General features: G+C 60.9%; 52 protein-coding genes and 2 pseudogenes (2 of these 54 cut by a window edge). 28 read left to right on the forward strand and 26 right to left on the reverse strand.

All coding sequences use genetic code 11. The features are described from left to right. A protein-coding gene (locus WBQ96_RS07985) for an acyl-CoA dehydrogenase family protein (protein ID WP_165119398.1) crosses the window boundary here: on the forward strand, positions 1-258 show its end. It extends 759 nt beyond the left edge of the window; only the last 258 of its 1,017 coding nucleotides appear in the window; its start codon lies beyond the left edge, outside the window; the stop codon is at positions 256-258. A gap of 230 nt (positions 259-488) precedes the next feature. On the opposite strand, the gene WBQ96_RS07990 is transcribed toward WBQ96_RS07985, so the two are convergent. The 6 genes and pseudogenes from WBQ96_RS07990 to WBQ96_RS08015 form a co-directional block, all read right to left on the reverse strand. Continuing rightward, positions 489-1,223: an enoyl-CoA hydratase gene (locus WBQ96_RS07990; RefSeq protein WP_336549008.1), complete on the reverse strand. Its 735-nt coding sequence runs from the start codon at positions 1,221-1,223 to the stop codon at positions 489-491. 19 nt (positions 1,224-1,242) lie between these two features. Further along, positions 1,243-1,869, reverse strand: a complete 627-nt coding sequence (locus WBQ96_RS07995; RefSeq protein ID WP_165119396.1) for a phosphotransferase family protein — start codon at positions 1,867-1,869, stop codon at positions 1,243-1,245. Positions 1,870-2,087: 218 nt separating this feature from the next. Continuing rightward, positions 2,088-2,661, reverse strand: a pseudogene (locus WBQ96_RS28285) (2-deoxy-5-keto-D-gluconate 6-phosphate aldolase domain-containing protein); the annotation flags it as partial. A 188-nt stretch (positions 2,662-2,849) separates the two neighbouring features. After that, positions 2,850-3,602 carry an ABC transporter ATP-binding protein gene (locus WBQ96_RS08005; RefSeq protein WP_165119395.1) on the reverse strand — a complete coding sequence of 251 codons (753 nt, stop codon included), beginning with the start codon at positions 3,600-3,602 and terminating at the stop codon, positions 2,850-2,852. Then, complete coding sequence (locus tag WBQ96_RS08010; protein ID WP_165119394.1) at positions 3,596-4,660, reverse strand: FecCD family ABC transporter permease; 1,065 nt, start codon at positions 4,658-4,660, stop codon at positions 3,596-3,598. The genes WBQ96_RS08005 and WBQ96_RS08010 overlap by 7 nt, the downstream gene beginning before the upstream one ends. A gap of 3 nt (positions 4,661-4,663) precedes the next feature. Next, entirely contained in the window at positions 4,664-5,794 is a 1,131-nt protein-coding gene (locus WBQ96_RS08015) for an ABC transporter substrate-binding protein (protein ID WP_165119393.1), read from the reverse strand. A 112-nt stretch (positions 5,795-5,906) separates the two neighbouring features. On the opposite strand from WBQ96_RS08015, the gene WBQ96_RS08020 reads away from it, so the two are divergent. Continuing rightward, positions 5,907-6,716: a class I SAM-dependent methyltransferase gene (locus WBQ96_RS08020; protein WP_165119461.1), complete on the forward strand. Its 810-nt coding sequence runs from the start codon at positions 5,907-5,909 to the stop codon at positions 6,714-6,716. Between the two features lie 59 nt (positions 6,717-6,775). On the opposite strand, the gene WBQ96_RS08025 is transcribed toward WBQ96_RS08020, so the two are convergent. Next, positions 6,776-7,771, reverse strand: coding sequence for a Tim44 domain-containing protein (locus WBQ96_RS08025; RefSeq protein WP_336549517.1), 996 nt, complete (start codon positions 7,769-7,771; stop codon positions 6,776-6,778). A 549-nt stretch (positions 7,772-8,320) separates the two neighbouring features. Then, positions 8,321-8,788, reverse strand: coding sequence for a helix-turn-helix domain-containing protein (locus tag WBQ96_RS08030; RefSeq protein ID WP_165119392.1), 468 nt, complete (start codon positions 8,786-8,788; stop codon positions 8,321-8,323). Positions 8,789-8,855: 67 nt separating this feature from the next. Between WBQ96_RS08030 and WBQ96_RS08035 the strand changes: the two genes are divergently transcribed. Together WBQ96_RS08035 and WBQ96_RS08040 are read left to right on the forward strand one after the other, a co-directional pair. Next, complete coding sequence (locus WBQ96_RS08035) at positions 8,856-9,254, forward strand: MFS transporter (protein ID WP_336549014.1); 399 nt, start codon at positions 8,856-8,858, stop codon at positions 9,252-9,254. Between the two features lie 35 nt (positions 9,255-9,289). Next, entirely contained in the window at positions 9,290-10,045 is a 756-nt protein-coding gene (locus WBQ96_RS08040) for an MFS transporter (RefSeq protein WP_336549015.1), read from the forward strand. Positions 10,046-10,092: 47 nt separating this feature from the next. Here the strand turns inward: WBQ96_RS08040 and WBQ96_RS08045 are convergent. Continuing rightward, positions 10,093-10,611: pseudogene (locus tag WBQ96_RS08045) on the reverse strand (DUF4956 domain-containing protein). 1,030 nt (positions 10,612-11,641) lie between these two features. Between WBQ96_RS08045 and WBQ96_RS08050 the strand changes: the two are divergent. Together WBQ96_RS08050 and WBQ96_RS08055 are read left to right on the forward strand one after the other, a co-directional pair. Next, positions 11,642-14,983 (forward strand): M10 family metallopeptidase C-terminal domain-containing protein, encoded by a 3,342-nt coding sequence (locus WBQ96_RS08050; RefSeq protein ID WP_336549018.1) that lies wholly within the window; start codon positions 11,642-11,644, stop codon positions 14,981-14,983. Positions 14,984-15,087: 104 nt separating this feature from the next. Next, positions 15,088-15,489, forward strand: a complete 402-nt coding sequence (locus WBQ96_RS08055; RefSeq protein ID WP_165119389.1) for a hypothetical protein — start codon at positions 15,088-15,090, stop codon at positions 15,487-15,489. 174 nt (positions 15,490-15,663) lie between these two features. Here WBQ96_RS08055 and WBQ96_RS08060 read toward each other — a convergent pair whose 3' ends face one another. Continuing rightward, the gene (locus WBQ96_RS08060; protein WP_165119388.1) at positions 15,664-16,620 is read right to left on the reverse strand and encodes a LysR family transcriptional regulator; all 957 of its coding nucleotides are present in this window, start codon (positions 16,618-16,620) and stop codon (positions 15,664-15,666) included. A gap of 130 nt (positions 16,621-16,750) precedes the next feature. Here WBQ96_RS08060 and WBQ96_RS08065 point away from each other — a divergent pair, with 130 nt between their 5' ends. The 10 genes from WBQ96_RS08065 to WBQ96_RS08110 all read left to right on the forward strand — a co-directional run bounded on the left by WBQ96_RS08065 (position 16,751) and on the right by WBQ96_RS08110 (position 28,672). Beyond that, entirely contained in the window at positions 16,751-18,151 is a 1,401-nt protein-coding gene (locus tag WBQ96_RS08065) for an amidase (RefSeq protein ID WP_165119387.1), read from the forward strand. A gap of 124 nt (positions 18,152-18,275) precedes the next feature. Further along, entirely contained in the window at positions 18,276-19,502 is a 1,227-nt protein-coding gene (locus WBQ96_RS08070) for an ABC transporter substrate-binding protein (protein WP_246245801.1), read from the forward strand. Between the two features lie 74 nt (positions 19,503-19,576). After that, positions 19,577-20,377, forward strand: a complete 801-nt coding sequence (locus tag WBQ96_RS08075; RefSeq protein ID WP_336549021.1) for an ABC transporter ATP-binding protein — start codon at positions 19,577-19,579, stop codon at positions 20,375-20,377. After that, on the forward strand, positions 20,374-21,099 hold the full coding sequence (locus WBQ96_RS08080; RefSeq protein ID WP_336549023.1) for an ABC transporter ATP-binding protein: 726 nt from the start codon (positions 20,374-20,376) through the stop codon (positions 21,097-21,099). Before WBQ96_RS08075 ends, WBQ96_RS08080 begins: the two co-directional genes overlap by 4 nt. Positions 21,100-21,104: 5 nt before the next feature. Continuing rightward, positions 21,105-21,992, forward strand: coding sequence for a branched-chain amino acid ABC transporter permease (locus tag WBQ96_RS08085; protein ID WP_165119383.1), 888 nt, complete (start codon positions 21,105-21,107; stop codon positions 21,990-21,992). Positions 21,993-21,999: 7 nt separating this feature from the next. Beyond that, positions 22,000-23,067 (forward strand): branched-chain amino acid ABC transporter permease, encoded by a 1,068-nt coding sequence (locus WBQ96_RS08090; protein WP_336549025.1) that lies wholly within the window; start codon positions 22,000-22,002, stop codon positions 23,065-23,067. 8 nt (positions 23,068-23,075) lie between these two features. Then, positions 23,076-24,665 carry a GMC family oxidoreductase gene (locus tag WBQ96_RS08095; protein ID WP_165119381.1) on the forward strand — a complete coding sequence of 530 codons (1,590 nt, stop codon included), beginning with the start codon at positions 23,076-23,078 and terminating at the stop codon, positions 24,663-24,665. A 19-nt stretch (positions 24,666-24,684) separates the two neighbouring features. Continuing rightward, positions 24,685-25,788: a class II histone deacetylase gene (locus WBQ96_RS08100; RefSeq protein ID WP_165119380.1), complete on the forward strand. Its 1,104-nt coding sequence runs from the start codon at positions 24,685-24,687 to the stop codon at positions 25,786-25,788. A 247-nt stretch (positions 25,789-26,035) separates the two neighbouring features. Next, positions 26,036-26,509 (forward strand): hypothetical protein, encoded by a 474-nt coding sequence (locus tag WBQ96_RS08105; protein WP_165119379.1) that lies wholly within the window; start codon positions 26,036-26,038, stop codon positions 26,507-26,509. Between the two features lie 84 nt (positions 26,510-26,593). Then, positions 26,594-28,672, forward strand: coding sequence for a sigma-54-dependent Fis family transcriptional regulator (locus WBQ96_RS08110; protein WP_336549028.1), 2,079 nt, complete (start codon positions 26,594-26,596; stop codon positions 28,670-28,672). Positions 28,673-28,765: 93 nt separating this feature from the next. On the opposite strand, the gene WBQ96_RS08115 is transcribed toward WBQ96_RS08110, so the two are convergent. The 8 genes from WBQ96_RS08115 to WBQ96_RS08150 all read right to left on the reverse strand — a co-directional run bounded on the left by WBQ96_RS08115 (position 28,766) and on the right by WBQ96_RS08150 (position 37,745). After that, positions 28,766-29,809, reverse strand: coding sequence for an NAD(P)-dependent alcohol dehydrogenase (locus WBQ96_RS08115; RefSeq protein WP_165119377.1), 1,044 nt, complete (start codon positions 29,807-29,809; stop codon positions 28,766-28,768). A gap of 46 nt (positions 29,810-29,855) precedes the next feature. Then, positions 29,856-31,487 carry a molecular chaperone GroEL gene (locus WBQ96_RS08120; RefSeq protein WP_336549030.1) on the reverse strand — a complete coding sequence of 544 codons (1,632 nt, stop codon included), beginning with the start codon at positions 31,485-31,487 and terminating at the stop codon, positions 29,856-29,858. 75 nt (positions 31,488-31,562) lie between these two features. Next, positions 31,563-32,360: an iron-sulfur cluster assembly protein gene (locus tag WBQ96_RS08125; protein WP_336549032.1), complete on the reverse strand. Its 798-nt coding sequence runs from the start codon at positions 32,358-32,360 to the stop codon at positions 31,563-31,565. A gap of 4 nt (positions 32,361-32,364) precedes the next feature. After that, on the reverse strand, positions 32,365-33,387 hold the full coding sequence (locus tag WBQ96_RS08130; RefSeq protein ID WP_336549034.1) for an amidohydrolase family protein: 1,023 nt from the start codon (positions 33,385-33,387) through the stop codon (positions 32,365-32,367). A 75-nt stretch (positions 33,388-33,462) separates the two neighbouring features. Then, complete coding sequence (locus tag WBQ96_RS08135; RefSeq protein WP_091913101.1) at positions 33,463-33,834, reverse strand: MmoB/DmpM family protein; 372 nt, start codon at positions 33,832-33,834, stop codon at positions 33,463-33,465. Between the two features lie 16 nt (positions 33,835-33,850). Continuing rightward, positions 33,851-34,909, reverse strand: a complete 1,059-nt coding sequence (locus tag WBQ96_RS08140; protein WP_165119373.1) for an aromatic/alkene monooxygenase hydroxylase subunit beta — start codon at positions 34,907-34,909, stop codon at positions 33,851-33,853. A 48-nt stretch (positions 34,910-34,957) separates the two neighbouring features. Next, positions 34,958-36,019, reverse strand: coding sequence for an NADH:ubiquinone reductase (Na(+)-transporting) subunit F (locus WBQ96_RS08145; protein ID WP_336549037.1), 1,062 nt, complete (start codon positions 36,017-36,019; stop codon positions 34,958-34,960). A 52-nt stretch (positions 36,020-36,071) separates the two neighbouring features. Further along, positions 36,072-37,745 carry an aromatic/alkene/methane monooxygenase hydroxylase/oxygenase subunit alpha gene (locus tag WBQ96_RS08150; protein WP_197716844.1) on the reverse strand — a complete coding sequence of 558 codons (1,674 nt, stop codon included), beginning with the start codon at positions 37,743-37,745 and terminating at the stop codon, positions 36,072-36,074. 564 nt (positions 37,746-38,309) lie between these two features. On the opposite strand from WBQ96_RS08150, the gene WBQ96_RS08155 reads away from it, so the two are divergent. The 4 genes from WBQ96_RS08155 to WBQ96_RS08170 are packed head-to-tail and all read left to right on the forward strand — an operon-like array spanning position 38,310 to position 40,458. Next, a complete protein-coding gene (locus WBQ96_RS08155; RefSeq protein ID WP_336549042.1) occupies positions 38,310-38,783 on the forward strand; it encodes a hypothetical protein in 474 nt (157 codons plus the stop codon). Positions 38,784-38,795: 12 nt separating this feature from the next. Next, entirely contained in the window at positions 38,796-39,110 is a 315-nt protein-coding gene (locus WBQ96_RS08160; protein WP_336549043.1) for a hypothetical protein, read from the forward strand. A gap of 14 nt (positions 39,111-39,124) precedes the next feature. Continuing rightward, the gene (locus tag WBQ96_RS08165) at positions 39,125-40,252 is read left to right on the forward strand and encodes a WD40 repeat domain-containing protein (RefSeq protein WP_336549045.1); all 1,128 of its coding nucleotides are present in this window, start codon (positions 39,125-39,127) and stop codon (positions 40,250-40,252) included. A gap of 32 nt (positions 40,253-40,284) precedes the next feature. Next, positions 40,285-40,458, forward strand: coding sequence for a hypothetical protein (locus tag WBQ96_RS08170; protein ID WP_165119369.1), 174 nt, complete (start codon positions 40,285-40,287; stop codon positions 40,456-40,458). Positions 40,459-41,032: 574 nt separating this feature from the next. Here WBQ96_RS08170 and WBQ96_RS08175 read toward each other — a convergent pair. Both WBQ96_RS08175 and WBQ96_RS08180 read right to left on the reverse strand, forming a co-directional pair. After that, complete coding sequence (locus WBQ96_RS08175; protein ID WP_336549048.1) at positions 41,033-41,686, reverse strand: glutathione S-transferase family protein; 654 nt, start codon at positions 41,684-41,686, stop codon at positions 41,033-41,035. Between the two features lie 87 nt (positions 41,687-41,773). Beyond that, on the reverse strand, positions 41,774-42,457 hold the full coding sequence (locus tag WBQ96_RS08180) for an SDR family NAD(P)-dependent oxidoreductase (RefSeq protein ID WP_336549050.1): 684 nt from the start codon (positions 42,455-42,457) through the stop codon (positions 41,774-41,776). 234 nt (positions 42,458-42,691) lie between these two features. On the opposite strand from WBQ96_RS08180, the gene WBQ96_RS08185 reads away from it, so the two are divergent. Further along, a complete protein-coding gene (locus WBQ96_RS08185; protein WP_336549519.1) occupies positions 42,692-43,615 on the forward strand; it encodes a Bug family tripartite tricarboxylate transporter substrate binding protein in 924 nt (307 codons plus the stop codon). A 129-nt stretch (positions 43,616-43,744) separates the two neighbouring features. On the opposite strand, the gene WBQ96_RS08190 is transcribed toward WBQ96_RS08185, so the two are convergent. The 6 genes from WBQ96_RS08190 to WBQ96_RS08215 form a co-directional block, all read right to left on the reverse strand. Then, a complete protein-coding gene (locus WBQ96_RS08190; protein WP_336549051.1) occupies positions 43,745-44,953 on the reverse strand; it encodes an NAD(P)/FAD-dependent oxidoreductase in 1,209 nt (402 codons plus the stop codon). Positions 44,954-45,020: 67 nt separating this feature from the next. Beyond that, positions 45,021-46,220 carry a CaiB/BaiF CoA transferase family protein gene (locus WBQ96_RS08195; protein ID WP_336549053.1) on the reverse strand — a complete coding sequence of 400 codons (1,200 nt, stop codon included), beginning with the start codon at positions 46,218-46,220 and terminating at the stop codon, positions 45,021-45,023. A gap of 35 nt (positions 46,221-46,255) precedes the next feature. Further along, on the reverse strand, positions 46,256-47,431 hold the full coding sequence (locus WBQ96_RS08200; RefSeq protein WP_336549055.1) for an acyl-CoA dehydrogenase family protein: 1,176 nt from the start codon (positions 47,429-47,431) through the stop codon (positions 46,256-46,258). Position 47,432: 1 nt separating this feature from the next. After that, positions 47,433-47,855, reverse strand: coding sequence for a Rieske (2Fe-2S) protein (locus WBQ96_RS08205; protein ID WP_336549056.1), 423 nt, complete (start codon positions 47,853-47,855; stop codon positions 47,433-47,435). Then, positions 47,852-48,871, reverse strand: coding sequence for an amidohydrolase family protein (locus WBQ96_RS08210; RefSeq protein WP_336549058.1), 1,020 nt, complete (start codon positions 48,869-48,871; stop codon positions 47,852-47,854). The genes WBQ96_RS08205 and WBQ96_RS08210 overlap by 4 nt, the downstream gene beginning before the upstream one ends. A 14-nt stretch (positions 48,872-48,885) precedes the next feature. Beyond that, positions 48,886-50,004: an amidohydrolase family protein gene (locus WBQ96_RS08215; RefSeq protein WP_336549060.1), complete on the reverse strand. Its 1,119-nt coding sequence runs from the start codon at positions 50,002-50,004 to the stop codon at positions 48,886-48,888. A 141-nt stretch (positions 50,005-50,145) separates the two neighbouring features. Here WBQ96_RS08215 and WBQ96_RS08220 point away from each other — a divergent pair, with 141 nt between their 5' ends. The 7 genes in view from WBQ96_RS08220 to WBQ96_RS08250 are tightly spaced (at most 55 nt apart) and all read left to right on the forward strand, a layout consistent with a single transcriptional unit that may run on beyond the window. Beyond that, positions 50,146-51,429: an acetyl-CoA hydrolase/transferase C-terminal domain-containing protein gene (locus WBQ96_RS08220; protein ID WP_336549062.1), complete on the forward strand. Its 1,284-nt coding sequence runs from the start codon at positions 50,146-50,148 to the stop codon at positions 51,427-51,429. A gap of 31 nt (positions 51,430-51,460) precedes the next feature. Then, positions 51,461-52,309: an alpha/beta fold hydrolase gene (locus tag WBQ96_RS08225; protein ID WP_336549064.1), complete on the forward strand. Its 849-nt coding sequence runs from the start codon at positions 51,461-51,463 to the stop codon at positions 52,307-52,309. After that, the gene (locus tag WBQ96_RS08230) at positions 52,306-53,193 is read left to right on the forward strand and encodes an HpcH/HpaI aldolase/citrate lyase family protein (protein WP_336549066.1); all 888 of its coding nucleotides are present in this window, start codon (positions 52,306-52,308) and stop codon (positions 53,191-53,193) included. Before WBQ96_RS08225 ends, WBQ96_RS08230 begins: the two co-directional genes overlap by 4 nt. Positions 53,194-53,213: 20 nt before the next feature. Next, positions 53,214-54,602, forward strand: coding sequence for an MmgE/PrpD family protein (locus WBQ96_RS08235; protein WP_336549068.1), 1,389 nt, complete (start codon positions 53,214-53,216; stop codon positions 54,600-54,602). Between the two features lies 1 nt (position 54,603). Then, complete coding sequence (locus WBQ96_RS08240) at positions 54,604-55,473, forward strand: HpcH/HpaI aldolase/citrate lyase family protein (RefSeq protein ID WP_336549070.1); 870 nt, start codon at positions 54,604-54,606, stop codon at positions 55,471-55,473. Further along, on the forward strand, positions 55,470-56,513 hold the full coding sequence (locus WBQ96_RS08245; protein ID WP_336549072.1) for a hypothetical protein: 1,044 nt from the start codon (positions 55,470-55,472) through the stop codon (positions 56,511-56,513). Before WBQ96_RS08240 ends, WBQ96_RS08245 begins: the two co-directional genes overlap by 4 nt. Positions 56,514-56,568: 55 nt before the next feature. Next, a protein-coding gene (locus WBQ96_RS08250; protein WP_336549074.1) for an SDR family NAD(P)-dependent oxidoreductase crosses the window boundary here: on the forward strand, positions 56,569-57,275 show its 5' portion. 253 nt of this gene lie beyond the right edge of the window; only the first 707 of its 960 coding nucleotides appear in the window; it begins with the start codon at positions 56,569-56,571; the stop codon falls past the right edge of the window.

Here is a 57,275-nt window from a genome sequence, read left to right on the forward strand (position 1 = left end):
CTCTCGGCCCAGCTCCTGTTCGCTGCGATTGCCGAACGTGACGGCTGGCCAGACGCCCTCTTCCAGATTGAGGCATGCTGGCTGCTGGCATGCCGCTATACTCTGGAAAACTGCCGCAGCAGCATTCAGGTGCATGGCGGTATCGGCTTCAGTGCTGAATGCGACGCACATCTCTATCTTCTACGCACGCATCTTTTGGAGAATCTCGGCGCAACCAACACGCAACGTCAGCAGGCAGTGTTGAGGTGGCCCATCTAACAATCAAGGGAAGACGCTTCGAAGGAAGGCAGGTCGTAACAACCGGCGTACCTTTACAACGCGCCATGCTAGAGCCGAGCGAATCTGGCGCCCGTTGATCGCACGATCTCTCACTGATCAAAACATGCTCCAACCGGTCCAGCCGATTTTCAAACCAGTCGACAAGAAACGCCAAAATCCTTAATTCTCAAACACTTCTCTTAGGCCAGTCACAGCGCAATAGCCTGTCCTCACGAGTTCTTTGCTTCGATCTGAACCTGCACATTCAGCGCATGTGCTTCCCGCGCTTCGAATTTCAGTGCGTCGGCAAGCGTCATGGCATAGCCGTCGTCGATGAGTGTCTTGATACGCCGCGTGTGTTCACCCGGCCATTGAGCGATCGAGCGTGCGAGCCCAAGCGCCTCAGGCATAAGCTGTATATCCGGCACGACGCTGTTGACGAAGCCGAGGTGTGTGGCCTCTTCGGCAGTAACTTTGCGCGCCGACAGCGAAATCTCTTTTGCGCGATAGGGTCCTACGACGCGGGGCAGACGCTGTGACAGTCCCCATCCGGGCAGAAGACCGATCTTGGCATGGGTGTCCTGGAACCAGGCCGATTCGGCGGCAAGCACGATGTCGCATGCCAACGTAATCTCAAAGCCACCAGTCACCGCGAGGCCGTTGATCGCGGCAATCAGCGGGGTCTTCACGCGCGAAAGTGCCGAACCCAGATCGTCATTGTCGATATTCTCCGCCACCGTACTGCCCGAGGCGCCAAGTTCCTTGACGTCGAGCCCGGCACAGAACGCCCTGCCCGTGCCCGTAAGGATGATGGCTGAGACGTCATTGCGAGCGTCCATTTCAGCCAACGCCTCGATCAACATCGCCCGCAGCGTCCAGTTGAGTGAATTCAGTGCTGCAGGCCGATTGAGCCTCAGTATGGCGACGCCGTCAGCAATCTCGATCAGCAGCGGTTTGTCGTCCAACTTTTCCTCCCCGAACCGGTCAGTTCCAGCGGGTAAATCGTTCCGCCGCTGCGATGAAGCGTGGCGCCTGCGTTGCGTCTTCGTAATAGCCATCGCGGCCGAGCCTGTGCTGATAGTCGTACAATACCGCAAGCTTCCAGGAGGCCATTGCAGCATACCAGCCGAGGCCGGAAATATCGCGCTTGGTAACTTCGGCATAGCGCGCGATCATCGCTTCGCGCGAGGGGAAGCCCTCGGCAAGCAATGCTGCCGAAAGCTCCTGTGTCGGCGTCAATTCCTCACCCTTCACCGGATAGCAGCAGGCCATGTAACCAAGATCGAGAAGCGGATCGCCGATCGTCGCAAGTTCCCAGTCAAGGATCGCGAGCAGGCGTGGCGGCCCTTTTTGCGACCAGATCACATTCCCCGGGCGATAGTCGTTGTGGACGATGGCCGCGCCACTTTCCCTGGGTAGATGCGCCTTCAGATGCGCTGCCATGTCGGCAAGAAAGGACGGAACAGCGTCATCGCGCAAGGTCATCAATGTTTCGAGACGCTTGAGATGACGCGCATTGAAATTCAGCGGCTGACCGAAATCGCCGAGCCCGCAGACCTGCCAGTCGACAGCATGGAGGCGTGCCAGGCCGTCGACCAGTGCGAACGCCATGGCTTCGCCATCGCGGCCTGCATCGAAGCTGGTAGGCAAGGTATCGGTGACCACGTGCGGTTCAGGCGTCCGTTCGAACAGGCTCTTTCCCTCAGAAATCTCTCAAGGGCCGCAAGCGTGGTCTCGTCCCAATGCCAGCTCATCGCGCAGACTTGTTCAGCTCGATCAGGTTTTCGAGATAGTTCATCCCATACGGCGCAGAGTCGGGCGTATCGTGAGGGGTCATGCTCGATAATGGCGGCACAGGTCTGCGCCCATGCGCGTTCCTCTTCCATCGGCTCCAGTTTCCACCAATCGGGATAGATACCCTCCGCATAGAAACGCCGTATCAACAAGGTGACTATGTCTGTTGAAACGGTCCCTACTTTTGAAGGAATGATCTCCAGCAGGAACTCCATCCTGTTTCGGCGCGAGGCCGCGTAGCGCCCGTCTTCCGATCCGGTCATTGCACAAGATTCCATAGCCCGGCTGCCCGTTCTGCACACGCAATGCCGCCTGAAGGCATAGGTCCTTGAATACTCCGCCTTTGGAAAGCGTGTACCCTGCCATCGCCTCGAGCTGCATCCGGTGGTCAAAGGCAAAGACCCGCATTTCCGGCCAGTCGCCGTGCCTGTTTGTCGACCAGTGAAGCTGTTCCAGTTCGGCATCGTTGCGAAGATCAGGCCGCACGACGCCGCGCCTCAGAAAGAAGTTGAGCTCCTCCAATGAAGGACATGCCGGTGTGCAGCCGTGGCGCGACACGGCAAATGCTCCACAGGCGTTCGCATATTTGACCGACCACGATGATGTATCGCGCGCAGCTGAGGCGTTGGTTGCAGCCTTTTCAGGCGATTGGCCAGCAATTCTTGATCGGCAAGGTTTCTTGCGCCAAAGGCCAGCAGGTGCGCAAAGCAGTCATTCCATATGTCGGGAACGCAGTTCCGCCAAAGGCCAGCAGCACCGGGGGACGAACGCCTCTTGCTACCGAAAGCCAAGCCGCTTCAGGCAGTCCCATCGACAAGGATGAAGGGATTGCCCCTGGAACAGGTCTCGATGCGAGCGCTCACCTTGTAGATGTCACGCAGCATGTCAGGCGTGATCACCGTTCCGCTCGGACCGCTGGTGATCATCGCGCCATCGGCGATGACTATGGTGTTTTCGCAGTAGCGCAGGGCGTGATTGAGGTCGTGCAAGGCGATCAGTACGATCATGTGCTGCCGGCGCGCCAGCTTCGAGACGAAGTCGAGAACCTCGACCTGGCGATGCAGATCGAGCGCGGAAGTTGGTTCGTCCATCAGCAGAACTTCCGGCTTGCGAACCAGCGCCTGCGCGAGAGACACCAATTGCCGCTGTCCGCCCGAAAGTTCGCCGAGGCCGCGAAAGGCAAGGTCCTCGATGCGCAGCACCTTCAGGATATCGTCTATTTCAGCCAGTTCTTCGTCGCGAACCTTCCAGCTGCTGCCCTGCTTGGCTGACAGGAGAACCGATTCATAGACCGTCAGTACCGCATTGGCGCCGGTGTCCTGCGGCATATAGCAGATGGTGCGTGGCCCCTGCTCTGTCTGCGAAAGCGTAACGATACCGGGTCCGGAGATCAGTCCGGCAATACGCTTGAAAAGGGTCGACTTCCCCGCGGCATTCGGCCCGACGACGGCGGTGATGCTGCCGGCCATCAGCATATCCACGCTGACATTGGCAAGGACCGTGACGCGGCCATAGCTGGCGCCAACATCCTTCAGGGCAAGCGCTACCATGCCCGCCTCCTGCTGGAGAAGATCAAGATGAAGAAGAAAGGCACGCCGACAAGCGCCGTGATAACGCCGATCGGCAGAATAGCGCCCGGTATCAGCATCTTGCTGACGACTGAAGTCGTCGACAGCAGAAGTGCCCCACAGATGACGGAACCCGGCAGGAAGAAGCGCTGGTCCTCGCCAACCACCATGCGGGCGATATGCGGGCCGACGAGGCCGACAAAGCCGATGGTTCCGACGAATGACACCGGGATTGCGGCCAGCAGCGAAACAAAAAGCATTGTTTCGAGCCGCAGGCGGCGAACCTTCACACCCATGCTGGCAGCCTTGTCGTCACCCAGGCGAAGCGCGGTCAAGGCCCAGGCATTGCGCATGAACAGCGGCACCACCACGACGAGGATTGCGCCGGTGATCCAGACCTTCGGCCAGGTCGCCTTGGTAAGGCTGCCCATGGTCCAGAACACGACGGCGGCCAGCGCCTGCTCGGAAGCGAGATATTCGAGCAGGGAAAGTGCTGCATTGAAGGTGAAGACGAGGGCGATGCCGAGCAGCACGATGGTCTCGACGCTGACACCCCGCATGGTGGAGGCAAAATGGATGAACATCGCCGCCGCCATCGCCATCAAGAAGGCGTTGATCGGCACCATATACTGCACGGCGCCGGGAAAGAGCGCGACTCCTCCCACGAGGGCCAGCGCTGCACCGAAGCTTGCTGCGGCGGAAATGCCGAGCGTGAAGGGGCTGGCGAGCGGGTTGGAGAGGATGGTCTGCATCTGCGCGCCGGCAACGGAGAGCGACGCTCCCACGGTAACGGCCATGAGCGCGATCGGCATGCGGATGTCCCAGATGACGACCCTGAGCTGATCGCCGGCAGCGGCCGGATCCATCAGCGCGGACAGGACCTCAGTCAACCGGTAATTGGCTGGCCCCAGAGCCATGTCGACGGCAATGCTGACCGCCAGCGCGACGGTCAGCGCCGCAAGAATCAGGATGCGCTTAAAGGCAAGGGCGCGATATTGATCGCGCCCTGTTACCGTCGGGAGAGTGACCTCTGCGGCCATGCCCTATTCGTCCTTCAGGGAGACGAAATATCCCGGCTTGTATTCCAGCGGCAGGAACCGGGCATGCAGTTCCTTGAATGTCGCTTCCGGGTCGAGATCCCTGAACAACTCCGGATGCAGCCACTTGGCGATCTCCTGGATCGCGACGAACTGATAAGGGTTGTTGTAGAACTGGTGCCAGATGGCGTGGACGTTGCCGTCCTTCACTGCTTTCACGCCGGTAAAGGCCGGACGCTTGGTGAGATTCTCGAGCTTGCGGCGCGCCTCCTTGATATCAGCGCCATAACCGACGCCGACCCAATCGCCGCCGGGAACATAGCCGTCCCAATTGCCCCCGGTGATTATGATCTGATCCGGGTTTGAAGCGATGACCTGCTCGGGATTGACGGTACCGAAGGTACCGGGAATGATGTCCTTGGCCATGTTGATGCCGCCGGCAAGCTCAACCATCTTGCCGAAGTTCTCGTTGCCAAAGGACATGCAGCAATCGTCCGAGTAGCCGCCCGCGCGCTCGACAAAGACGAGCGGCCTGCTGGGGTTCTCCTTTTCCAGAACATCGCTCACGCGCTTGATGCTGTCGGCGCGGAACTTGATGAAGTCTTCAGCCACATCCTCCTTGCCCATCAGCTTGCCCATGATGCGCATGCTCGGCTCGGTATTTTCCATCGGCTTTTCGCGGAAGTCGACATAGACCAGCGGAATGCCAACCTTGGCGAGCTTTTCGATATAGCCGCCCTCTTCGGTTGCCGTCTTGGCATCGATGTTCATCAGGATGACGTCGGGCTTGAGCGCCACGGCCTGTTCGATGTCGAAGGTGCCGTCCTTCATGCCGCCGAAGGTCGGCAGCTTGGCGATGTCCGGATATTTCGCGAGATAGGCCGCATAGGACTCAGGGTCGGCTTTCGGCAGATCGTCGCGCCAGCCGACGACGTGCTTGAAGGGCGCGTCCTTCTCGAGGGCGGCAAGGAAATAAATCTGCCGCCCTTCGCCGAGGATGATGTGCTGCACTGGCGCTTCGACCTGAACGTCACGGCCGGTCACGTCCTTGACCGTGATTTTGTCCGCCAGCGCGGGCCAGGCCGCCGAGACAACAAGGGCCATTGCAAGGACGGCTGATCTGCCGGTAAAGCGCATCGCAGTTTCTCTCCAGTGGGAAGTGGAAGCGCTCTATGATTTTGTGAGTAGAACAGTCAAGTTTTATCTTTTAGAGCTGTTCCAAGGTGAAAAGCATCAAGGGTTGAAGGCGATGGCCGACATCAATGAAAACGGGAACAACTACGGTCTGCGCGACGAGATCAAGGCCTATTGGTCCGCGCGTGCCGCAACCTTCGATCTGTCTCCGGGGCATGAGATTTTTTCCGAGGACGAGCGGGAGGCATGGCACGAACTGGTATTGAAGCATCTCGGCGACGGAGCGGGACGCAGCGCCCTCGATCTCGCCAGCGGCACCGGCGTCGTCTCCCATCTGCTGGACGATCTCGGTTACCGCGTGACCGGTCTCGACTGGGCGGAGCCTATGCTTGAACGGGCGAAAGCGAAAGTCGGGCAGCGCCAGCGTTCGATCAGCTTCCGGCTGGGCGATGCTGAAAACACGATGGAAAATGACAACGCCTATGACGTGATCGTAAACCGTCATCTGGTGTGGACGCTGGTCGATCCGAAGGCGGCCTTCGCCGAGTGGATGCGCGTCTTGAAACCGGGCGGACGGTTGTTGATCATCGACGGCGATTTCGTCAATGTTGGCCTCGCAGAGAAGCTGCTGAAGGGTCTAGCCGACAGGCTGCAGAAAATCGGCCTGCTCAAACCGGATCCGCTGCATGCGCCGAAAGAACTTATGGCGGCGCATAACAGCATTGTCTCGAGAGTCTATTTTTCCGACGGCGCGCGGGCCGAGGCTGTCGCGGCGATGCTTCGGGAAACGGGGTTTGAACGCATCATCGTCGATACCGATCTTCGCACGATACATAGGACTCAGGCCAAACACTGGAATGTGCTGAAAGGTCTCGCCCGTGGTATCCAGCACCGCTACGCGATCTGCGCCGAAAAGCCGGCCTGACGGAGCAGAAAGTGACCTGTCTGCTGCCATCCAGGCAATCGCTGGAATGAGATCCAACGTTACTGGCGCGCCTCCTGGATCGCGGCTAGCTGCCAGTCGGCGCCTCGCTGGCGCGTGAAGGTCCAAAGCTCCGTTGTTTCAGTCGGCTGGTCGGGAGTGCCTTCGACAACGCGGCCGCTGTTGCGTTCTCGGGTTACATCGAGCGATTCATAGCGCAGGGCGGCCGTCGCATAATCGCGGTCGCCTTCGCGCCACGATTCCGCAACATCGGCTTGCAGCAGCACAATGTCGGAAACATCATTCCTGACCCCGTTCTTTGCGTTGTCCGCAAGTTCTTCAGACAGGTATGAAACCATCTCGGGCGTGACCAGTTTGCGCAAGGCAGCGTGGTCTTCTCGTCCGAAAGCCTCCTGCACATCGCTCAAAAGCTGCTGGAAGGTATCGACATCCGTCTGCGTCAAGGAAATCTCGTCAGAACCAGAAGCCTGGGTCTTTGCCCCACTGCCCGACCCGATCCCCGGAAAATTGAACGACCTGCTTGTGTTTCCGTCGCGCCGTTCCGCCTCGTCATACTTGAAGCTGCTTGCATCGCGTGGGCCACCGGCCGTCGCCGGCGCATGGGCACGCGTAGACTGGGAACGAAAGAAACGAATTGCCAGCATGACCGCACCCCCGATCAATACGACCTGAAGCAGAAGGCCAAGCATGCCTGCCAGACCGCCGAACCCCTGCCCCAGAAACAGGCCGATCAGGCCGCCCAGCAACAGGCCCTTCATCATGGAGCCACCAAACCCATTCATGAAGCCCGGGCGTTGAAGGCCGGATTGAGGCTGCCGGGCGGAAGCACTCGTTCCGGCGTTGGGCGTCATGGAGCGTTCGATCGGCGCTGCCGTCTCTGGCGCCGTGCGGGTCGCCGGCGGCGCCTGGAGTGTGCGAGCACCGCGGCTGCCGAAGCTACCGCCACGGCGCGCTTCCGCGTGGTCGATCGCAACGATCGAAAAAGTCAGGAACAGACCTGCAATCAGGACGTAGAGTCGGCTCGCGCGGGAATTCAACATGAAACTTGCTCCAAAGGCATTGGTGTTGGTTGCGCTGGAGGCGCCTTGGTTATTCTTGCAGTTGTCCGAACGATCAGTCGAACATGCCCTCAAAGGACGATTTCTTGCTTGGGGTAGCCCTGGCCGTGAGAACAGGAGCCTCGACATTGCGGACAACAGCCGATCTCGATGCCCTGCCGTTCGCCCGTAACAGAGCCACTCGGCAGGATGGACAATTCAAACCGGCGACGGGGGAATTCATGCGGAACCTCCGGACAGACCCAAGGAAACTGGACCCGCTCCAGAATGCATAGTCGGGCCCTTGATGCGATCCGACATCACTATTGCTTGGGCAACAGCCAGAGGGCCCGGTCCGCCTCTGGGAGATAGGCGGGGTGTCGAAAAGTTTCAAGGTAATGCTTTGAAGGACAGAGCCTTTCTGTATTCCAGGCGTGATATTTGGGTCTCAAAACTGACGGCAAGGTTCAGCTAGGCTGGCACGATGGCTGTCGCGGCAAAGCCGGTCAGGAGAATTGAGAGGACCCAAAAGCCTGCTGTATCAAAATCTCATAGTGGTCCTCGAACCGACCGCTTCCGTGTGACGGCTGTGGTTGCCGCGTGGCTACGGGAATGATCAACAGCGCGGCTGCGCGTCGTCGACTTCAGAAGCTTACGGAAGCTTGGGCATTCCAGATGCGTCGAAGCGGGACAATCGGCAACGTGGCGGAGGGCGTCTCGCAGCATCCGCAAATCCAGGATTTGCCGTTCCAGCTCGTCGGCCCTGGCGTGCAACTGCGCACGAGGAATATCAGGCCGGCCGTCACGGCCGAACATGCCTGCGATCTCAGTCAGGGAGAAGCCAGCCGCCTTCCCGAGGCTGATGAGCGACAACTTCAAGAGAACGTCTCCGTCGAACTGCCGCCGCAGACCGTGTCGCCAAAGGGAACGGATCAGACCGATCTCCTCGTAATAGCGCAATGTCGACGGCGGCACGCCCGAGTGTTCCGCGACCTTTCCAATATCCAGGAATTTCATGCTTGACCTCAAGTTGACTTGAATTCGTATGCTCTTCCGAACTGCCGATTTCAGCAAGGGAAAAGTCATGAAGAGCGTGCACGATACAAGAGTAAGACCGGTCTGGTTGGACGGGCGGGCAGTCGCACTCCTGATGGCCGCGTCCCTCACCACTATGGCGAATGCAACGATCAGCCCAGCGCTTCCCGGACTCGAGCGGCTGTTCGCGGACGATCCGAACGCAGCGATGCTGACACGCCTTTTGGTTCCGGCGCCCTCGCTCAGCGTCGCCCTGTGCGCCCCTCTCGCCGGGCTCGTGATAGACAGGTATGGACGGCGCCTGCCGCTGCTCGCCGGTGTGATCCTGTTCGTAATCGCTGGATGCGCCGGGCTCTTTCTTCCGAACCTTCCCGCGATTTTCGCCAGTCGTCTCGTCCTCGGGGTCGCCGTCGCTCTCTCTTCACTGGCAACGACCGGAACGCGCTGACAGGGCTGCAGATTTCGGCCCGGAATTTCGGCGGCTTGATCTTTATCTCGCTCGCTGGATGGATAGCGGCAATCTCGCCTCGTTTGCCCTTTGCCATTTATGGGCTCGCCGCCGTCTTCCTGCCTTTGATGTGGAAGGCGATCGTCGATCTGCCCCGACGTTCCCCGGCGTCTGATGCAAATCCGGCGGGTGGCGGTGAATGGCATTCTTGGGCCATCCCGATGCTGCTGCTGGTGTTTCTCCAAGCGACCACCAACATGATCTTTTTCGTGATGCCGACCCAGATGTCGTTCTTCCTGGAGGCCAGGGGATTTGAAAGCACTGTCATGACAGGCGCGGTCCTCGGCATCCTGATGCTCTCGGGGGGTGGCTTCGCGCTCCTCTATCCTCGAATCCAGCGAGCAACCGGTTACGCGGGCATCTTCTTCCTGGGCTATGCAGCGATGGCGCTCGGATTTGTGTTGCTGGTTTTCGCTGCGACGACGCTACTCTTGTTTGCGGCAGCCGCGGCAATCGGCGCTGGCTACGCACTCGTGTCACCGAGCTTCATCGCCCTCGCCTTAAACCTCACGCCGCAGCAATACAGGGGGCTGAGCGGAGGTGTTTTGACCGCCTCCATCTTCATTGGGCAATTCTGCTCGCCCCTTGTCAGCACGCCCTTGATTGCAAACCACGACTATGAAGGGCTGTTCCGTGGCACCGCCCTGCTTCTTGCGGCCATGGCAGTCGCAGCTGGAGTGACTGGCGGCGCAAACTGGATTCGCACGCGATCGGCCGTCAGCGCTGATTGAGTGGAGCGCACGTCGCGAGGTAGACGACGATCGACGCGGCCGGAATGTCACTTGTTACGGAAGAAGACGTTGATCAATGCCGTTTCGTTGACATAGTCGAACGCCTTGGTTTCATAGTAGATCACCTCCACGCCGAGGCGTTTGCCGAGGTCCGCCCGCATCGCCGGTTCGTCTGTGAGAGCGCGATGGTCGATTTCGTCGAGCACTATCTTGACGCCGCTGATGGCATGCAGGAAGCGCGGATGATCGAGAATGAACGCGCTGAGCAGCAGAAACACCACCACAGCGCCAACCAGCCAGAGCGTCGTACCCGTTACCGATCAGACCAGCGCGATGGCGATGGATGCGAAGAAATAGCTTATTTCGACTTTGTCGAACTGCTCCGACCGCAGCCGGAACAACGCCAGGATCGCAAAGAGGCCAAAGCCGGCGGCGGCGACGCCGAACTCGACCGAGGACAGGATGATGAGGACTGAAAATGTCGCGACGTTGAACATCACCGCCGTCGTCGCGAGTTCCTTGTCGTAACGGCGGCGGTAATACATGCCAAAGACCAGCAAAAGCACGGCGATAATGTCGATGCTAAATCGCAACAGCAGTTCGAGTGGCGGGATCAGCAGGAGGGGCAGTGACAATTATGTTCTCCACAAAGGCATGAGGGATCATGCAAATGCCGGCGCAAGATGCGTGCCAATAATGGAAATTTTCGGGACCATCGGAATATTCAAGATATAACAATGACTTAATTCCGCATTCGGGGCTCCGCCCAAGCCGATTGGCGGTGATGCCTTGTTATCGGGGGGAGAGCAGATTCCAGAATCTGGATTCATCATTTTCCAGATACTGTACTCATCTTACCGCTGGTCAGATATAAGTCGGCCTTTGGAATAATCGAGCGCACTCAATGACGAACTGGCGGCGTTGCCTTCGGACAATGCAATACGCTCCGCCCCCACAGGTACTGAACGTAGAGTTTCGGTCACTTCCCGGCTGCCGTCGAGATCATTGAGCGCCTCCGTGAAGGTGACGACTCGAGTCCGGTAGATATTCGCGACGTTCGGATGCACGTCGGCAGGAGCCAGTCAAGCGTGCAGCGATCTCCGTCTTCTGTCGTTCCAGTTCCTCCATGCGCGCCTTCATGAACGGCTGATCCATGCCATGCTCGATAGCCGCCATGATGCCGGCAATGGCGCGATCGATCTTCTCAAGCGCTGCGGTCTGCCTCTCTCTGGACGCGCCGCTCACGGTTGAAGCGGTCTGAGGCGCATGAAGAGGTCATAACGCAGTCTGAGGGCGCCGCCCGCCGAGGCCTAGCTGAAATCCACTATCTGTTGAAACATTGTCTTTTCCTGACAGCGACATTCTTGTTGCCTGTTTTTTGATCATCGCGACCGGCAATCTCCGCGCGTGCAAATCTGCTCGGGCACGCCAAGATCGAAAACACTGCCCGATAGGGTAGACAAGTCGAAAATTCCAATAGCATTATTGGTGAAGGTGACGGGGCTTAACAGGCAAACAAGCGATGCCTGTTGGTAGTTGGAAACAGCAAACCGTACGGCCGTACTTATCCACGGTTGTAGAAGAGGAGTCCCAACGATGCCGAACCCAAGCCAAACTAGCGACCAATGGTGGATCAACGACCAGACGCCGGACAATCCGTACGGCAAAAGCGAAGATTATGATGCCTTCCTCGACTATCTCGGAGCGCTGGGCCGCAGCCTGACGCCGGAGATCGCGGCGGGAACGCTGAGGATCAACGTTTCTGACCTCAATGACCACCCCGAATACAAGGCCGCCGCGATCGGCGCTCTGGAGATGTGGTCGTCTGTCACGCCGCTGAAGTTCGAAATCGTCGACGATGCGCCATTCAATCCCGATACGGACTGGATGGAGGTTGTCAGCCCTGAACTCGGCGAGGAGGACGATGGCAGCGCTTATTCAAGCAATCGTTATGTCAGCATAGGCCAGCGTTTCCACGACACGGAGCCGAACAAGACCGATATTGGCGGCTATGTGTTCGATTCCTTCATCCATGAATTCGGCCATGAGTTCGGCCTGAACCATCCCGGTCTCTACAATTACAGCGGCCCCGGCGGTGTGCAGATCAACTATCTGAACAATGCGACCTGGACCTACGACCGCCAGCAATACAGCGTCATGTCCTATTTCGACGGGATCGACGTGGGCGAAACCAGCCGCTGGTCGGCGTCGACGCCGCTCATGGCCGATATCGAGGCGGTCATCCGCCGCTTTTTCTCGACGCTCGACGATAATGGCGTGCGCACCTATCAGCATATCGACCTCAACACAGGCGATGATGTCTATGGCTTCGGCAGCACGAAGTATGGCTACCAGCTCACCTCCTCGGGCATGCAGCACGATATCGGCTTTGTGATCCATGACACTGGCGGAACCGACACGGTTGACTTCTCCGGCTCCACGGCAGGCACAATCCTTGACCTGCGCCCCGGGCAGTTCTCCAGCGTCAACGGCCATAGCAACAATGTGTCGATCTTCGACGGGCATAACGCCGATGGAACCGACTATTACATCGAGAACGGCATCGGCAGCAGCTATGACGACATCCTGATCGGCAATGACGGAGCCAACGTCCTTGACGGCCGGGGCGGCGACGACCGCATGGCTGGTAACGGCGGCGACGATATCTACTTCGTCGATTCCCGCGACGATATCGTGCGCGAACTAGCGAACGGCGGGAACGACACGGTCGTCCTGCTGTCCAGAGACCTGAATATCCGGAAAATCGCCAACGTCGAGCACATCATCTACGCCGACGAGTCGACACTCCAACCGGGAGGTGGCGGCGGCGGAACCGCGCCCAGTGTCGGCGACAACACGATGACCAGCATCATCTTCGGCGACAACGGAAATAATACGCTTGACGGCGGTGCCGGAAACGACACGATCTTCGGCCAGGGCGGTGACGACCTGATCGTCGGCGGCCGCGACTCGCTTGCCAGCCGCGACATTAACAACACGATCGATGTCGCGGATCTTGAAGACCAGACCGAAAGCGATGACGGCAACGACACGCTCTATGGCGGTGCCGGAAACGACACCATTCTTGGCGGCCAGGGCAACGATATTCTCGATGGCGGAAGCGGCGACGATACGTTGAGCGGCCAGGACGGAGTAGATATTTTCAGAGGCGGTGCGGGCATCGATACGGTCGACTACAGCAAGGAAAGCCCCTTCCAGCTGCTGGTAAACCTCGCCACGAACGTCGCCAGCGGCGGCACCGCCTCGGGTGACACCTTCTACAGCATCGAGAACCTGATCGGGTCAGATGACCGCATCGACCGTTTCATCGGCACCTCCGCAGCAAATCATTTCTGGGGCCAGGGCGGCGGTGATTATTTCAATGGTGGCGGCGGCAACGACATACTGGATGGCGGCAACGATGGCGACATCCTTTACGGTGAGGGCGGCAACGACACCATCATCGGCGGTGCTGGCCAAGACTATCTGGACGGCGGAGCCGGTACCGATACGGTCGTCTACGCCGGCAGCTCCGGCGGTGTGACGATCGATCTCGCCAACGGCACGGCCAACGGCGGCGACGGTGATGGCCCCGTGCAGATCGTCGGACGCGGCACTGTTATCCGGCACGACATCCTCGCTGGCTTCGAAAACGCCATCGGATCATCTTTCGATGATCATCTCATCGGCGACGCCAAAGCCAACGAACTCTCCGGCGGCGCGGGCGACGACACGCTGACCGGCGGAGGCGGCGCAGACAGATTGAACGGCGGCGCCGGCAGTGACACCGCAGACTACGCCGACGCAACAAGCGGCGTCAGGCTTGCGCTCACTGGAGGCAAATCCGGCGGAGATACATATGTCTCCATCGAAAACCTTGCAGGTTCGGGATTCAGTGACCGACTGACCGGCAACGGCGCGGCCAATGTCCTGACCGGCCAGGGCGGGAACGACAGGATCGACGGCGGTGGCGGCGATGACATCCTGCTGGGCGATTTCGCCTATCAGGGCGATGCTCCACCACGACCGGGCATGGGCACCGGCTACGCCACGCTCGGACCGGATGCGACGAACAATTCGATCGCGACCGCCTTTGACATCTCTAACAACTTCTCGCTGGCCGCCGACCCGGACATCTTCGATTCGACGACCGTCCTTCACACGACCGTCAACGCCACCGGAAACGGCCAGGGCGGATATTACAGCGTCAACCTGGCGGCCGGCACCGTCATCACGGTCGACATCGATGGAATTGCCGATCCCAACGTCCATGACAGCTGGGTCAGGCTGCTGGACAGCGACGGCAATATCGTTGCCCAGAACGACGATGGCGGCGGCGACCCCGGCTCCACAAGCAGCCGGGATTCGAGCGCGGTCTTCGTCGTCCAGGAAACCGGAACCTACTATATTCTGGAAGGCAGCTGGTCGGAGACCGCTCCGGGCGACGGCTGGGCGGAAGCCGTGCCGGAAGGCTCGACATATGAGGTGAACGTATCGGTCGAATTCCCGCCCGCCCCGGCTCAGCCGGGCGTTGCGGGGGCCGATACGCTTGACGGTGGCCGCGGCAGCGACCTGCTGGACGGCGGGCTGGCCGCCGACACGCTGACCGGCGGCTCAGGCGAGGATTCCTTCCGCTTCTCGACGGCGCTTGGAAACGGCAATATTGACTGGATCAAGGACTTCAACGTCGCCGACGATTCAATCCTGCTGGACAACCTCATCTTTGCCAACGTGGGCGGCGAAGGCAATCTCGCCCTGAGCGCATTTTTCAAGAGTGCAGCCGGTGTTGCTCATGATGCCGACGACCGCATCATCTATGACACCGATAATGGAACATTGTCTTATGATGCCGATGGCTCCGGACAAACTGCAGCTATTCAGTTTGCGCGACTAAGCACAAATCTGAACCTTTCGGCAGCGGACTTCATTATTGCCTAGCTGGTTACAGGAGGGGCGCTTTCAGGCGCCCCTCCTGGTACGGCGCTGGGTCACCCATGCATCGGAGCCGGCATGGACACCGCAACGACAAGGGAGAGTGTGTGATGAAGCGCCCGACCGACCGCCGCACAATATTAATAGCCGCCGGAGCTGCAGCTGTCGCCGCGGCCGCCGGGAGGGTCTCTGCGCAATCGACAGATATTCGCGGCGCAGTCACGTTCGAGGGCGGCGCGGTTATTCCGAAAGGTCAACTCGAGATTTATCTCGAGGACGCTGCCATTCAGGACAAGGCGCTACGTCGCGCCGCCAAAACGCTCGTTAAAAGCGACGGCAGCTCAAAGACGATAACGTTCTCCTTGTCCTTGCCTGAAAGCTCGGCTGCTTCGCCAAAGCTACAGATCGTTGCGCGCCTGGAGCGCGTGGATGGCTGGCTGGTCGCGCGGGGCAGCGCACAGCTCGAGGTGGGCTCGCCCGTCTATGTCACACTCAACACAGTCATGTATTGAGGGCCGGCCCAATGGCTGAGATGCCTTTGTCCGGATTGCGAGCTGGCATGAAGTGGAAGCCATAGCAGTTTGGGTAGATACGATCATGTTGATCAATCTCGAAAACCTGCCATCCGATCCAGAGCTTTTGCAGCGTCTCGTGCGCTCAAACTGACGACCTACCGTCGTTCACAGCTAGCCGAACAACAACGCGCCTTCGCGTTCCTTTATCGTCACGGAAAAGCGCGATGGCCCAACCTCTTTGAAAAATCGACGGAATATTTCAATAAAAAGTCGAACGAAAAGGGGTTTGGAGTTTCCGTACAGATCGAGGACAATCAATGTCGGCGGTGGCAATTCATCGAGGATCGGGCGGCGAATGATCGTCTGACCGTCCACGGTCGCCCGACCAATGGGGCGCATGTTGAGGATGGACATGCCGAAGCCGGAGGCGACTGCCGAGCGTACGGTTTCATAGGACCGTGTGTGAAAGCGCACCTCGGGCCGCTTTGCAAGGATATCGAAGAGCGTGAGCAGGTATGTCGCCGTCTGCGGCATGTCGAGCAGCACGAAGGGACGTGTCGCGATGTCGGAAAGCCAGACCGCCTCCCGCGTCGCGAGCGGATCGTCGACATGCAGCACTGCATGGGCCGGAACCTTGCATATCTTCGTCATCGTGCCGGTGGTGATCGCGCCGATGTCGTAGAGGATCGCAAGATCGATGATGCCTTCCGCAAGCCACGCCTGTAACCGCACCTGATCGCCCTCGAGAAGGTCGATCTCGACGTCGCCGACATTGTCGACATACATGCGCAGCATTTCGGGCATGAAGAGTGCGCCGAACGGCTCGAAACAGCCGATGCGCAGAACCTTTGGCACGCGGTCCGCAAGGTCACCAATCGCCCGGTCGAATTCCGTGGAAGCTGACAGCATGATGCGGGCGGCGCTGATGAAGCGTTCGCCGGCAGGTGTGATCTGGACGCCGCGCGCCGGCCGCCGCTCGAAGATGCGTGCACCCATTTCTCCTTCGGCAAGCGTGATGGCGGCAAGGATCGACGACTGGGAGATGTGCAGCGCCTTCGACGCGGCCTGCACGCTGCCGAGACTTGCCACTTCGCAGACATAGCGCAGTTGCCGGATCGTCAGGTTCATCGGCATTTTTTCCATAAAATGTAGAAACTTATGTGAGAGAATACATTTTGTGAAAGCGAAGGAAAGGTCCAGTCTGCTCCCCAACAAAGAAGGCCTGCCGCAGATCGGGCAAGGCCAGGGGAACGACAGAATGCCTTTTCACAACCCTCTCGAAGGAGCGGGCGAGCTGTGCCGTATGGATGCCGCTGCGCTGGCAAAGGCCTATCGCACGCGCTCCCTTTCGCCGGTCGAGGTCGCCAAGGCCGCTATGGACCGCGCGGAAGAGATCAATACCGATCTCAACGCCTTTACCCATATCGACCGCGATGGCGCGCTTGCCGCCGCTGCCGCCTCCGAACGGCGCTGGAAGGATGGCGCATCCCTTTCCGAGGTCGACGGCGTTCCGACCACACTGAAGGATATCGTCTGGGTGGAAGGCTGGAGCGTGCGCTACGGCAGCACCACCACGCCGGCGCAGCCTTACGCGGAAGACGCACCCTCCGTCGCCCGCCTGCGCAAGGCGGGCGCGGTCTTCATCGCGCAGACCACCACTCCGGAATTCGGCTGGAAGGCAATCACCGACAGCGCGCTCTTCGGCGTAACCCGCAATCCCTGGAATAAGGCGAAGACACCAGGCGGTTCCTCCGGTGGGGCGGCTGTTGCCGCTGCCGTCGGCGCCGGTGTTTTTCATCTCGGCACAGATGGCGGCGGATCGATCCGCATTCCGGCGTCCTTTACCGGCATTGTTGGCCACAAGCCGACCTTCGGCCGGGTTCCGGCCCACCCACTGAGCGCCTTCGGCACGGTCGCCCATATCGGGCCGATGGCTAGAAGTGCGGCCGATGCCGCGGCCATGCTGAAGACCATGTCCGGTCGGGATCTGCGGGACTGGAGCCAAGGTGCTGGAAAACTGGCACCACTTGACCACGAAGCGCCGATCAACCTCTCAGGCAAGCGTATCGGCTACTGGTCGAAGCCGGCCTCCGGAGCGCTCGATCCGGAGGTTGCTGGCGTCGTCGATGCCGCAGTCGCCAGATTGTCGGCCACAGGCGCAATCGTGGAGCCGGTCGACCTGCCGGCGGACAATCTTCTCGACCTCTTTCACCATCATTGGTTTACGGGGGCGGCCGCTCGCCTCTCCTCGATCCCCAACGCCGACCGCTCGGCCATCGATCCCGGTTTTCTGGAGGTTGCTCGCGCCGGTGCCGCCTACAGCTCGACGGATCTCGTTCTGGCGCAGCTAAGACGAGGGGAATACGGCGCGGCAATGGATCTCCTGCTCGCCGAATACGATTTCCTCGTTTCGCCCGGAACGGCACTGCCGGCGTTCGATGCGGGGCTTGAGGTTCCGGCAGAAAGCGCGTTCGGCCGCTGGACGGAATGGGCCGGGTTCGCCTTCCCTATCAACCTCAGCCAGCAACCAGCCTGCGTCGTGCCCTGCGGCCTCACCGCAGCGGGCCTTCCTATCGGCTTCCAGATCATTGGAGCGCGCGGCGATGACGCCCGCGTTCTTTCAGCAGCTGCCAGCCTGGAGGTAATTTTCTCCAGGTAAGCACCGATCGACGCATGACGAACAACAACCAACCATAAAAGGGGTAACCGTTATGATGAATAGACGTGCAATGCTTCAGGGAGCTCTGGGAGCCGGCGCAGCCGGCGGGATGCTCCTTGCAGACATGAACAAGTCCGCCATGGCGCAGGGCGGCGAGACCATCCATGTCGGCGCGGCGCTGCCGATGTCCGGGTTCGCCGCTGCAGACGGCATCGAATTCAAGAACGGGCTCGAACTGGCCGCAGCTGAAATCAACGCCGCGGGCGGCATTCTCGGCCGACAGATAGAGCTTCACATCGAGGACACCAAGGAGCAAGGCGCCGACCTGGTTTCGCAGGCGATGCAGCGCCTGATCGATCGCTACAACACGCCGGCGATCATCAACGGCTACAACCTCGGCACCAACATGATCGAGATGGATGTCGCTGCCGACAACGACATCATCATGATGCACTACAACACGCTCATCTCACACAATGAGAAGTTCAAGACCGATCCGGAGCGGTACTACGGCTCCTTCCAGGGCGATCCGCCGGAGTTCTGGTATGGCCCCGGCTGCCTCAACTTCCTCAAGACGCTTTCGGAAGGCGGCAAGTGGACCGCGCCGAACAAGAAGATCGCCATCATTCCCTCGGCCAACGAATATTCGATCGTGATCGCCAACGCGATCCGCGATCAAGCCAAGGATTTCGGCTTCGAAGTGAGCCTGTTCGAGACCGTGCCCTTCCCGACGAACCAATGGGGCCCAACGCTCGCAAAGCTGCGCCAGGACCCGCCGGCCGCGATTATCGTCACCCACTTCCTGCCGCAGGATTTGGCCCAGTTCATGGTGCAGTTCCTCGCGCAGCCGACAAACAGCCTCGTCTACATGCAGTACGGCCCGTCGCTTCCCGCCTTCCGCGAGATCGGCGGCCAGAATATCAATGGCGTCATATATTCGACCGTTGTCGGCTGCCTGCCGGACGAGTTTTCGAAGCCGTATCGCGAATCCTATCGCGCGAAATTCGGACCGAATTCGGCCTACATCACCGGCTCACAGACCTATGACGGTCTCTGGATGTGGGCTACCGCTGCGGCGATCGCCGGCGGTCCTGGCGAGCCCTTCAACAAGGAGCAGGTGGGCAAGGTTGCCGCCGTGATGCGGCGCAATGTCTATCGCGGCGTCAACGGCACCTACCGCGCCGACCCGGCGGGCCAGTCGGCCTATTGCTACCCGACGCAGGTCGCCGACCCGTCGCTCGGCATGCCGCACCAGTTCCTGCAGCACCAGGACTACAAGACCGATCCCAAGCTCATCGCCCCGGTGCTCTATGCGACCGACGAGTTCCTGCTGCCGCCCTGGATCAAGTAGGCGGACAACCAGGACGCTGGATCTGCGCATCGGCCTGAACAACCGGCCGATGCCGACGACGGAAGGAGCGGATCATGGAAAACGGCAGGACACCCTTGCTGGAATGCGAAAACGTCGTGAAGCGCTTCGGCTCGCTTTCGGCGGTCGACGGCATGTCGCTGACGGTGAACCCCGGCGAGATCGTTGGCATCGGCGGCCCGAACGGCGCCGGCAAGACGACCTTCTTCGACGTGGTGACGGGCGTGACGCCGGCTACGGAAGGCCGGATCGTCTTCGACGGCCACGACATTTCCGGGCTCGGGGCGGACCGGATATGCCAGTACGGCATCGCCCGCACCTTCCAGCTCAACGCAGCCTTTGAAAGCCTGACGGTGCGCGAGAATATCGACATCGCCGCTTATTTCGGCCGCAGCCGCCGTACCATTCCCGGCCTGAAACTTGGCAAGGACGTGCGCGAGCAGACGGATGAGGCGCTCGCCTTCGTCGGGCTTGCCGACAAGGCGGATGCGACGGTGGCGCAACTGCCGGTGCTCGACCGCAAGCTGCTGATGATTGCCGGCGCGATCGCCACCAAGCCGAAGCTGCTCTTCCTCGACGAACCGGTCGGCGGTCTCAACACGACCGAGATCGACCATATCATCGGCCTCGTAGAACGGCTGAAGGCAGGCGGCCTCACCGTCGTGCTCATCGAACATGTCATGCGCTTCCTGCTCGCACTCTCCAGCCGCGTCCTCATCATGCATCACGGCAAGAAGATCTTCGAAGGGCTTCCGAACGAGGTTGCGGAAGACGCGGTCGTCGTCGAGACCTATCTCGGCGAGGGCACGCGCAAACGCCTCAAGACGTTTTTCTCGGAAGGCGAGGTGCAGGCATGAACAATGCCGCCAAACCGCCCCTTCTCAGGCTCGCCAACGTGGTCTCCGGCTACAGTGAGCTGAAAGTCCTCAAGGGCATCTCCTTCGACATTGAAGCCGGCGATTTCATTACCGTGATCGGCCCCAACGGGCATGGCAAGTCGACGCTGCTCAAGACGATTTCCGGCCTCGTGCCGCTGACCTCCGGCACGATCAGCATCAATGGCGGGCCGACGCTCGCCAAGCCGCACGCGATCGCCGCGCTCGGCATTGCCCATGTGCCGCAAGGCGACATGCTGTTCCCGGAAATGAGCGTGCTGGAAAACCTGCTGATGGGTGCTTACCTCGCGCCATCGAAGGCAGAGATCGACCGCCGGCTCGATGAAGTCTTCACGCTGCTCCCCAAGCTATCCGACCGGCGCAACCAGGTTGCCTCGTCGCTATCCGGCGGCGAGCGCCGCATGGTCGGCATCGGGCGCGGCCTGATGATGGGCGGGCAGATCCTGCTCATCGACGAACCCTCGCTGGGGCTCGCCCCCCTCATCATCGAGCAGATCTACGGCGTCATCGCGGAACTCTCGAGGAGCGGGCGGACCATCCTACTCGTGGAGGAAAACCCCGCCCGCGTCGCCGATCTCGCGAACCACCTCCACCTGCTCGACGATGGCGTGATCGTGTGGTCCGGCCCGCCCGCCGAGCTTCTCGCCCGTGACGAGCTCCTCGCAACCTATCTCGGAGGCTGACGATCATGCTCGACATCCTGACCGCCATCCTCATCGCCGGCCTCACGACCGGCGCGCTCTATGCGCTCGCCACCGTCGGCCTCTCCCTCGTCTGGGGCTCGATGGGCATGCTGAACATGGCGCATGCTGCCATGCTGACGCTCGGAGGCTATTCGGCCTATACATTCTCCACGGCCCTTGGTCTGCCAGCCTTTGTCGGGTTCCTCGGCGCCATCGTCGTCGGCGCCATTGCCGGCGGACTGCTCTACATCCTGATCGTGCGCAACCTGTTGAAGAACGACAAGGCGACGTTCGAATCCAATGTGATGATCGCCACCGTCGGCATCGGCATCGCGCTCGAAAACACCATCCTGCTCACCTATGGCGGCCAGCCGCTGAAGCAGCCGATCTCGGCAACCGGATCGCTCGTCCTCGGGCCGCTCAGCCTGCCCTACCAGAACATGCTGATCGTCTTCGTCGTCATCGTGCTGATGGCGGTCATTGCGCTGCTTTTGGGCCGAACGCGCATGGGCCGCGCCATCCGCGCGACGGCGCAGAACCGCGAAGCCGCGCAGCTGATGGGCGTCGCCGTCAACCGCGTCTATTTCCAGGTGCTCGTGCTGTCGGGCGCCATCGCAGGTGTGTGCGGCGTGATGGTGAGTTCCATGACCCAACTGTCGCCGCCGCTTGGCAACGACCCGATGCTGAAGGCCTTCATCATGTGCGTGGTGGCCGGTCTCGGCAACCTGCCGGGTGCGGTGGCCGCCGCCTTCGGCCTCGCGCTGTTCGAAGCCTTCGTCCAGTATGTCGCGGGCGCGCGCTGGGGTTTCCCGACACTGCTCTTCGTCGTCATCGCCGTCCTGATCTGGCGGCCCGCTGGCCTCTTCGGCCGGGTCCAGATCCGTCGTATGTGAGGCCGCCATGACTCAGATTTCAAGATCCAAAGGCATTTCCGGTTCCGCCCGTCTCGACCTTCTCGTCAGCCTGCTGCTGATCGCGGCGGCGATAGCGCTGCCCTTCATGGTCGACAGCCGCTACGTGCTCGGCCAGATCGTGCTGGCGCTGTTCTATGCCACCATCGCCTCGCAGTGGAACCTGCTGTTCGGCTTTGCCGGCGTCTTCTCGCTTGCCCAGATGGCGATGTTCGCTTTCGGCGGCTACGTCACCGCGATGATCTGCTTCTACTTCGGCTGGAATGTTTGGGCGGCACTGCTGCCGGGCGCGCTTGCGACCGTCGTCTTCTCTCTGGTCGTCGGGCTTGCCTGCCTTCGTCTCACTGGCGTCTACGTCGCGCTGCTCACCCTTGCGATCGCGCAGACCATGTATCTGCTGATCGTCACCGATACCGAATGCTTCACCATGGTGGGTTCGATATGCCGGCAGTTCACCGGCGGCGCGGTCGGCTTCGCGCGCTTCGGTGAGCTCGGCACAAGGGCGCTTTTGAAAGGCCAATGGCTGGTCGGCAACTACGCGATCATCGCCACCCTCTTCACAGTTACGATGATCGTCACCTACGTCATCGTCAAAAGCCCAATCGGGCTCGCCTTCAAGGCATTGAAGGACAATCCAGGCTATGCGGTAGCGCGCGGCGTCAACCGCTTCCAGGCGCAGCTTCTGGTGTTCGGCATCTCGGCCTTCTTCACCGGCCTTGCCGGCGGCTTCTACGCAGCGCATTTCCAGGCCATCGGCCCGGGCATCCTTTCGATGTCGCAGCTAATGTTCATCATCGCGATCACGGTCGTCGGCGGCGTGGGCACGTTCTGGGGACCGCTCGTCGGCACCATCGTGCTGGTCGGCGCGGATGAGTTGATGCGCGAAATGGGCGAGTTCCGCACGCTCGGCCTCGGTCTCATCATAGCGTTGTCGATTCTGCTCATGCCGAAGGGCCTCGTCGGCCGGGTCGGCGATCTCGTGCGCTGGCTGCGTCATCGCAATGCTGCGGGGCCCAAGACCAAGCTTCAGGAAAATCGGGCCGCGGCCGGGGAGTGAGGAGTATTATGTTCGACACGATCATCATCGGCGCCGGCTCGGCCGGCTGCGTGCTCGCAAACCGGCTGAGTGCCGACCCTGACCGCAAGGTCCTCGTGCTCGAGGCGGGACGGGCGGCACCCATAGCCTCCGACATCCCGTCCGACTGGGTGACCATGTTCAACACGGGCTCGGACTGGGGCTATTACACGGAGCCGCAGGCCGGCTGCCGGGGGCGCCGCATCTTCTGGCCGCGCGGCAAGATGATCGGCGGCTCGGGCGCCCTCAACGCGATGATCTATATTCGCGGCCTAGCCTCCGACTATGAAGCATGGGAAGCGATGGGGTGCGCCGGGTGGGGCTGGAAAGACGTCTTTCCTGTCTTCCTCCAGTCGGAAGCCAATGCCGATATCAAGGACAGTCCCTATCACGGCAATGACGGCCCGCTGCACATCGGCAACGTGCCCTACGTCGATAAGTACGAGCGGATGTGGATCGAGGCGGCGGAAGCCGCAGGCTATCCCCACAATCCCGACTACAATGGCGAGACGCAGGAAGGCGTCGGCCTCTTTCAGTTCACCATCAAAAACGGAGAACGCTGGGGCACGGGGAAGGCCTATCTGCGCCCGGCACTGGAACGCCCCAACCTGACGATGAAGCCCGGCGTGCTCGTCACCGGGCTCATCGTCGAGAACGGCCGCGTCAAGGGCGTCAGGTATCTCGTCGACGGCGTGCCGGAAACGGCTTATGCGGACAATGAGGTCGTTCTCTCCTCCGGCGCCATCGGGTCGTGCCAGCTCCTCATGCTATCGGGCATCGGCCCTGCCGACGAGCTGAAGGCCGTCGGCGTCAATCCCGTTCACGACCTTCCGGGCGTCGGCAAGGATTTGCAGGACCACCTCAACATCCCGATCACCTTCTACACGAAGGAAGCGCTCGGCATCGGCGCCTGGACGGATGAGATTATCGCCGACAGTTTTACGGAATGGCGCGACCGGCGCACTGGGATCCGCACCTCGCCCTGGGTCGCGTCCGGCGGCCATGTGTGCAGCCGCCCCGGCATCGAGCCCGACCTCCAGCTCTACGGCGCAATCAGCCCGCATCGCGACTACGCCCGCTTTCTCGGTGGCCAGTCGGGCATCACGACGCATTCCACTCTCCAGCGGCCAAACAGCCGCGGCGAGATCAAATTGCGCTCGGCGAACCCGATCGAATATCCGTCGATCGACCCGAAATATTTCGTCAGCGATCCGGAAGGCCTCGACCTCGCCACCATGGTGGAAGGCATCAAGATCAACCGCCGCATCATGGACCAGTCGCCGATCCGGGAGCTCGTCGACTATGAAGTAAGCCCCAGCGCAGAGTGCAGGACGGACGACGAGATCGCCAATTATGTCCGTGGCCATATGACGACGCTCTACCACCCGTCGTCGAGCTGCCGCATGGGCAACGACGCGATGGCCGTCACCGATCCCGCGACGCTGAAGGTCCACGGCCTCGAAGGCATCCGTGTCGCCGACGCATCCGTCATCCCGAAAATGGTTTCCGGCAACCTCAACGCACCGACGATCATGGTTGCCGAGCGCGCGGCCCGGATGATCCTCGCCGGCGGCAATTGATATTGATATGGAGCAGACAATGAAAACGGGCTGGAACTTCCACGAGCTCTATCTATGGCACGATACGGGTGCCGCCGCGCAGTTCTTTCCGGCGGGGCTTACCGTTGAGCCCGGAGAGCATGCGGAAAACGCCGAGACCAAACGGCGCTTCCGCAATCTCATGGAGGTCTCCGGCCTCACGGAGCAGCTTGTCAGCGTCAAGTCCATCCCCGTGGACGAGGACGATCTCGCCCTCTTCCACACGCGCGACTACATCCGCCGCATCAAGGCGCTGAGCGATGATCGCGGCGGCGATGCGAGTTATCTCACGCCCTTCGGCCGCGGCAGCTACGAGATCGCCTGCCTTGCCGCCGGCGGCACCTCGGCGCTGATGGACGAGGTTCTCTCCGGCGAGATCGATAACGGCTATGCGCTCGTGCGCCCGCCGGGCCATCATGCCGAAAGCGACAAGGGCATGGGCTTCTGCCTCTTCGGCAACGTCCCGGTGGCGATCCTGAAGAACCGCAAGAAGCATGGCTTCGAGCGTGTCGCGACAGTCGACTGGGACGTGCACCACGGCAACGGCACGCAGGCCGCCTTCTGGATGGACCCCAGCGTTCTGACCATCTCACTGCACCAGGAACGGCTCTATCCGCACGACAGCGGCGACCGCGAGGAACGGGGTGCTGATGCCGGCTACGGCTACAATCTCAACATCCCTCTACCGGCCGGCTGCGGCCATGGCGCCTATGTTGCAGCGTTTGAACAGGTGGTGTTGCCGGCGCTGAAAGCCTACAAACCGGACCTCATCGTCGTGCCCTCCGGTTTCGACGGGTCGGGCGCCGATCCGCTCGGCCGCATGATGCTGCACAGCGATACCTATCGCGAGATGACACGCATGCTGATGGAAACGGCGGACGAACTGTGCGGCGGACGTCTCGTGATGTCACACGAAGGCGGCTATTCCGCAGCCTACGTGCCCTATTGCGGCCTCGCCGTCATGGAGCAGCTGTCCGGCATCAAGACCCATATCGACGACCCCTTCCTGCCGGTCTTCCAGAATTATCGCGGGCAAGACCTGCGGCCATGGCAGCAGGACGCCATTTCAGCCGCTGCCGCTCTTGTCTCTGGCATCCAAGGCTGAGCGTGCGTTTGAGCAGTTACATAGGTTAGTCGGGTGGTCCCGAATCGTGGAGACATGCGAGCCGGCGCTCTCTCCGGTCCGCGACAGAGCCGCACGAAATTCCGTGTAGCAGCCACCTGCTACCTACGCCACGAATTTTGACGCTATCTGATATAAATGGCGAAGTTCACCGAGGCGGTGTAGAGTTCACTCAAAGTAAGAAATTGAGCCGCACCAAGGTCACTGCCGAGCGAATCTGGGAGGATTCATGGTCGAGATCATCTCCAAGCGGGACGGCCCGCGACGCGAGGATGTTCAGGTCAAGCGACTGATCGAGCAGAACCGTTCGACCATCGTCAAGCTTGCCGACCAGATCAGCGGCGGCGGTTACTCGGCATCAAGGAAACCACGCCAGGAACCGAAGGCCGAAGGCCTGATCATCCATGTCGGCGGAGGATCGGCACCTGCGGCTGAAGCCATGCCGTCCATCCACGTCACCTTGAACGGCCGTGTGATCTCGAAAGATCAGAACACGGGACGCCAACTTCATCATATCGGCGATATCCGCAACCGTGATGGGGACCATGTCTTCGTCATGGCAACGAAGCAGAATGGATTTTTCTCGCCGGTCGACGCAACCGTCGCCGAAGCGCTCGCCGGCATGGACGGATCCCGCCTGACCGCGGCTTACACCGAAGAGCAGCTTGCCGCCGACATCGGCGCGAAACTCGGCATCGATTGACGATCGCACATTTGGTCGTCCTTCTGCACGCCCAATCCGACAGCATACAGAAATGGCATACCTCAAAGGTTCTGTGATGACTGAATGAAACACGCGAGCGGCCCCAACCAGATCAAGACCGATACCCTTCCGGCCCGTACATCGATTGGCACCGGCCAGTTGGCTCTGAACGACGCGGACTATGACGAGCGTGCCACGATGCGCGCCTGGGAAAATTTTCTGGCCGACGAGCCAAAATGCGCCCGCGATCCGGTTCACGTCCGCTCCCTGATCCATGAATCCTGGTATCGCAGCGCCACCGGCGGCATCAACGCCCAGAGCATAGAAGCGCCGTTAAGCAGTGACCGCGACGAGATCGAATATCTGACCCGCACAAACGCCGAACTGCTTTCGGCAGCGCAGCGATCATTCGCGTCGCTCGGACAATTGCTCGACGGGACGGGCGCAATGCTGGTCCTCGCTGACAGCGACGGTGTGCTGATCGACGCCATCGGCGACAAGAAAACCCTCCATGACGGCATGGATATTCATCTTGGCATCGGCGGCAAATGGAACGAGGACGCCGTCGGTACCAACGGCATCGGCACCGCGCTCTGGACGGGCAAGCCGATTTTCGTGCATGCAGCCGAACATTTCTGCGCTGGCATCAAATCCTGGACCTGCGCCGGCGCGCCGATCCGTGATCCGCTGGATGGAAAGATCATCGGCGTTGTCGACCTGTCGGGCTATTCGCCGATCTTCCGCCCGCACAACACCGCGCTCGTCGCCGCGACGGCAAGGCAGATCGAAAAGGCGCTCGCCGAACAACAGCAGGAACAACGCACTCGCCTGCTCGAAGCCTTCATTTCATCAGCCCCCAGCTATCGCAGCAAAGACGGATTGGTGATCATGGATCACCGGGGACGAGCGATCTTCTGCAACAACGTGCCCGATGGCGAGACAACCGAAATGCGGGATGGCCCGATGGAACCGGGTCGCGGCCGCTGGCTCATGAACCTGCCGCCGAGCGGCTCCGAAGACGAGCTCGCCAAGGCGCTGCCGCCGCATCTGCGATCCTGCCACATCACGCCGCTGAAGCTGGACGGAAATCTCCGCGGCGCAGCCCTTGTCTTCCCCTCGGGACCGGCCATCTCAACCGTAGCCGTCATAGACAGGGAGGTGAACAGGCACCTGCAAGCGGCCACGACGAAGATCGTCGGCGAAAGCGAAGAGCTGCTGGCAGCCGTCGATATCGCTTCTCGCGTTGCGCGGTCGAGCGGCGTCACATCGTTGTTGATCGAGGGCGAAACGGGTGTAGGCAAGGAGCTGTTTGCGCGGCTCGTTCATGCCGGCAGCCGGCGCACTTCGAACGACCCTTTCATCGCGATAAATTGCGGAGCGATCACCAAGGAGCTGTTCGGAAGCGAGTTGTTCGGTCACGTGGCCGGCGCCTTTACCGGTGCTTCACGCGAAGGCAAGCCGGGTGTCTTCGAACTTGCCAATGGCGGCGTGCTCAGCCTCGATGAGATCGGTGAGCTGCCGCTCGAGATTCAGCCGTTCCTGCTGCGCATTCTGGAAGAGCGCGTGGTCCATCGCATCGGCGACGCAAGGGGCCGCCCGGTGGACGTCCGCCTCATCGCCTCGACAAACCGCGACCTGAAACAGGAAGTCGCGGCCGGACGCTTCCGCAGCGACCTCTACTACCGCATCGGTGCTGTCTCTATCCATGTCCCGCCGTTGCGAGACCGGGGCGAGGACGTGCTGTTGCTGACCGAGCATTTCAACCGGCAGATCGCGGCTGCAGCAGGCGAAGACCCGCTGGAATTCTCGCACGATGCGCTCGATGCCCTGCTCGCCTATCGTTGGCCGGGCAATGTGCGCGAACTGAAGAACCTCATCGAAAGGCTGCATGTGCTGGCGCGGGGCCGAAACGTTGGGCTCCGGGACCTCCCCAAGGAAATCACGACGCCCGTTCCTGAGCGCACCAACATGCCTGCCGATCATCCAACCACCGGGACCGAGCAGCTCGGCAGCACACTCGTTGACGCAGAGCGCCAGGCGATGAAGAACGCGCTGGCAGCGGAGGGTGGCAATCTCAGCCGTGTTGCGCGCAGGCTCGGCATTTCGCGGCCGACGCTTTATCGCAAGCTCGACCAGTACGGCATCCGCCGCGGCTTCGTCTGAGTCAGCACAAAAAGAACCCCACGGCATTGCACCGTGGAGTTGGGGAATTGTGGCCGATAGATCTGGCAACCGGACTCCGCGATCGGGCTGGCCTTACGGCACGATGACGCCACGGCCCGTGAACCGCCGGTTCTTGAAATCGTCGAGTGCGGTGTTGATGCTGGCGAGATTGTATTCGGTGTAGTGCATCTTCACCTTGCCGTCGGCGTTCAGCTCCATCAACTCGACCAGCTCGGTAAAATTGCCGACAAGGCTGCCACCGATATTGATTTCCTCGATGACGAGGTGCGCGGTCGGCACATTGATGTTGCCGCCATAGCCGACGACGAACAGTTGCCCGCCCTTGCGCACCATCTTCCAGCAGATGTTCTCGACGCCCAGTTCACCAACGAAATCGATCACCACATGCGCGCCGCCGCCGGTGATCTGGCTGACTTCTTCAACGATATTCGGGCCTCCATCGAGAACAAAATCCGCGCCAAGGTCCTTGGCCAGCAGCTGCGCGGCCGGCTCGCGATCGACTGCAATGATGCGGCAACCCGAGATCGCATGCAGCGATTGCAGCGCGATGTGGCCGAGCCCGCCAATGCCGAGCAGGACGCAATAACTGCCGGGCCGCAGCAGTTTCGCGGCGCGCTTGGCGGCACGGTAGGCGGTTATGCCGGCATCGGCCAGCGGCGCGACCTCGATCGGCGTGATGTTGGGGTTGAGCTTGATCAGCGAGCGTTCGCTGGTGATGAAGTATTCGGCGAAACCACCGTTCATGCCGAGGCCCGGAAATTGCCCGTTGTCGCAATACATGTCTTCGCCGTGACGACAGTTGAGACAGATGCCGCAGGAGCGGAACGGGTGGCAGATCACCGCGTCACCACGCTTTACCGACCGGACGCCGCCGCCGACTTCCTCGACCCAGCCGGCATTCTCATGGCCCATGATGTAAGGCAGGAGCGTGCCTTCCGGGTCCATTGTCGGTTTCCAGATGCCTTCGATGATATGGAGGTCGGTGCGGCAGAGACCGGCAGCCCCCACCCGCACTATCACCTCGTCCGGAGCCGTGATCGTGGGTGCTGTGACCTCCTCGATCTTGAGCTGGACGTTCATGTGCGGATCGTATTCGTAAAGTCTGGCAGCTTTCATCGTCGTATCCTTTCAACGTCGAAATCGTTCCCGTGGATTTGCCGCTTCAGGCGCGGCCGAGCTTTTCCGAACCACCGCCGCGCGCAGGGCCGGCGGTCGGATCTTCGTCCTCGGCGAGATCGCCGATGAGCGTTTCGGTGGTCAGGATCAGCGTTGCCACCGAAGCCGCATTGGCGAGCGCGGTGTAGGTGACGCGAACAGGATCGATGATCCCCGCTTCGAACATGTTCTGGTAGCTGCCGTTGGAAGCGTTGTAGCCATAGCCGCCATTGACGCGGGTGACCTCGGCCACGACCGCGTCGGGATCGGCACCGGCGTTGACCGCAATGCGCCAGAGCGGCCGCGAGAGCACCGATTTCACCAGGCGCACGCCTTCGGCGACATCGCCTTCGACACCGGCCGCCACCTTGTCGAGCAGCGGCGCGATCTGGGCAAGTGCGGAGCCGCCACCCGCGACCACACCCTCTTCGGAAGCGGCGCGCACGGCATTCAGCGAATCCTCGATAAGCTGAATGGTCCGCTTCTGCTCCACCGGCGTCACGCCCCCGGCATAAAGGATCGCGGTGCCGCCGGAGAGCTTGGCCAGACGTTCGCGCAGCTTGTCCTGATCGATGTTCGGCGGTGAGGCTTCATACTGCCGCTGCACCTGGGCGCGGCGCGATGCGATCGCGTCATGGTCACCGCCGCCGCGAATGATCGAGGTATACGACGAACTCGTCTTGACCCGATCAGCCGTTCCCAGATCCTCGACTGTAATGTCCTCGAGCCGGCCGCCGAGATCGCGCGCGATCACCTTGCCGCCGGTGATGATCGCCAGGTCCTCCATCATCGCCTTGCGCCAATGGCCGTATTCCGGCGGATGCACGACGAGGTACTTTCCCGGGCCCTGCTTGCCGAGCAGCGTCACTACCACCTCAGGCGACATTTCCTCGGACACGATCAGCAGTGGCCGTCCATCCTGATCGGCAATGCGGCGCACCGCTTCAAGCTGTTCGGGCTCCTTGATCTTGAGGTCGGTCATAAGGATGTAAGGCCGCTCAAGAACAGCCTCCATCTTCTCCTGGTCAGTCACCATGTGATGCGAGAGATAGCCGCGTTCGAAGGACATGCCTTCGACCACGTCCAGCGTGGTCTCTGTGGTCACGCTGAAGTCGGTGGTGATGACGCCTTCGGCACCCACCCGCTCATGCGCTTCCGCCACCAGCGCACCGAGCTTCGTGTTGGTCGCGGCAATGTTGGCGACCGAGGCGAGGATGCCGTTGCCCTTGGCCGGCTTGGCCGAGCCCTTGAGCGCGGCCACCACCGCAGCCACGGCAATATCTATCCCCTTGCAGAGATCGACCGATTTGGCGCCGTGTTCATTTGCCTCGATGCCGCCCTGTATGAGTGCGTTGGCCAGCACGATGGCCGTCGTCGTGCCATCGCCGGCAACCTCGTTGGTCTGCATCGACACCTCACGGACCACCTGCGCGCCCATATTCTCGAAGCGGTCGTGCAGTTCGATCTCGGAGGCGATGCTGACGCCGTCGCGGGTCACTATGGGTGTGCCGATCGGCCGGTCGATCATGGCGTTCATGCCTTTGGGACCGAGCGTCGGCTCGACGGCGGCTGCCAGCCGGAAGACACCACGGGCAAGCGCACGACGGGCCTCGGAATTGTGAAGCATAATTTTGGGCATGATTCCTCCTTCCGCCTTACGGGCGGGTTGTTGGTTAGGGGCCTCGTGCCAGGGAGGCCGTTGTTTCAGCGCAGTTCAGATATTTGGGGCGGGCTCGACCGGCACCCGGTCCATGATGAAATCGACCAGCGTCGGTTCACCATCGACCACATCCAATTCCTTGTATCTCGTGTGCTTGAGCCCACGGCAAAGAGCGCCGTTGAACTCCATGTTGATGCGCACGCCGCGCAGTTCGGCGAGATGCGCGGCCATGGCCGAAACCGGGATTTTTTGTCCCTCCCACGTCAGGAAAACAGGATCTTCGACACGCCGCACGGGGAAACGCTCCAAGAGCGCTGCCCGGTATCTCGCCTTCTGCTTGGCTGCTTCTTCCATTCGGAATCGGGCGCGGTCATAGGCAACCAGATCCATGCCGAGAATTTCCTGATCCGGCAGACCACACTGTCTCAGGCTGAGCAGCACCGCTTCCTGCCGCCGCTTGAACGCCTTCATCGCGAACGTTTCGCGCAAGGTGCCAAGATCGAGGTCGCCGGCCAGCTCACCAAATATGTCGCCGAAGGATTTGCCGGCTTCCATGCCGCTATTCACCTCTTCGGCGAACATGTGGTCGTGAAGCGTGACCCGATAGACAGGCGACCAGGATAGCCGGTCGAGCACCTTGCGCACGCCGTCCAGCATCAGAAAGGCGAAGTTGGGCGAGCACCAGTAGGTTGGAAGGCGGAAATCGACTTCCACGCTGCCGTTGCTCGCCACTTTGGCGCGCTCGACGAAACCCATCTCGGTGACGGGTTCGTCGAGTTCGGGATCGTTGACCTCGCCGAGGCGCCGCCAGAGTTCCCTCTCGCGGCTGCCGGAAACACTGGCGGTAGTCATCGCCCTACTCCGCCGCGATGCTGAAGGGCGAACTGGCGAGCGCCTTCTTCTTGGCTTCGATGTCGATGTCGTAGAGGCGCGCGGCATTCAGGCCGAGGATCTTCTCCTTGATCTCCGCCGTCAGTTCGACGCCGCGTTCGCGGGCGATATCGTCCGGCAGTTCCATGGCCCACAGCCGCTCGACCAGCCAGCGTGGCGTCCAGATCGCATAGTCGGAGCCGAACAGGATCTTGTCCGGGCCGCACCAGAACAGCAGTTCCGCCAGGACTTCGGCGAAATAGCGCGGGCGCGAATGGATGAAGGGCAAAGCGACAGCCAGCCCGGCATAGACATTCGTTTCCTGGACGGCGATCCAGCAGAAATCATCGAGGCGCGGCAGGCCGCAATGTTCGACGATCCAGTTGAGGTTCTGGAAATCCGTTGCCGCATAGTCGACGTCATGGACATCGAACGCGTCCTTGTTCAGCGGGATGATCGTCGGACCCTTGTGAACGTGGACGTTCTTGATACCGAGCTTCTCGCAGAGTTCGAAGCATTTGTAGGCTCTGGGGTCGTTGAGTTTCCAGCCCTTGGAATCCCCGTTCCATTCGGCCGTGTACATTTTCACGCCCTTGATGTCGTAGGTTTCCTTCATGTAGTGGATGTATTCCAGCGCCTTTTCGCCGTCGCGCGGATCGAAGGAACCGTTGACGATGAAGCGTTCCGGATAGCGCTTGGCCACCTCTGCGTTGCGCTCGATCGTGTTAAAGCCGTTCTTGTAGAAGTCCTTCAGATAGGTCGACTGAATGATTGCAACGTCGTCCGGTCCGTCGATGAACAGGTCGCGATAAAGATCGTCGGCGCTGTATTTTTCGAACTTGCTCTTCTCCCAAAGCTGCTCCTTGGGGCTGAGCGCAGTGTGGTAGGCGTAGAAGCACTCGACGAACTGCTTGCCGTGGATATTTTTCTGGTTCTCCGGGCTGCCGTCCCAGAAATGAGTGTGGCCGTCGACCACGAAAATATCCTTGCCTTCCGGTGTTCTGTACATTGTTTCCTCCGCAACAATCGGATTGATCGATGCGGCGCGCCACAGGTCAGCGGCGCGCCCGATTTTTTTTGGCGGCTATTCGATGTATTCGAACATCTCGCCCATATCGCCGAACAGGATCACGGTGTTGTCGTCGACGCGCACCATCCGCCCGTAGTGGGTGGAGGTGTTGACCTCGAAGGTTTCCGCCGTCATCTCGCGCCCGAGATATTCGCTGATCGCGTCCATCTCGAAGATCAGCTTGCCGGTGCCGTCGATGCGGATCAGCGCCGGCTGATAGGTGATCGTCACACCGGGTTTCTGACCCATGAATTCGGCGATTGCCCTGGCCTCGACGGAGTCGTTCATGGTGACGCCGCACTGGTGCGAAATCGTCTGTTCGAAGGTGATGTCCTTCATCGCCTTGAAGATGTTGGAATGGGTTGCGTCGCGTGCTGCTAGTGACATGACAATTTCTCCTGTGTCAGCGCTTGAGGCCGAGTTCGCCGAGGATCTGGCCAATCCGTTCCTCGGATTTGGCGCGGACATCCGCGAACGCAACCGGCTTGGAATGCGGCATAGACCAGATCGGCTGCAGGCCGGTGGCTGCCTTGTCGGCGAGCGCGCCGTGCTTCTTGACCCAGCCCTGGAAAAGCTTGCGGTTGGCCGCTCCATGCTTCTCGTCATTGGCGAGGATGTGCATGAGGTCGATCGTGTTGGCGAGGTTGCGCTCGTAGTCGGCTTCGGCTGCCGAAATCACCGCCGGCGTGATGAAGTCGTGGTTGGCGGCCGCGATCTGCATCAGGAAGCCTGAGCGGAACACTTCGCCAACCAGAGGCTCGAAGACGATGTTGATGGCGAAATACTGCTCGAGATAGTCGGTCGCGCCCATGATGGTCTCCACGGCTTCGCGCGTGCCCTGCCAGTTCTTGTCCTCGAGCCAGGCCTTCTTGCCGAGTTCGTCGTCCCAGCCGGGCAGGTCCATGCCGATCTCGGCAAGGTAGAGCGTGATGTCCTGGGCAAGCCGCAGCTTGTAGGACGAATTGGTCAGCGTCGCGTTGTTGATCATCTGGGTGTAGCCGTAGCGCTGCGCCTGCATCAGCGAGGTGCCGAGCCCGAATTCCGCATGTTTCCAGGCGCCGAGCTGCGTCTGCAGTATCTTGACCCAGGCCTGGTCGAAGGTCTTGGGCGTACCCGACTTGCGGGCGTTGTTGATGACGCTCTGCACCATCGTCTCGATCTTCGACTGGCGCTGATAGTGCGTGCGTTCCCATTCCTGATCGGGCGCGCGGAAGGCGTGCCAGTCGGAGCTTTGAGCGGCGGTGTTTTGTTTGACATAAGCGCCGTTGCCGTCAGCAAAGGAGATGATCCAGTTCTGGATCAGATAACGCTCCGGATCGGGCTGAACATCGACCGTCATGTCCTCATAATGCGTGGCACGCTGGCCTTTCGGATCGAAGTACCGGTATTTCCGGCTGTCGGAGTCGGCGAAAATCGCCGCGCCGGCGGCTCCGGATCCGACTGAACTCGAGGTTGCAGGCATAGTCTTCACTCCCTTGTTGCAGTTTGGTTGCGGTTGCGCGGGCAGCCCTCAATGAGCCGGCGTTGCACCTGCCGATGTGGTGAACTTGTCGAAGAAGATCCGCTCCGTCTCAAACCCGTTCATGAACAGGACCGGCTGAAGCGCGTCGATCATGGGAGGCGGGCCACAGGCATGGACATCGCCCTGCCCGTCGACCGCCAGTTGCTTGAGCGTGGCATCGACGCTCTGGTGGACGAAGCCGCGCTCGCCTTGCCATTCGGTGTCGTCAGCCGCGTGCGACAGCACGGGGATGAAGGTGACATCCGAATTCTGGCCGACGAGTTCGGCGATCCTCTCGAGATAGAACAGGTCGTTGCGGGTCCGGGCGCCGTAGAAGAAATAGACGGGTCGCTTTTCACCGCTTTTCAGATGGTCGTTGAGGATCGACCAGATTGGCGACATGCCGGATCCGGCACCGACCAGGATCAAAGGTCCTTGCCGTTCATCCCGGCGGAAGCAGGTTCCGTAGGGTCCGACGACGGTGACTTCGGCACCGGCCTCGATTCCTCCGGAGTCGAGTTCGCCGGAGAATTTTCCCTCAGGGTATTTTTTGATGATGAAGGAAAGTTTTTGGGTTTGGTCCGGCGTATTTGCCATGGAGAACGAGCGCGTAATCGTCTCCCCTTTTTGCGTTGTAACCGTGATGTCGACATATTGCCCCGCCCAGAACTTCATTGGGGACCCGAGTTCGATTTCGATACCGCGAATGTCGTGGGTGAGATGCTCAATGCGAGCAATCCGGCCCTTGTAGGTCTTCACGGCGATCGCTTTCGCCAAGATCTCCTCGTCATAGTTGAGAAGCTCGACTTCCAGGTCGGAGTAGGCGATGCAGCGGCACAAGAGTATGTGCCCGCTCTCCTTCTCCATGTCGTTCAGCGCGAAGGTAGAGTATTTCAGCATGTCGACTTCGCCATCGAGCAACACGCTTTTGCAGGCCGAGCATTGCCCTTCCTTGCAGCCATGCGGCAGGGCGATGCCCTGGCGGAACGCGGCGTTAAGCACCGTTTCGCCATGTTCGACGTCGAATTCGACGTTGACCGGGCTAAGCCTGACCGTGTGGGTTTCCGACATACGGACCTCCAGTGAAAGGAAGGGGGCGGTGAGGCCCGCCCCCTCTGTCTGATCAGTTGCAGGGGTTGATCGTGAAGCCGGCCCGGTATTCAGCCAGATGCTTCTCGCGGTCCTCCGGCGACATGGCACGAAGCGCGTTGAGCGGCGAACCCAGCGTGTTGCCGCGCACGTCGTCGAGCGTCCACATCTCCTTGTCGTCGAAGCGCAGATGCGGCTGCGGAACCAGCGTCTTGCCGTCGGAACGGACGAAGTTCAGGTCCTTGATCGCATCCGCCAGATCCCAGCCGTCATAGAGCGTCTCCCACTCGCGCTTGCCGCTGAAGCGGCCCATCGCGGGCGTCGGACGGCCCTCGTACTCGTCAGCGAAGGCCACTGTGGCGGTCCACTTGTCGAGTTCGTGGGCGAAGGTGTGAAGCTGGCCGTCGATCTCGCCGACCACCATGTCCTCGCGGATCAGGCAGGGAACGAGGCAGGACCAGCAGCGGTGCGGATAGACATAGCCCACGTCGCTGTTGAACAGCAGCACCTTCTCGCCCTTGTGGCTGAGCTTGGCGTACCATTTCCAGAAATCGCCGAATTCGGCATACCAGCCCGGATACTTGTGCTCGAACCACTCAAAGTCCTTGTCGGTCTGGGCTTCGATGCGCCAGAAATTGACCGGCCAGCCGACCGCGAAGAACTGCCCGACCTTGTGGACGTAGTTCTTCTTGGTGATGCGTTCCCAGGCTGCCTGGACGTCGTCATGATGGACCTTGATGCCGTACTTCTCGAGCGGCAGCATGTAGGTGCGATAGTAGTCCTCATAGATCCAGCGGTGCCACATTTCCGCGTAGGACTCCTTGTTCTTGTCGCGGTTTGTGGTGCCGTATTCGATGAAGGTGCCGATGGCGGCATCGACGATCGCATGGTTCTGCCAGAAGGCATAACGCAGGTCGCGCTCGAGCAGCAGGTGGTTCTCAGGCTCCTTGAGTGCAGCCATTAGCAGCGAGTGGCCGTTGCCGATATGCCGGCTTTCGTCAGACTGCACCGACAGGAAGACCGTCGGCAGCGCATAGTCGCCGTTGCGGGCAGCTTCCGAAGGCATCGCGACGAACAGCGTGTTGGTGAAGGCCGTCTCGGCCACCACGGTCAGGTACATGCAGGCGGCGGTCATCGTGTCGCCGGTGATGAACCCCTCCGCGAACTGGCGGCCGATGGTCGTGGCGTAGCACTTTCCGAAGGCTTCCTCGGTGATGTCGAAGCCGGCCGGATCGATGTAGTTCTCCATGTACCATTTCTTCAGGTTCATCTGGATCGTCGAATGCCGGAACTCGTCGATCATCTGCATGGTGAAGCCGGTACGCAGCTCTTCGCCGGGTGCGATACGCGCGACCATCGCCATCGAGCGGGCCGCGGAAATTTCCGGGAAGGGAATGATGGCCAGGAAGAGTTTCATCCACTCGACCCAGCGCGGTTCCACGTTGCGGAACATGTCGCCGCGCAACGCCGCATCGAGCGCGCCGTAGACACGGTTGTCCTTTTCTTCCTGCATCGGGAAATAGGACCGCAGAACCTGCTTCATCGGATCGCGCGGTGTCTTGTTGATCTTGTAGTCCGTCGGAAACGTCATCGCTTCCTGGACGTAAGAAGGGTTCCAACCGAGATCGGAAATCTTCTTGGTTGCCTCGCCAACGGAGATTCCGCGCTGCGAGGTAATCTTGTTGAGCGTCAGAGACGTCATAGTCATAAGCCTCCACCAGGTTTAAGCCGCGGGCCTATCGACCCCGGCATGAAGCGGTGCACGGCACCGCCAGTGAAAGTGCGAGCGGCATGACAATGGATCGCGCCTTCAGGCACGACTTGCGTCCGGCCATTCAAGTGGATCGCGGCAAAGGTATTCGAGGCGTTTTGCAGGAGGTCCGCCGGGCGCCGCACATTGCTGCGGGCGTATCGAAGCGGATAGTCTTTACCCCTGCTCCCTCCGTTCCTTCGTTCTTTTGGCACCGCGTAAAACGCGGTGGGCTTCTTATGCAAAATGGTAAAGCAAAGGCCGTGCCAGTTTCAAATCGCGCCGCAGCCCGAACACCCGCGATGAATTCGCAACTCTTTTGCGAACAATAATTTGGTCAACTGTAACGTTATTTTACATTTGTATATTACGGTTGTAACTGTCAAAGGCTTTTCGCATATGCGATATATTACTTAGCAAGTGCAATATAATTGAAATTATATATCATCTATTCAATTCAGCGTGTTTCTCTACTATTTGAAGTCGAAGCCCTGAGGCGTCGCTGCGCAAGAAAGAGAAATCATGCCGAACGATAAGGACAGCCGAGGGCCGCCCTCGCCCATGTCGGATCAGGCCGACGGCGTCACCGGCGATCTTGTCAGGCTGATGCCGCGCGACCTGGTTTTTGTCATGCGTTTCATGGGCGAGAGTCAGCACCGCCTTCAAAGCCACTTTCAGGACTTCATCCGGGCCGAGCTTGCCGCCGGCGGCGTCACCACGGAAACGCATCCGATGATCCATCTGTTCATCGAGAGCCATGCGATCCTGCTGCGCGACTTCGTGTTTTCCGGTGTTTCGCTGTCGCGCCAGTTCCGCGTCGATGAAATCGAGCGGCTCACCGGCGACACCACATCGATGATCCGCGTCGACATTTGGGACCAGCTCAAGAGCCACATCGAAACGGCTGAAAAACAGTTCCAGTCACAGGCTGACGGCTTGCCCGGTCTGCTGACGGCTTTCGAAAAGCCGGACGGGCCGGTGCCCGGGAAGAAGTAAGAGGAGGTCTCGATGAAGGATCAAGCTGCCGCGCGTGAAGCGCTGCTGATCCGACGGCTGGCTCTCGTCGCCAATGTATCCGCACTCACCGCCGAGGCCCTGCGGCTCAACCAGAAGCGCGCCGGTATCGATATGGATGTGCTGCGCCTGGAACTCGAAATCGGCAGGAACGGCACCAGCGAGCAACTGGTGCAGGATTTGCATGGGGCACAAGAGAGCGCCGAGGCGATCATGCAAGAATGCGCGGCGTGCGAGGAACGCATCATTGCTGCCGAGAGCGACGTCGAGGATGTAGATCGCAGGCTCGCGGCGACGGTTACAGACTGACAAAGGGAATGGCCATGAACCAGCAGGCGATGCAAAATCTGACCTTGTTCGATCTGCTGGCCCGAAGCTGGCTGCGTCCATCGGCCGTCTCCGATCTGCGCTTCAGCGTAGATGGCTCGACTGTCGCCTTCACATCCGTGGACGGAACCGTCGCCATCGCCACGGTGGCAGACCAGGAACCGCCGGAATCGCGGATCAGGGTGAGCAGCGATCTCGGTCAGACGACGATCCGCCCGCGCGAAAAGCCGACGGTGCCGTTGATCGCCACTGCGGCACTGGCCGACGGCGATGTGCCGCTGACCGCCTATCTGGGCTCCGGGTTCCTGGTCGGCACGGCTGCGGGCGAAGTGCAGCATCTGACGGCCGGCGGCGAAATCGCTGAGATCCTATTCAAGATCGACGGTCCGATCATGGCCATCGAACATAGCGCCCGCGCGGGTGTGACAGCCGTCACCAATGCGCAGGATATCTACCTGTCGCGCGGTCACAACGATGCCGTGAAACTGGAACACGGCGAGGCGTCGCCCACAGGTGCACTCTCCTTTTCGCCGGACGGGCAGCATCTGGCCTGCGGTTCCGGTAACGGGCTGTCGATCTGGTCGACCGAAGGCAACGCCGCGCCGATGCGCCACACGCCCCTTTCAGCGCCCCCGGTTTCGATCCGCTGGAGCAACGACGGCTCTTGGCTGGCCTGCGGGCTCGAAACAGCAGGCTTCGCTCTGGTCGGCATGGCCGACGGCCGCAACGGCATTGTCGCGGGATTTCCATCGCCTGTAAGAAGGGTGTGCTGGAGTTCACCGGCAAATGCCCTGTTCGCGTCGGGCGCATTCCGCATCGCCGGCTGGTCGATGGCGGCGCCGCCGTTCGATGGAGAAACTTCGGGCGCGCTGGAGACGGGTCGCGCCGGGCTCGTGCTGCTCGAAACGATAGCGGCGCATCCGGAGAAAAAACTCGTCGCCGCAGGTTATGCCAACGGCCAGATCACCATCGCCCAGATCGGCACGCGTGATGAACTTCTCGTCAGGCCGTTGGGCAGCGCGGTGACAGCACTTGCCTGGTCCGGCGACGGGCATCATCTGGCGATGGGCACTGTCGACGGCACCGCCGCGATCGTCACCTTTCCAGCGCAGATGTTCAAATAGCGGAAGCACGCCACATCAAACAGGAGGATGAAATGCAGACCGAACTTACTCCCGAAGAGAAGAGCAAGGACGTCTTCTTCGAAAGGCTCGCCGAACTGTCGGAAGAGATGGTGGCCAAGCACGGCAAGGATTTCAGCATGGGGGCCTTGGTGCTTGCCGCGCGCTGGATCGCCGAAAACCGCATTGGGCAGTTGAAGACCAACTAGGGCTCGGCTCCGTAACTGGGATGAACTCCTCCATGCCTCCCACCTCCGTCCCAAGCTTGCTGCTCAGCCGTCGCGATGCCCTAATCTCTGCCTCGGCACTTGCCGCGAGCTTCGCCTTTCCGCTGGCCACCGCGCATGCTGCGGAGCTGCGGGACGGGCTCTCGGATTTGTCCTAAGTCGGGCCATCACGTCCCCAGCCGAGCTTCGAGCAATGCGCGATGGACGACCATAGTGATGCGGAACGTCCACTCGCTATCACTCCACGGCAGGTTCCCAGGCACGCCTAAATCCCAGCCTGCCGTAATCGTATTCCTTTGCATCTTATACGACTTCTGTATGCGGTGAGATGAAACCGATTGCGACAAACGAGCGTGCTCTGCAGCGGATTGAAGGTTCTATCGAAGGACATTGATAGTCGATGACGGTAAAAGAAGTCATCATTGCGCATTTGCGCGACGATGACTGATGCCCTACCCTTCACGCGCAGACGTTGCACTTTGGCATGGATTCACCGGTGGACCTGAATGCTGATCATTTTTGACTGCACATTCGGTCCTCTAGCCTGGCGCTTGCGTTATCCCTCGCGCATTTTCATGACCGACTGGAAATGCGGCCGCGCCGTTACCGCATTGTACCATTTGGCGACCAAGGGATAGCGCTTGAAAAGCTCGGATGCGTTGCGCGCATAAAAGATGACCATGGCAACGTTGACATCGGCCACGGTGAAGCGAGATCCAATGAGATTGCCAGTTTTCGACAGGGCTTTTTCCAATACCGAAAACGGGCCGTCGAGATTTTCTATGGCAGCCTGCGCCTTCGGGGTTTGCTGCCAACCCTCGTTGTTGCCCATGTTGCTCTCGTGAACGGTGATGGCGTAGGCTTCGCACTCGTTGGTTGCCCAGAAAGACCACATGGTCATCTGCCCCTCCTCGCCCAGATCGACCGGCCCCAACGGTCCGCCGTATTTGCGGCCGAGATAGAGGTTTATCGCCATCGATTCCCAGATCGTCACATCGCCGTCGATCAGTGCGGGAATGCGGCCGTTCGGATTGATCGCCAGGAATTCCGCGTCGCGGGAGGTCACTTCGTCAGGCAAAGTCCTGTTGTAGGTCTGTACGATTTTTACATGTTCGAACGGTATGCCGAGTTCCGCCAGAAGCCAAAGGTTGCGCATCGCACGCGAGCGTGCGATGCCGTAGAGCCTTAAACCGGTAGTGCCCGCAGTCATGAGATTACCTCGATGTCTTTATGCTCGCGACATCGCGTGCGGGCTTGGATATTCGCGGAGAAATCGACCCGGGTCCCAACCCTTGGATCAGTAGGTAGCGCGGCCGCCAGACAGATCGAAAACCGCACCGGTCGAGAAGGAACAATCATCCGAAGACAGAAAGCTTATCATGGCCGCGACTTCATCAGGCCGGCCGAAGCGGCCCATGGGGATTTTCGACTTGGCCATTTCGAGTGTCGCCGGCGCCATCTGCTTGAGAAGCTCGGTCTCGACAGCCGAGGGCGCGACACTGTTGATGCAGATGTTCTGCTCCAGATACTCGCGTGCGATGGCCTCGGTGAAGGCGATCACGCCAGCCTTTGCAGCCGAATAGCAGGATACGGTCGGAACGCCCTCCTTGCCGGCCATCGATGCGATGTTGACGACGCGTCCGTATCCGGTCCTTGCCATCTCCGGCACAACCGCCTTGCAGGTCAGAAACACGCCGGTCAGATTGATGGCGATCACCTTGTCCCAGAGATCGAGAGGATAGTCCTCCATCCGATGGTTCGATCCGGAAAAACCTGCCGAATTGACGAGGATGTCGATCCTGCCGAATTCGGCGATCGCGGCCTTGGTTGCAGCGGTGACGCTGGCGCTGTCCGTGACATCGACGACAGCGCTGCGCCAATCTGCGTGTTCGGCGACAACCGTACTTGTGTGACGGTTCCTCTGGAGAGGCTTGTTCCAGAATAACTTTATTGAAAATATTTGACTATTTTTATTCGACAATATTATATTAGGATTGATCAGCTCAGAGCCTGAGCGGCTAAAGACAAAAAACTCTGCGGCTGGCAGATGCTTGGTCGTGCGGTCATGACGCCTCCGGAATGAGACATCCTAAGTATCTGAATAATTTGATTATTTATTGAACTTCGCCTTTGGCGACGAACACGGGAGGAAACCATGCTTCGCAAAAGACATTGGCGGCTTACGCTGTCTCTTATCCTCGCTGCCGCGGTGGGAATGACGATCCACTCGGCATCGGCACAGCAGTATCCGGAACGGGAGGTTCGGGTTATCGTGCCATTTTCGGCTGGCGGCGGGACAGACCTTGTTACGCGAATATTTGCCCAAGCCCTTGGCGACAAACTCGGCAGGCGGTTCTTCATCGAAAACGTAGCTGCCGGGGCTGGTGGATCCGTCGGCAGCAGGCAATTGTCGGAAGCCGAGGCAAATGGTTACACGATCGGCACCGGGACAAGCTCTGGCATCGTCAATCTGGCGATGGACCAGAGCAGTTTCAACTCATTGAAGGAACTTGAGCCTATCGCACGCTATGGCGCAACCACGCTGGTGCTCGCTGCCGATCCAAAGCTGCCGTTGAACTCCTTCTCGGAGTTTGTCGCATATGCCAAGCAGAATCCGGATCTGGCTTATGGTTCATCCGGCGTCGGAAGCACGACGCATCTCGCATTTGAAATGCTGGCCTCGGCGATCGGTGTGCGGCTGACGCACGTCCCTTACCGCGGCGAAGGAGCCGGCATTGTCGATCTGATGTCCGGTCAAATCCAATTGATGCTGCTGAGCCTTCCGGCGGCGCGCCAGTATGTCCAAAGCGGTGCATTGAAAGCCCTCGCCGTCACATCGGTCGAACGCTTCCCCGCCCTGCCGAACGTGCCGACCCTTGTCGAATCCGGGCTGAAGGATTTCGTCGTCGATGCTTGGTATGGCCTCTATGTTCCGAAGGGGACGCCGGCTACCGTCACAGAGCTGCTGGTGAAGAGTGTCAACGATATCCGCGCGGACCCCGATATCTCGAAGCGACTACTCGACAAGTTGAGCTTCGACACGTCAGGTTCGGACGATCCGGCAGCGTTTAAGGCCTACATGGAAAAGGAGCTCGAACGCTATTCCGCGGCGGCCAAGACCACGACGGCGCAAAAATAAAACAAACGAAATCCGTTGGTTAGACCTGGCGACCAAGCCCAGACTCTTATCTCTTATGGAGCTGGGTTCGCCCGTCTTGTCATCCGTGACACGAAAGAGTGCGCGCGCCTTTCCGCTACAACCAAGTCTTCAAAGCAGCGTGGCGGGATCGAATTCGGGATCGGCAATCTGCTCGAAGCGAGGCGACGCATTCTTTTGCAGAAGCCGCCGCGCCAGCATGTAGGACCGTGGCTCGTTCATGGCATCGACCGACAGCAGGCGATCATTCTCGAAGTACCAGACCGACTGGCTACGGTTGTCGGCCGAGGGGCGGACGACGGTGCGATCATAGCCCTGGTTCAGCCCGGCGATCTGCAGCTTGACATCGTACTGATCGGACCAGAACCAAGGCTGCGGAAGGTAATCCCGGTCCATTCCAAGGATGTTGTGGGCGACAATGGCGCCCTGGTCGTTGGCATTCGGGACGCTTTCCAGTCGGATGCACCGTCCCTCGAAAGGCAGCGAGCAACAATCACCGACCGCCCAGACGCCCCTTGCGGAGGTCTGCCCCCTGGCATCCACTCGAATGCCGTTCTCGACGCCGATCCCCACCGCTTCGGCCAAGGCGGTTCGCGGCAGAACGCCAACGCCGATCACCGCCAGGTCGGCGGGAAGCTGTCTGCCGTCGATGAGGTCGGCGCCGGAAATATGGCCACTGCCGGTCAGCCGCAACAGACCTGCGCTTTCCATGATCTGAACGCCGTGCGCCGCATGAAGCTTTCGGAAGAAGTCGGAAGTTTGCGGTGCGGCGACGCGTTGCAAAATCCGGTCGGCCATTTCCAGAACGGTGACTTCCAGACCGCGCGAGCGCGCAACTGCCGCAACTTCGAGCCCTATATAGCCGCCTCCGAGGATCAAAAGCCGCCTGCCGGACTGCAACTCGGGTCCGAGGCGCAACGCGTCCATCTGGTTGCGCAGATAGTAGAGGCCATCAAGGCCGCCGCCCACTTCGGGTGGCAGCGGACGCGGCGACGCGCCTGTCGCCAGGACAAGGTCATCGAACGGGAGCTCGCGCACCGCCAGCCGAACCTTGCGCGCGACGAGGTCGACAGCTTCGACCTGCTCGCCAAGAAGCAGCTCGATCTTCTGATCCCTGTAAAAATCCAGCGGCTTCAGGAGAAGCCGGTCGTCGTCTAGCTTGCCGAGCAGGTAGGCCTTGGAGAGCGGCGGCCGCTGATAGGGCGGCAGGGCTTCCTCGCCGATGAGCGTCACATCGCCATCGAAGCCAAGACGGCGCAACTGCATGGCGACGGCGAGCCCGGCCTGACCCGCGCCGACGATAACGATACGTCTAGTCATTTCACCAACTCTGGGAGTGAAAAATAAATGCCGCCCCGAGCTTGTACTCCCGGAGCGGCAGCGCCTGTCAGATATGACCGCCGACGCGCAACGCGGCGACTTCGTCGTCAGTCTTGCCAAGGAATTCCTTGTAGACGAGATCGGTATCCATCCCCAGTTCCGGCGCGGCGCGCCAGACTTCGCCCGTATGGTTGGCGAGCTTTGGCACGACGTTCTGCATGCGCACCTTACCGAGTTTAGGCACCTCCAGTTCGATGATGCTTTCGCGTTCCCTGAAAGTCTCGTCCTCCAGAATGTCTTCCATACTGTAGATCGGAGATGCGACGACGCCGATCTCCTTCATGGCAGCCATGCATGCGTCGATGCCGCGTTTGGCGATCCACTCGCCGAGAAGCTTGTCCAACCGCTCGGAGTTTTTGGCCTGATCGGCACGGGTGACATAATCCTCGGCCGGCTCGCCGACGAGCTTTGCGGTGTTCGAGACGGCGCGGGGCGTGCCTGAAGTCACCGTCAGCCAACGCTCGTCGCCTGTCTGGTACATATTGATGACGGCAGCCGGCGCGGCTGCTAGCTTGTTGCCCATCCGCTCGGGCGCCGTGCCCAGCTGGTCATGGAAGATTACCTGCCATTCGATGAGGCGGAACAGCCCGTCATAAAGCGACAGGTCGATCCACTCGCCCTTGAAATCCGGGTCGGTATGCTTGCGGTAGAGCGCGGCCTGTATGGCATAGGCGCCCATCAGGCCCGTGACAGAATCCCCGTGGGAGAAGCCAGTATGAACCGGCGGTCCGTCCGGAAAGCCTGTCAGGTGGACCACCCCGCTCATGGCTTCGCCGACCTTGCCGAAGCCCGGCTCATTGCGCCGCGAGGAGGTCGCGCCGAAGCCGGTAACTTGCAGAACGATGACCGTTGGGTTGATCTTGTTGAGCGATGCGAAGTCCAGTCCCCATTTCTCCAGCGTCTCTACACGGAAATTGGTGATCACGACGTCCGCCCAGGCGGCCAGTTCCTTGGCAAGTGCACGGCCCTCGTCACTGCGCAGGTTCAGCGTGATGGAGCGCTTGTTTCGCGCTGCCATCTGCCACCAGAGATGCACGCCATCCTTAGCCGGGCCGGCCGTGCGCTGCGGGTCGCCAACGCCCGGATCCTCAACGTGGACGACGGTCGCGCCGAGGTCTGCCATCAGCGTTCCGGACAATGGTCCGGCAATCACATGCGCGAATTCCACGACTTTCAGCCCTTCGAGGGCACCTGATTTCTTGGTCATTTTCCTCATTCCTTTAAGATTGATTCAGACGCTGCTCAGACAGCGTGCAGTTCCAGCAGCCGCCGAGCGATCAGCAATTGTTGAATTTCGTTGGTGCCTTCCCCGAGGATCAGCAGCGGCGCGTCCCGGTAGAGGCGCTCGACCATGTATTCCTGCGAATAGCCGTAGCCACCATGGATGCGCATCGCCTCGATGGCGCAGAACTGGGCCGCCTCGGTGGCGTAGAGCTTCGCCATTCCGGCCTCCAGGTCGGCGCGCTCGCCCGACGCTTTGCGGCGCGCAGCGTCGAAGGTCAGCAGTTCTGCAGCACGGATCTGCGTACCCATCTGGGCAAGCTTCATCTGGATAGCCTGATGCTGTGCGATCTTGCGGCCGAAGGTCTGGCGTTCCTGCGCATATCGGATCGCCAGTTCGAAGGCACAACGGGCGACACCAACCGCGCGGGCTGCGACGTTGACCCGGCCGAGTTCGACGGCAGCCATGAAATATTTGAAGCCCTGCCCTATCCCGGCTTCACCGCCGAGCACCGCATCGGCGGGCACCCGGTAACCGTCAAAGACGAGCTCTGTCGTCTCCACCCCCTTGTAGCCGAGTTTCCTAAGGTTCGGCGGGATCGTTAGGCCCGGCTGATGCTGGACGCCGGGCTCCTTTCGAACGATGAAGGCGGTCATGCCCTTGTGACGGGGATTGGCCGATGCGTCAGTGACGGCCAGGAGCATGATCATGCTCGAGCGCAGACCGTTCGTGCTCCACATTTTCTGGCCGTCGATCCGCCAGCCGCCATCTTCCGTTCGTTTCGCCGTCGTCCGGATTGACTGCACGTCGGAACCGGCGCCAGGCTCCGTCATCGAATAGGCAGCACGCAGTTCGGCGGTCGCCATCAGCGGCAGCAGGCTCTGTTTCTGCTCCTCGGTTCCGAAATTCTGGATCATCCATGCCGCCATGAAATGCGTGTTCAAGATGCCACTCAGCGATATCCAACCACGCGACAGTTCGGCCACGACAAGCGCATAGGTCATCAGGTCCAGCCCGAGGCCGCCATGCTCTTCGGGGATAGTGATCCCGAAAAGGCCCATCTCCACCATCTGTTCGTAGAGAGGCTGCGGAAACTCGTCCGGCCTGTCGTATTTTGCGACGTTGGGCAAAACATCCTTGTCGACGAATTCTCGCACTGTGCGCAGGATGGCTTCCTGCTCGGTTGTCAATTCCATTCTATTCTCCGGGGATGGGGGATGCCTTGACCGGCATTGCCGGACGGCGGAGCTGGACGAAGACTTCGCCGTGGCGCACTTCGCAGTGATAGATGAACAGACGGCTTCGGATGATGCCGCCCATCGCCTCGCCGCTACGGACGTCGAACTCGTAGGCATGCCAGGGGCATTTCACGATCAAGCCGTCGAGGTCGTAGACGAACTGGTTGGGCTCCGATGGACGCATTGTACCCGAGACCTGTGCCCGGCACATCGGCGCGCCGTGGTGCGGACAGCGATTTGCGAAGGCATGGACATCGTCGCCGCGCCGCAGCACGCCGATCGTCTTGCCGCCAGCCTCGACGGGGACGACCTTGCGCTCGGGAAAGTCCTCAAGCTTACCGATCCGGTGCTCCGGCATCATCTGCTGCTGCGCGATGGTCATGCGGCCGCCTCCCGGCGAAGCGCGGGATGGGCGAAGGCGGAGCCGTTGTCGGCCAGGCGCTGCGCCCATTCCTGACCGAGGGTATCGATGACCTGCGTAAACGGATCGCCGTCAAATGGCGCATTGGATGCGAAAACGACGCGACGCAGCAGCGGTTCGGAAAACTCACCCAGCCAGATCTCAGGGTTGTGCGCTTCCCCGACCGGATACGTGCTGGCCCAGATGTGGTCGACGACCTTGGCGCTCGGCTTGTCCTTCACCCACGGCATGTCGGACCGGAAGTTGCGCCACTCCTGATCCAGTCGCCGCAGCAGCGACGGGAGCCATTTGAAGCCGAAACCGGCAAACAGGACCTGAAGGGTCGGGAACCGATAGAAAGCCCCCTCAAAGATCATGCTCGCAATGTTCGATTCGGCCAGATGCGGCATTAGAATATGGCGAGAGAGGGGGTTGGTGTGCGGTGCGCCGGCGAGCGGCGGGGCGCCCGCATAGGAACCTTCGACGCCCGAGAAGTGGATGACGACCGGCAGCCCTGCCTCGGTAGCTGCGCGGAAGACCGGGTCCCAACTGACAGAGCCCAGCATTGTCGGCATGAGCGGAATGGTGATGGCCGCGATCCGCCGGTCCCCGGCGCAGCGCCCGATGCGCTCCGCCGACCCAGCCGGATCATGCGGGTTGACGACATGCACGACGCGGCTCTTCTGTGACGTCCAGTGTTCCAGGGCATAGTCATTCAAGGCGTCCAGAAAGACGCCGGCGGCGATCAGATCGCTCCAACCGTTCACGATCAGCCCCTGATGAGGCAGGACGAGCGCCTCCATATCGAGCGACATCGGATCGAATACGGAAAGCGGCTCGTGGCTGAAGCGATCGGAAACCCGGATGTGGTTCGAGGCGAGATCGACAGCACCGGTCCATTCATAGCGGTCGAAATGGCGACGCCAGTCACCGGGCATCAGTGGAAAGAGGTCTTCGAACTTCTTGACACCGGCAAAGCGGCAACAATCAATCGGCATGGCTCTGTCCTCCCCTACTGGCGAAAAATCTTCGGACCGAAACTTTCGACCGCGTTTCGCCAATAGACGGCGTCCTTCATCTGCTCCGGGATCTTGTCCAGGATCACGTCTGGCGCATCCGTGTCGTAGTGCGGGTAGTCCGAGCTGAAGAGCAGCATCCTGTCGAGGCCGGGGATGCCGAACATCGCCTCGAATTCGCGGATGCCTGACGCCTCGTCGAGCGGCTGCGTCGCGAACTTGAAGTGCTCGACGAGATATTCGCTCGGACGCCGCTTCAGATGCGGCGCGGCGCTGTGGTTCTTTTGCCAAAGGTAATCGGCACGCGACATCAGCGAGCCGAGCCAGGAAAAGCCCCACTCCACCATGACCACCTTAAGCTCGGGGAAGCGCTCGAAAACCCCCGACATGATCATGTCGACGACATTCGCCGCACCGATCTGTGGCAGGACGGAATGCCGCTCACCATAGAACCGCGGCGCGCCGCCCGCCGGCACCTGCGAATAGGAATAGCATCCCTCGGAGCCGTTCTGGTGGCTGACGATGGCGAGCCCCATTTCCTGCGCTGCCTCGTAGATAGGATCGAAGACCAGTGAGCCGAGCATGCTCTTGTTGATCAGCAACTGGACGCCAACGACGCCGTTGCGATGGCCCAGGGCGCGGATGCTTTCGGCCGCGGCTTTCGGATCATGCTCCGAAACCGTCAAGGCCAAGGCAAAACGCCTGTCCGCCTCAAGCCAATGGTCGATGAGATACTCGTTATTAGCCCTTTCGAACGCCGCAGCCGCAGCCGAACTGGCAAAGCGGATAACCCCGTAGTGCTCCTGGGGAAGCAGAAGAGCCGTGGTGATTCCGAAAGGCTCGATCAGGTCCTGCACAACGAAGGCGGGATCGGAGCCGGCCGGCCCGCCGGCCGGCGGCAACGCATCGAGCCGATAGGTTGTATTCGGGTGGGGATATCGGTCCCTGGCCCGCGCAAAGACGAATCCGTTTGTGCTGCTCTGCCCGACGCTGCTCGGAACGAAGAAGTCCGCCCATTCCTTGGAAAAGTACGGCTTTAGCGCGCTGACGCTCTTGATCAGGGGGTGAACGTCGCAATCGACGATGCGCCGAGCCCCCGTGACTGTCTGCTCCATAAGAGGTCTCTCCCAGATCTTTCCAGCACGATATCGATCGCCTTCCTCATAACATTTGCGAAGATATCTTTACAAGATTTAATACTGAAGTTATGAGATTTGTGCAAGAGCCATTCGAGAGAGTCCGTTGAGAGGAGCGTTATGATCGGGGAGGAAGCCGCCTTTGCCAGCTCGTTTGTCGCCGGGCGTTCGTCCCTGACGACGCTCGCGGCGATGGGCCCGTCGCAACCGACGTCGCTGATGACGACACTCGTGGATGCGTCGCTGGCAGCCGACGTCCCGCTCACACTCATATTCGCCGACCTGACGGGTGCTTTTGCCTTCCTGAGTCCGGAACATCTTGCGGCGGCACGAAGCGGCCGCCTGCAGCTACTGCCCTTGGCAGGCGCAATTCCCCGCTTCTGGGCCGGTAACGTGGATTTCCTCCCGAATGCGTTATGGGACGCTGATCGGATGATTGCCGGTGGCCAGCTGAAGCTTGACCTGATCCTCATGGAGGCCGCCGAGGGGACCTCGCCGGATGAACTGTCCTATGGCGACATGATCGGCTACATGGCTGCGGCACTGGATACGAACGCGACTGCGGTCGCCGTGACTCGTCCCGGCACTCCGCATGTCGCCGATGCGCCGACGATTGCCCTGAAACGTTTCGACCGGGTGATCCGAGGCGAGCCACGGGAGCGCAGGCGGGGCGCACCGGCGTCCCTCTCCCCGCAGCAACGAGAAATCGGACGCCGGATTGCCAGCCTGATCCCGGATGAAGCTACGCTGCAGTTGGGTTTGGGCGCTCTCCAGGAAGCCATTCTTCTGGAACTCGACGACAAGCGCGATCTCGGAATTCACTCAGGAATCGTAACGCCCACCATACAAAGGCTGGTTGAAAGCGGCGTCATAAACGGCAAGGCGAAGAGCCTGGATGCCGGGAAAATCGTGGCTACCGGCCTTGTCGGCGGCGTGCATCCGGACAATGCCCCGATAAGAGACGCGCTTTCGCTTCGGCCCCTGTCGGAAACCCACGACCCCCGGCGGCTTGCGCTGCAGGAGCGCCTCTGGGCGATCAACTCCGCGCTGGAAGTCGACCTGACCGGTCAGGCCAATGCCGAATATATCCAGGGGCAGCGACTGGTCAGCGGTGGAGGTCAAGGCGATTTCGTCCGCGCCGGCCATATCAGTCCGGGAGGCGCCTCGGTCATCGCCCTGCCTTCGCGCACTGGCAAGGGCGACAGTCGCATCGTCGGTGCGCTGCCAAATGGCCATCGCCCTACCTCGGCAGCGCAGGACATCGACTTCGTCGTCACGGAGTTCGGCAGTGCCGACCTGCGCGGGCGTTCGATGCGCGAGCGGGCCACGGCCCTAATCGCAGTGGCTCATCCGGACGACCGCGACGCCCTGACGGCAACGTTGCGCGAAGCATCAGGTTTTTGAAATCCCCGAATACCGACAGATGGAGGACTACATGAACGACACCTTTCAGGATGGATGGATTACGCTGGAGGGGCTGCGGTTCCACTACACGGAGTGGGGTTCACCTTCGAAGCCGACGGTGCTGATGCTGCACGGGTTGAACGTCACTTGCCACACCTGGGATCCCTTCGCCCGGGTGTTGCAGAACGATTACCACGTGCTCTGCCTCGACCTGCGCGGTCACGGCGACAGCGACTGGGCCCGCAGTGGCTATCGCGTCCGCCAGTTCGCACAGGACGTCCACAAGTTCATCGATGCGATGGGTACCGGCCCGCTGCATCTGGTCGGGCATTCGAACGGAGTACGCGTTGGCATCGCCGTTGCCGGCGAGCGACCCGAGATGATCCGCACGCTCGCCCTTTCCGATGCCGGCCCGCAGAATTCCGCCACCGGCGCGATCGCGATGCGCGACTTCATCACCGAGACCACGAACCTGCGTGGCTTCCGCGACGAAGCTGAGCTTCGCAAGTTCTATCTCGGCTACCACCCCGAGTGGGACCCGGAATTCATCGATCTCCATGTGAAGTATCAGATGCGTCGCAACTGGGCGGGGAAGCTCGTTCCCAAGCAGGATCCGGATCTGCAATGGATCGTCGGCTCCATCAGCCTGCCGGACGTCAAATATCTCTGGAAGATGGCCGCCAGGCTGTCCATGCCGACCCAGATCATGGCCGGTCGCAACAGCAATGTCATCGACGCCGAGGTTGTCGAGAAGATGGTGAAGACCATGCCCAACGCCCGCGCCACCTGGTTCGACGGCGGACATTACTTCCTGCGCGAGAAGCCACAGGAGTTCCTCGATTGCCTGCAACCCTTCCTGGCGGAGCACGAAAGCAAATGAGCACACCTCGCACCCGCTATGCCGCCATGAAGAGCATCCTCGAAGTCCCGGTGCTGAACGAGAAATACTGGTCCAAGGTGCCGACCGCCCCGGCCAACGCCATCATGATGGACCTCGAAGATTCCGCTACGCCCGACAACAAGGTTCTCGTCCGAGATAAGATACTCGAGGCCCTAAAGGACCGCGACTATTTCGGAGACCGGACGATCATCGTCCGGGTCAACAATCTGTCGACCCCTTGGGGTCGCGACGATCTTGAGGCCATGGCCGACGTGACGGGCGACCTGATCGTCTGCTATCCCAAGGTCGAAACGGCGGAGGAGGTCTGCGAGGTCGTCCGCACGCTCCGCAGCAAGGTACCCAACCGCGGTGTCTATCCCATGATCGAGACGGCGCGGGCGATGATCGAACTGGACCGGATCGCTAGCGCGGACGGCGTCTTCGGCCTGCATTTCGGCTATGTCGACTATGCGGCCGACGTCGGATCTCGCCCATTCAACGACGCCGGCGATGACCTCTACGCACCGGCCAACTATTACGCCCGCACGAAGATCGCCGTCGCGGCGTCGGCTTATGGCCTGTTTTCCACCGGCGGGTCGATGATCCCGGATTACCGTGACCTGACGAAGGTCGAGGCATTCATCCGCATATGGGCCAATCTCGGCTATACCGCCTGCATCGGCCTGTCGCCCGCCCACCTGGAAATCATCAACCGCGTGATGAGCCCCGGCGAGAGCGAGATTGCCTCCGCAAAGGCGGTCTGCGAAGCCTATGATGCAGCCGTTGGCAGGGGCGATCCGGCGGCCGTTCTCAACGGCAAGGTGATCACCAATCCGGACTACCGTGTCGCCAAACTGGTGCTCGCCCGCACCGGTCTGAGCTAGCAATGGGGAGGGAGGCGCTCATGACGAGCGAGACTGAAGACGGCTGGAGCCTGCAACTCTCGCAAAAGCTCTGCAAACTGCCGATGGGCCGCATCTCCCCCCAAGCCATGGAAGCGGCGCGGCTGCGGCTTCTGCATGCCGTCGGCGTGTCGCTTGCCCACAGCGATCTGCCCGCGGCGACTACGGCGTGGAAGGCGTTGGGATTCAGCCGGGGCGAAAGCTTTGCCTTCGGCCGAAGTCTGCGGCTCGGCGCCGAGGACGCCGCTTTCATCAACGCAACGATCGGCCACGGCAGCCTCCTGGAGGACTGTGGCCCGGGCGGGCTGCGCGAAGGCAGCCACCCCGGCACGTTCGTCATTCCCGCGGCCCTTGCGGTTGCCGAGGAGCTCGACGCAGACGGCGCTGCACTTCTGGCTGCCATGGTCGTCGGCTACGAGGCGGTCAGCCGCATCGGCTTTGCCGGTCCGCCGGAGATCGTCCAACGGCGTTTCCGGCCGCTGGGCGTCATGGGTGCATTCGGCTCGGCCGCGGCCAGTGCGACATTGATGGGCGCTGGGCCAGAGCAGATGGCGGCGGCGCTCGCGATCGCCGCCAACCTTGCCGGCGGTACCACACAAGGTATCTTCGAAGGCACGATGGATGCCTATTTCGAAGCCGCCTTCGCAGCGCGCAACGGCATCGTCGCGGCCCGCCTGGCCATGGCGGGGGCCGCCTGTCCCCGTGCCGCCTTGGAAGGCGAGTTCGGCTTCTTCCAAACCTATGGCGGAGCGGCGGGAAAACTCGGGGAGATGCTGGCGGATCGTCCCGGCCTCGGCATCGAAACCGTCGGCACGAAGCGTTTCGCCGCCTGCCTTCAAAACCAGCAGACGCTGGCCCTGATCGCCGACGGACTGAAGCAGCCGCTCAAGGTAGAAGACATCGCCCGCGTGACTATCACCCGGCCAGCAGTCGGCACAAACGGACTGAACAGCCCGGGCGTGTCGCGCTCGGCGCCGTTCGCCAACATGCTCTCGGCGCAGATGTCGGCCCGCTTTACCGCCGCCTCCGCACTGCTCGGCCATCCGGTCGACGATCCGGGATTTTTCGACAGGCACCACGCCGATACGGCGATCGTCGAACTGACCCGGCGGATCGATCTCGTTCCCATGGATGAAGGTCCCGTTTCAGTCCAAATCTTCCTCACCGACGGCAGCGAGATCGTCCTTGACGACGACAAGTCCGCGGTGCTTTTCCCTAACCTGGCGGACGTTGCGAGACGATTTGTCTTGCGCGCCGGCATGCGTGTCGGACAGCAGGCTGGGGCCGATGTCAGGGATATCATCCTCTCCTTGGACTGCGGCAAAAAAGTACGGGCAATGACCTGCACTATTGCCGCCTATCTCGATACAGCTCGCCGGGGCGCTGCCTGACATGAAAACCAGCACGATCTGGTCGCCCTTTCATTATGTCCGTACTGCGCTATTCACGCCGGCCACTCGTCTGACCAGCCTGGACAAGGCTCTGGCCAGCGGTGCGGATTGCGTGATCCTTGATCTTGAGGACGGCGTTGGCGCGTCAGACAAGGACGCAGCGCGGTCCACGGTGATGGCGCTGGACATCCCTTCCGGCATCCCGGTCATGGTCAGGATCAACCACGCAACAACGGCGGCCGGGCTGCACGACATGCTAGCGCTCCGCACGTCCTCGGCGCGTCTGTCGGCGATCATGCTTCCGAAGGTCGAGAGCGTGTGGGAGATCGACCTTCTCCTGGCACATCTGCCGGACAGCGATACACCGGTTCCGGTGATCGCGCTCATCGAAACAGCGAAAGGGCTGGAATCTGCTGCGGCGATCGGCAGCCATCCGGCCGTTGCAGGTCTCGCGCTGGGCGGCGCGGATCTCGCCGCGAACCTCGGGGCCGACTTTTCCTGGGAACCCCTGCTCTTTTCGCGGAGCCGGATCGTTCAGGCAGCCGCTGGCGCAGGGATTCCGGCCTGGGATGTTCCGCATCTGGCGCTTGCCGACGAGAAGGCCCTGGCCCGGGAAGCTGGCGCTTCCCGAACGCTCGGCCTTTCCGCCAAGCTGGCGATCCATCCGAAACAAGTGGCGACGATCAATGCCGCTTTCTCGCCCACGCCGGAGGAGATAATGCGTGCGAACGCCGTTCTCGCGGCATGGAGGTCATCAGGGGGTGGAGCTTGCAGCATTGACGGGCGCATGATCGACCGACCGGTCGCGCTCGCAGCCGAGCAGCTGCTTCGCCGCGCGACGTCAACCGACACGAAGGGCGGGACAGAATGAGCCGCAGCGGATATCTGAGGATCGCCCCGAACCGTTACCGGGAGCGCTTCGGTCTGAGCTTCGAGGACCTGACGCCGGGTCTGCGCATCCGGCATCGTCCGGGCATCGACGTTTCGCAACGCGACAATCATCTCGACGCGGTCGATCTGATCAACAATGCCCATCTCCACTACGACAGCCACTACGCTGCCAATACCGAGTGGCAGAACCCGTTGACCGTCAGCACAATGACAGTACAGAGATTCATGGGCATGATTTCGCGCAGCTGGTATCGCCGCCGCGCCCTCCTCGGCATCGACAGCCTGGCTTTAACCGCCCCGATCCGGGGCGACGACACGCTCTATTCCGAATCCGAGGTCATCGCCCTGTCTCCGGGCTGCGACGGCGATGTCGGCGAAGTGACACTGAGCATCGAAGGCCGCAACCGGAGCGGCAAGGTCGCGGCGAAGATCGACTGTCGAATCGAAGTCTATCGAAAGGGACGCCATCCGGAAGACCGACCCGCCGCGCCCATCGCCGATGAGACTCGCTTTGCCCTCTACCATGAGGACGAGGACGGCGCCCTCGTCGAGCAGACGGGACTGTTTTTCGAGGATCTTGTGCCTGGCGAAACCTTTGAGCACTGGCCGACGCGCAGCCTCGGCGCGGAGGAGAGCCGGCTTGCTGCGCTGAGATCGCTGGAGATCAATCCACGCTGGCATGATCCAAATTATCGCTCTGCCCATCCCGAATTCACCGAAATGGTGTGGGAGCCCCTGGTTCTCGGCGCTGTTACTGCACTCACCACCCGCACATTCGGCCGCGTGGTGGCGAACCTCGGCTGGACGGGAATTTCCATGCCCTCGCCTGTCCGGCCGGGCGATAGCCTGCAGGCGGAATCGACCGTCACAGCGGTACGCGGATCGTCCTCGCGCCCGGACCAGGGCATCGCCACCGTCGATACCCGCGCCTATGCGGGCGACCGCCTCGTCTGTGCCTATACGCGCAACCTGCTTATTTACCGGCGCGGCTGCGGACCCTATCGGAATGCCGGTTACTGAGATGCAATCGACAGCGCCGGATTTTCCCGGGCCGTCGCGATCAAGGAGGAACACAATGAGCGACATCCGGTTCGACGGGCGCGTTGCAATCGTTACCGGCGCAGGGCGTGGCATTGGCCGGGACTATGCCCTGACGCTGGCGGCGCGCGGCGCACAGGTCATCATCAACGACATCGGCCCAGGGGAAGCACCCGGCAGTTCCAGGGCTGAAGACGTTGCCGCCGAAATTCGCGCCGCCGGCGCGCAGGCGATCGCGTCGACGCACGACATCACCGATCCGCTGGCAGCAAAGGCTATTTCCGATCTCGCCATCAAGCACTTCGGCCGCATCGACATCCTCATCAACAACGCTGGGGTTCTCCGGCGCAGCATGTTCGCCGACGCCGATCTCGAGCTGGCCCGCTGGACGATCGACGTCCATCTGAATGCCGTCTTCAACGTGACCCAGCCAGCCTGGCGGCATATGGCGAAGGCGGGTTACGGCCGCGTCGTGATGACAAGTTCAGCCGCGAGCTTTGGGATGGAAGGCAACAGCGCCTACGTCGCCGCGAAGGCCGCCATGCTTGGACTGGTTCCGGCGCTGGCGATGGAAGGTGAGCCGCTCGGCATCAAGGTCAACGGCATCCTGCCTTTCGCCGTCTCGCTCATGGCGCAGGAAAATCCGGCGACGGCCATCGCAGCCCGCGATGCAGCCGCCAATGTCGGCTACCAGCGCGATATCGCACATCGCTCGCCGCCGCAGACCGTCACGGCAGCAACGCT

The organism is Mesorhizobium sp. CCNWLY176 (genome assembly GCF_037153935.1).
Classification (GTDB): Bacteria; Pseudomonadota; Alphaproteobacteria; order Rhizobiales; family Rhizobiaceae; genus Mesorhizobium_M; species Mesorhizobium_M zhangyense.

Coding starts and splice junctions, on each gene's coding strand:
- WBQ96_RS07995 (WP_165119396.1), bottom strand. CDS start 1,869: ATGGCGTTCGCACTGGTCGACGGCCTGGCACGCCTCCATGCTGTCGAC.
- WBQ96_RS08005 (WP_165119395.1), bottom strand. CDS start 3,602: ATGGTAGCGCTTGCCCTGAAGGATGTTGGCGCCAGCTATGGCCGCGTC.
- WBQ96_RS08010 (WP_165119394.1), bottom strand. CDS start 4,660: ATGGCCGCAGAGGTCACTCTCCCGACGGTAACAGGGCGCGATCAATAT.
- WBQ96_RS08015 (WP_165119393.1), bottom strand. CDS start 5,794: ATGCGCTTTACCGGCAGATCAGCCGTCCTTGCAATGGCCCTTGTTGTC.
- WBQ96_RS08020 (WP_165119461.1), top strand. CDS start 5,907: ATGGCCGACATCAATGAAAACGGGAACAACTACGGTCTGCGCGACGAG.
- WBQ96_RS08030 (WP_165119392.1), bottom strand. CDS start 8,788: ATGAAATTCCTGGATATTGGAAAGGTCGCGGAACACTCGGGCGTGCCG.
- WBQ96_RS08035 (WP_336549014.1), top strand. CDS start 8,856: ATGAAGAGCGTGCACGATACAAGAGTAAGACCGGTCTGGTTGGACGGG.
- WBQ96_RS08050 (WP_336549018.1), top strand. CDS start 11,642: ATGCCGAACCCAAGCCAAACTAGCGACCAATGGTGGATCAACGACCAG.
- WBQ96_RS08055 (WP_165119389.1), top strand. CDS start 15,088: ATGAAGCGCCCGACCGACCGCCGCACAATATTAATAGCCGCCGGAGCT.
- WBQ96_RS08060 (WP_165119388.1), bottom strand. CDS start 16,620: ATGAACCTGACGATCCGGCAACTGCGCTATGTCTGCGAAGTGGCAAGT.
- WBQ96_RS08065 (WP_165119387.1), top strand. CDS start 16,751: ATGCCTTTTCACAACCCTCTCGAAGGAGCGGGCGAGCTGTGCCGTATG.
- WBQ96_RS08070 (WP_246245801.1), top strand. CDS start 18,276: ATGAACAAGTCCGCCATGGCGCAGGGCGGCGAGACCATCCATGTCGGC.
- WBQ96_RS08075 (WP_336549021.1), top strand. CDS start 19,577: ATGGAAAACGGCAGGACACCCTTGCTGGAATGCGAAAACGTCGTGAAG.
- WBQ96_RS08080 (WP_336549023.1), top strand. CDS start 20,374: ATGAACAATGCCGCCAAACCGCCCCTTCTCAGGCTCGCCAACGTGGTC.
- WBQ96_RS08085 (WP_165119383.1), top strand. CDS start 21,105: ATGCTCGACATCCTGACCGCCATCCTCATCGCCGGCCTCACGACCGGC.
- WBQ96_RS08090 (WP_336549025.1), top strand. CDS start 22,000: ATGACTCAGATTTCAAGATCCAAAGGCATTTCCGGTTCCGCCCGTCTC.
- WBQ96_RS08095 (WP_165119381.1), top strand. CDS start 23,076: ATGTTCGACACGATCATCATCGGCGCCGGCTCGGCCGGCTGCGTGCTC.
- WBQ96_RS08100 (WP_165119380.1), top strand. CDS start 24,685: ATGAAAACGGGCTGGAACTTCCACGAGCTCTATCTATGGCACGATACG.
- WBQ96_RS08105 (WP_165119379.1), top strand. CDS start 26,036: ATGGTCGAGATCATCTCCAAGCGGGACGGCCCGCGACGCGAGGATGTT.
- WBQ96_RS08110 (WP_336549028.1), top strand. CDS start 26,594: ATGAAACACGCGAGCGGCCCCAACCAGATCAAGACCGATACCCTTCCG.
- WBQ96_RS08115 (WP_165119377.1), bottom strand. CDS start 29,809: ATGAAAGCTGCCAGACTTTACGAATACGATCCGCACATGAACGTCCAG.
- WBQ96_RS08120 (WP_336549030.1), bottom strand. CDS start 31,487: ATGCCCAAAATTATGCTTCACAATTCCGAGGCCCGTCGTGCGCTTGCC.
- WBQ96_RS08125 (WP_336549032.1), bottom strand. CDS start 32,360: ATGACTACCGCCAGTGTTTCCGGCAGCCGCGAGAGGGAACTCTGGCGG.
- WBQ96_RS08130 (WP_336549034.1), bottom strand. CDS start 33,387: ATGTACAGAACACCGGAAGGCAAGGATATTTTCGTGGTCGACGGCCAC.
- WBQ96_RS08135 (WP_091913101.1), bottom strand. CDS start 33,834: ATGTCACTAGCAGCACGCGACGCAACCCATTCCAACATCTTCAAGGCG.
- WBQ96_RS08140 (WP_165119373.1), bottom strand. CDS start 34,909: ATGCCTGCAACCTCGAGTTCAGTCGGATCCGGAGCCGCCGGCGCGGCG.
- WBQ96_RS08145 (WP_336549037.1), bottom strand. CDS start 36,019: ATGTCGGAAACCCACACGGTCAGGCTTAGCCCGGTCAACGTCGAATTC.
- WBQ96_RS08150 (WP_197716844.1), bottom strand. CDS start 37,745: ATGACTATGACGTCTCTGACGCTCAACAAGATTACCTCGCAGCGCGGA.
- WBQ96_RS08155 (WP_336549042.1), top strand. CDS start 38,310: ATGCCGAACGATAAGGACAGCCGAGGGCCGCCCTCGCCCATGTCGGAT.
- WBQ96_RS08160 (WP_336549043.1), top strand. CDS start 38,796: ATGAAGGATCAAGCTGCCGCGCGTGAAGCGCTGCTGATCCGACGGCTG.
- WBQ96_RS08165 (WP_336549045.1), top strand. CDS start 39,125: ATGAACCAGCAGGCGATGCAAAATCTGACCTTGTTCGATCTGCTGGCC.
- WBQ96_RS08170 (WP_165119369.1), top strand. CDS start 40,285: ATGCAGACCGAACTTACTCCCGAAGAGAAGAGCAAGGACGTCTTCTTC.
- WBQ96_RS08175 (WP_336549048.1), bottom strand. CDS start 41,686: ATGACTGCGGGCACTACCGGTTTAAGGCTCTACGGCATCGCACGCTCG.
- WBQ96_RS08185 (WP_336549519.1), top strand. CDS start 42,692: ATGACGATCCACTCGGCATCGGCACAGCAGTATCCGGAACGGGAGGTT.
- WBQ96_RS08190 (WP_336549051.1), bottom strand. CDS start 44,953: ATGACTAGACGTATCGTTATCGTCGGCGCGGGTCAGGCCGGGCTCGCC.
- WBQ96_RS08195 (WP_336549053.1), bottom strand. CDS start 46,220: ATGACCAAGAAATCAGGTGCCCTCGAAGGGCTGAAAGTCGTGGAATTC.
- WBQ96_RS08200 (WP_336549055.1), bottom strand. CDS start 47,431: ATGGAATTGACAACCGAGCAGGAAGCCATCCTGCGCACAGTGCGAGAA.
- WBQ96_RS08205 (WP_336549056.1), bottom strand. CDS start 47,855: ATGACCATCGCGCAGCAGCAGATGATGCCGGAGCACCGGATCGGTAAG.
- WBQ96_RS08210 (WP_336549058.1), bottom strand. CDS start 48,871: ATGCCGATTGATTGTTGCCGCTTTGCCGGTGTCAAGAAGTTCGAAGAC.
- WBQ96_RS08215 (WP_336549060.1), bottom strand. CDS start 50,004: ATGGAGCAGACAGTCACGGGGGCTCGGCGCATCGTCGATTGCGACGTT.
- WBQ96_RS08220 (WP_336549062.1), top strand. CDS start 50,146: ATGATCGGGGAGGAAGCCGCCTTTGCCAGCTCGTTTGTCGCCGGGCGT.
- WBQ96_RS08225 (WP_336549064.1), top strand. CDS start 51,461: ATGAACGACACCTTTCAGGATGGATGGATTACGCTGGAGGGGCTGCGG.
- WBQ96_RS08230 (WP_336549066.1), top strand. CDS start 52,306: ATGAGCACACCTCGCACCCGCTATGCCGCCATGAAGAGCATCCTCGAA.
- WBQ96_RS08235 (WP_336549068.1), top strand. CDS start 53,214: ATGACGAGCGAGACTGAAGACGGCTGGAGCCTGCAACTCTCGCAAAAG.
- WBQ96_RS08240 (WP_336549070.1), top strand. CDS start 54,604: ATGAAAACCAGCACGATCTGGTCGCCCTTTCATTATGTCCGTACTGCG.
- WBQ96_RS08245 (WP_336549072.1), top strand. CDS start 55,470: ATGAGCCGCAGCGGATATCTGAGGATCGCCCCGAACCGTTACCGGGAG.